This is a genomic window from Maritimibacter alexandrii (assembly GCF_005871115.1).
Lineage (GTDB): Bacteria > Pseudomonadota > Alphaproteobacteria > Rhodobacterales > Rhodobacteraceae > Maritimibacter > Maritimibacter alkaliphilus.
On sequence record NZ_SWKQ01000018.1, the window covers coordinates 1 to 52,323 of the forward strand.

Genomic DNA, 52,323 nt, shown 5'->3' on the forward strand with positions numbered 1-52,323 from the left:
CCGGGCGACAACCTGAAGTTCACCGTCGAGCTGATCGCCCCGATCGCCATGGAAGACGGCCTCCGCTTCGCCATCCGCGAAGGCGGCCGCACCGTGGGTTCCGGCGTCGTCTCGAAAATCCTCGAGTAATTAACGGGTTCGACGAGGGCTTCCGGATGAGCCGGAGGTCCTCCTCTCAACTGAAAAGGACAAGACAATGGCCATTCAAAGCCAGAACATCCGGATCCGCCTGAAGGCGTTCGACTACCGCGTGCTGGACGCCAGCACGCAGGAGATCGTTGCGACCGCCAAGCGGACCGGTGCGCAGGTGCGCGGGCCGATCCCGCTGCCGAACAAGATCGAAAAGTTCACGGTTCTCCGTGGGCCGCACATCGACAAGAAATCGCGCGATCAGTTCGAGATCCGGACGCACAAGCGTCTGCTCGACATCGTGGACCCGACCCCGCAGACCGTGGACGCGCTCATGAAGCTCGACCTCGCTGCCGGCGTCGACGTGCAGATTTCCGTTTAAGGAGGGCATGAGCAATGATGCGCTCTGGTGTTATCGCAAAAAAGGTCGGCATGACCCGCCTCTTCCTCGAAGACGGTAAGCAAGTGCCGGTCACCGTTCTGCAACTCGACGGGTTGCAGGTCGTGGCCCAGCGGACGACCGAGAAGGACGGCTACACCGCCGTTCAGCTTGGCGCCGGTTCGGCCAAGGCCAAACGGACGTCCAAAGCCATGCGTGGCCACTTCGCCACCGCCAACGTTGCGCCCAAGCGCAAGGTTGCCGAGTTCCGCGTGGATGCCGAGAACCTGATCAACGTGGGTGAAGAGATCACCGCTGACCACTACTTCGCGGGTCAGTTCGTGGACGTCTCGGGCACCTCGATCGGTAAAGGCTTCGCCGGTGCCATGAAGCGGCACAACTTCGGTGGTCTGCGCGCCTCGCACGGTGTGTCGATCTCCCACCGTTCGCACGGTTCGACGGGTCAGTGTCAGGACCCGGGCCGCGTGTTCAAGGGCAAGAAGATGGCCGGTCACATGGGTGCTGCCCGTGTCACCACCCAGAACCTCCAGGTCGTGAAGACGGACAGCGAACGCGGTCTGATCATGATCAAAGGTGCCGTTCCGGGTTCCAAAGGTGGCTGGGTCACCATCAAGGACGCCGTGAAGAAGCCGTTCCCCGAGAACGCCATTCTCCCGGCTGCCCTGAAGTCCGCCGCTGAAGAAGCTGCGAAAGCCGCGGAAGAAGCCGCTGCCGCCGCTGCCGCCGAGGCGGAAGAGGAAGCCAAGCGTCTGGCCGAAGAGCAGGCTGCTGCCGAAGAGGCCGCCCTGAAGGAAGCCGAAGCCGAGATCGACGCCGAAAAGGGTGAAGATGCCGGCTCCGACGCCGAGAAGAAGGAAGGCGACGAATGAAACTCGACGTGATCAAACTGGACGGCGGCAAAGCCGGGTCGGTCGAGCTGGACGAGGCCCTTTTCGGGCTCGAGCCGCGCGCCGACATCCTGCACCGTGTGGTCCGCTGGCAGCGCAACAACGCGCAGCAGGGCACCCACAAGGTGAAAACTCGCTCGGAAACCAGCTACTCGACCAAGAAGATCTATCGCCAGAAGGGCACCGGTGGCGCACGCCACGGCGACCGCAACGCGCCGATCTTCCGCAAGGGTGGTATCTACAAGGGTCCGACCCCGCGCTCGCACGGGCATGAGCTGACGAAGAAATTCCGCAAGCTCGGCCTCAAGCACGCGCTCTCCGCCAAGGCGCAGGAAGGTGCGATCGTCGTGATCGACACCGCCGAAGCCGATGGCAAGACCAAGGTGCTGGCCAAGCTGGTCAAGGATCTGGGCTGGAAGCGCGCGCTCATCATCGACGGTGCCGAGGTGAACGAGAACTTCGCCAAGGCCGCGCGCAACATCGAAGGTCTCGATGTGCTGCCGTCGATGGGCGCCAACGTCTATGACATCCTCAAGCGTGACACGCTCGTGCTCACGAAAGCGGGTGTCGAAGCTCTGGAGGCTCGTCTGAAATGACCGACAAAGCCGCACTCTACGACGTGATCCGCAAGCCGATCATCACCGAGAAATCCACCATGGCCTCCGAGGCCAACGCCGTGGTGTTCGAAGTGGCGATCGACGCGAACAAGCCGCTCATCAAGGAAGCGGTGGAAACGCTCTTCGGCGTCAAGGTGAAGGCCGTGAACACGACCGTCACCAAAGGCAAGCAGAAGCGGTTCCGGGGCCAGATGGGCCGCCGCAACGACGTCAAGAAAGCCTATGTGACCCTCGAAGAGGGCAACACGATCGACGTGACCACCGGTCTGTGATCGTGTCGGCGGGCAAACCTGCCACACAAAGACTTGAGCCCTCCAGCCCAGGCTGGGGGGCTTTTTCTTTTGTGATAGAATAAGCATCTGGAACACGCTGCCGGGCGATTCCGTTTCGAACGGGACAGGGACCGGCACACCAATCCGTCAGCCGGTTCGACAAGAAGGAACCTCGCCATGCTCACTCGCCGTCATTTCGTGATGACCACCACCGCACTGTTCTCGGCCCCGATCGCCGCCTGGGCACAGGACGAGGACGCAGAAGCGACCGTCGAGACGCCGGCGGAAACGACCGAAGCGGAAGCGGCAGCGCCCACGCCGCCGCGCCCGACATCGAACCCGGCCAACTGGGACCGTTGGGACGCGCAGATCACCCCGGCGGGCTACGATCCGGCCACGTCGAACCCCTGGGGGCTGGCCCCCCGCTTCCTGCCCCGTCGGGTCGAGGCCAATCCCGGCCTCACCCCCGGCGATCTGCATGTCGATGCCGTCGCGCGGTATCTCTACCACATCGAAGCGGGCGGGACCGCGATGCGCTATGGCGTCGCCATCGCGCGCGGCAACCTGTACGAGCCGGGGGTCTACACCGTCGGGCGCAAGGCGAAGTGGCCGATCTGGACACCCACGGCCGCGATGATCAAGCGCGATCCGCACCTCTACAAGCAGCATGAGAACGGGATGAGCGGCGGGCCCCGCAATCCGCTCGGCTCACGGGCCTTCTATCTTTACGAAGGCAACCGCGACACGCTCCTGCGCATCCACGGTTCGCCCTCGCCGGGGTCGATCGGCGGTCGCGCAAGTTCCGGCTGCGTGCGCATGGTCATGGCCCATATCAACGACCTGTATCCACAGGTCTACAAGGGCGCGACGGCGCATCTGCACCCGCCAGAGCGCATCACCGCCGGAAGCTGAACTCAGGCGGGTGCCGGATCGCCCGGTGCCCGCGTGCAGATCGGGCGGCCGTCGCGGGTGCGCAGCGGCAGATAGGTCGTCTCGACCGGGCCGAAATACTGGTATTCGTAGCACCCGTCCAATTCGTTGATCCTGACCGAATTCAGGTTCTGACCCGGCGCCGCGAGTTCGGCGATCCGTTCCGGCACGTTCGAGATTGTGCCTTGCGACGCGCCTGCCGTGGTCGTCGCGGGCATATCGCACGCCGCGAGGGTCAGGGGCAGCGCGGCCAGCGCGATGATCGTTTTCGTCTTCATGGCGATCTCCTGTATCTTGCCCGCACCTTCGGGGAACAAAGGCGGAATGGCCAGTGCAATTTCCCGAGGGGTCGTGAGGCTGCAACACCGCGCTTCGCGTGTTCCGGTTGCCGACGGACGAACCCCGACCCACCCCGGTCGACGAGATCGCCAGCGTGCCCAAGCCCAAGCCCAAGGCGCGACGCCCCGCGCGAGAGGCACTTCGACCTCAGCTTTCCGCGTGCGCCTTGAAGTTGTTCAGGATCGCCTGCCAGCCGCCCCGCTGCATTTCGACATCGTTTTCCGTTTCGGCGTCGAACACCGTCGTCACCTGCGTTTGGCCGCCGATGGGTTCGAAGGTCGTGGTGACCATGCGCCCGTCCTCCAGCCTGTAGGTGAGCGACCGTTCCGGCGTGATGTCAGTATAGATCGCCTCGAAATCGAAGCCGAAGCTGCCGTCTTTCGCCTCCATCCGGGCCGAATACTTGCCGCCGATCTGCATGTCGTTCGAGGCGGACGGGCAGCACCAGTCGTCTGATGCGAAGTTCCAGCGCGTGATGTGGTCCGGGTCGGTATAGCGGGCCCAGACGGTTTCGACCGGGGCATCGACCGTGGCGTCGATGGTGATTTTCTCAGTGGACATGGGTTATCCTTTCAAGGTCTCGATGAGATCGTCCAAGGTCACATAGGTGGCGCCAAGCCCTTCCTCCATGCCCATGTCGATCACGGTTTGCAGGCCCTCGGGCGAGCCATAGTCGATGACGGTGCGCACGATCGTGCGGTCGCCCGCCTCCTCGAACGTGATGATCCAGTCGGCGACGGGCAGGTCGGTGTTCGGCGCGCCCGTCGCATCGGAAAAGGCGTCACGGGTCGTATACCGCTCCTGCGGGTCGATGGTGACATAGTCGGTCCACCCCCAGTATTCGGTGCCTTCGTCGTCATACATGGCGTAATGCCAATGGCCACCCTCGCGAAACTCCATGCTCGCGGTCTTGGTCTTGAGCGGCTTGGGGGCGAACCATTTCTCGAGCAGTTCCTGCTTGGTGTAGCAGTCCCAGATCAGGTCGCGCGGACCGGCGAATTCGCGCTTGATGCGCAGGGTATGGCCCGGCACGTCGGCCAGAAACTGAAATTGCAGGTCACTCTTCATCTTTCTCTCCCTGTAGCGCCGCAATCAGATCGTCCAGTTGGGCGTATCTGCCTTGCCAAAACGCGCGTTGCTCTTCGAACCACCTTTCGGTCGCGGTCATGGTCGCGGGATCGAGCGCACAGGTGCGCACACGTCCCACCTTTTCGCTTTTCATCAGCCCCGCCGCCTCCAGCACGCTCAGGTGCTTCATGAAGGCGGGCAGGCCCATGTCATGCGGCGCGGCCAGATCGCTGACCGTCGCCTCGCCCTTGACCAGCGCCTGCACCACCGCCCTGCGGGTCGGATCGGCCAGCGCGTGAAAGACGGCATCGAGGTTCGGTTTATTGTTCTCCATTTGGTGAAGTATCCGGTGAGTCGGATAGTTCTGTCAATGGTGAAGTAATGACCCGTTGGCGACCAGCGGGCAGAGCCCTATTCTGGGTGGGCGAACAGGAGGCCCCAAATGGCAAAGCACCGCATATTCGGCATCAGTTTCGGAAGCGTCTATCCGCATTACATCACCAAAGCCGAAAAGAAGGGGCGCACCAAGGAAGAGGTGGATGAGATCATTCACTGGCTCACCGGCTACGACGACGACGGTCTGGGCCGGGTGCTGGAGGACAAAACGGATTTCGAGACGTTCTTCGGCGAAGCCCCCGCATTGAACCCCGCCCGGTCCGAGATCAAAGGCGTCATCTGCGGCGTCCGGGTCGAAGAGATCGAAGACCCGCTGATGCAGGAGATCCGCTATCTCGACAAGCTGATCGACGAGTTGGCCCGGGGGAAGAAGATGGAGAAGATCCTGCGGGGGTGAGCTTCGAGCCGGGCTCGCCATAGCCCCCGCAACACTCGGCGCCAGCGCCATCCCGATCAGACCCGGCGGCGTTTCGTGCGTTCGGGCATGCCTTTCGCCAAAGGGCTGCGCGCAACACAATCGGCGACGCCGCACTGGACACATCCCCCCAACACCGCTATAGCGCAACGGTCCATGGCCCCGGGATTCGTTCCGGGGTCTTTGACTTATTGAATTCGGCCACCTTCGGGGGGCTACACCCGGGCACCGCTCAGCGAGCCAAGCCCACACACAGACAGGCGGGGCACGCACCCCGCTGCAAAGCAACGGAAGACAGAAAGCATGGCACTCAAGTCGTATAAACCGACGACGCCGGGCCAGCGTGGGCTGGTTCTGATCGACCGTTCGGAGCTTTGGAAAGGACGTCCCGTCAAATCCCTCACCGAGGGTCTGACGAAGTCGGGCGGCCGGAACAACACCGGACGGATCACCTCTCGCCGCCGTGGCGGTGGCGCGAAGCGTCTTTACCGGATCGTTGATTTCAAACGGAACAAGTTTGACGTCGCGGCCACCGTGGAACGGATCGAATACGACCCGAACCGCACCGCCTTCATCGCCCTCGTGAAATACGAAGACGGCGAGCAGGCTTACATTCTCGCGCCGCAGCGCCTCGCCGTTGGCGACAGCGTCGTCGCGGGCCAGAAGGTCGACATCAAGCCGGGTAACGCGATGCCGTTCTCGGGCCTGCCGATCGGCACCATCGTTCACAACATCGAGCTGAAGCCGGGCAAGGGCGGTCAGATCGCGCGCGCCGCGGGCACCTATGCCCAGTTCGTCGGTCGTGACGGTGGCTACGCCCAGATCCGCCTGTCCTCGGGCGAGCTGCGCATGGTCCGTCAGGAATGCATGGCCACCGTCGGTGCCGTGTCGAACCCCGACAACTCGAACCAGAACCTCGGTAAAGCCGGTCGCGTCCGCCACATGGGCAAGCGTCCGTCGGTCCGTGGTGTTGCGATGAACCCGATCGACCACCCGCACGGTGGTGGTGAAGGCCGCACCTCTGGTGGTCGTACCCCGGTTACCCCGTGGGGCAAGGACACCAAGGGCAAGCGCACCCGCAACAAGAACAAGGCGTCGCAGAAGCTGATCATCCGCTCGCGTCACGCCAAGAAGAAGGGCCGGTAATCTATGGCACGTGCTGTATGGAAGGGGCCTTTTGTCGACTCTTACGTCCTCAAGAAGGCCGAGAAGGCGCGCGAAAGCGGCCGCAACGAAGTCATCAAGATCTGGTCGCGCCGTTCGACGATCCTGCCCCAATTCGTGGGCCTGACGTTTGGCGTGTACAACGGGCAGAAGCACATCCCCGTTAACGTGACCGAGGAAATGATCGGACAGAAATTCGGTGAATACTCGCCGACCCGTACCTACTACGGGCATGCTGCCGACAAAAAAGCGAAGCGGAAGTAAGTCATGGGCAAGGAAAAGAACCCCCGCCGCGTGGCAGACAACGAAGCAATGGCAAAACTGCGCATGCTTCGCACCAGCCCGCAGAAACTGAACCTCGTGGCCGCGATGATCCGTGGCAAGAAGGTCGAAAAGGCTCTGGCCGATCTGACCTTCTCGAAAAAGCGGATCGCCGTCGACGTGAAGAAATGCCTTCAGTCGGCCATCGCGAACGCCGAGAACAACCACAACCTCGACGTCGACGAACTGGTCGTCGCCGAAGCGTTCGTGGGCAAGAACCTTGTCATGAAGCGCGGTCGCCCGCGTGCCCGTGGCCGTTATGGCCGCATCAACAAGCCGTTCTCGGAACTCACCATCAAGGTGCGTCAAGTTGAGGAGCAAGCCTAATGGGTCAGAAAGTCAATCCGATCGGCATGCGCCTTCAGGTCAACCGCACCTGGGACAGCCGCTGGTACGCCGATACCAACGAATACGGTGATCTCCTTCTTGAAGACCTCAAGATCCGTGAGTTCATCAAGGAAGAGTGCAAGCAGGCCGGCGTCAGCCGTGTGATTATCGAGCGTCCGCACAAGAAGTGCCGCGTCACGATCCACACCGCCCGTCCGGGTGTCATCATCGGCAAGAAAGGCGCGGACATCGAAGTGCTCCGCAAGAAGCTCGCCAAGATGACCGACAGCGAACTGCACCTGAACATCGTGGAAGTGCGCAAGCCGGAACTCGACGCGCAGCTGGTGGCCGAATCCATCGCCCAGCAGCTCGAGCGTCGTGTGTCGTTCCGTCGCGCGATGAAGCGTGCCGCTCAGAACTCCATGCGCATGGGTGCCCTCGGCATCCGCGTGAACTGCGCTGGTCGTCTGGGTGGTGCCGAAATCGCACGGACCGAGTGGCTTCGCGAAGGTCGTGTGCCGCTGCACACGCTCCGCGCCGATATCGATTACGCCCTGGCCGAAGCCAAGACCCCCTACGGGATCATCGGCATTAAGGTCTGGATCTTCAAAGGCGAGATCATGGAGCATGATCCCTCCGCGCGTGATCGTAAGCAACAAGAGCTCCAGGACGGTCCGGCCCCCCGCGGTGCCGGTGGCCGCCGCTAAGGAGGAACTGAGATGCTACAACCGAAGCGCACAAAATTCCGCAAGATGCACAAGGGCCGGATCAAGGGTCAGGCCAAGGGTGGCTCTGACCTGAACTTCGGCACCTACGGCCTGAAGGCTCTCGAGCCTGAGCGTGTGACCGCACGCCAGATCGAAGCCGCCCGTCGTGCCATGACGCGTCACATGAAGCGTCAGGGTCGTGTCTGGATCCGCATTTTCCCGGACGTTCCGATCTCGGCCAAGCCGATCGAAGTTCGTATGGGTAAAGGTAAGGGTTCGGTCGACCGCTGGGCCGCCAAGGTCAAGCCGGGCCGCGTGATGTTCGAGATCGACGGCGTGTCAGACGAGATCGCGCGCGAAGCCCTGCGTCTGGCCGCGATGAAGCTGCCGATCAAAACCCGCACCGTGGTCCGCGAGGACTGGTAATCGGGAGGTGGGTTCGCGCCCACCAGAGGTGGGTTTCACCCACCCTACGAATTGGACCCCCGGCGTGTGAGCGTCGGGGGTTTTTCTTTTTGGGATGAATAACAGGCCAGAAGCGCAGCCGCGCGAATAGCACCGCAGGTGCCGGGCGAATGATCCAGCCGGAGGTGTGCTTTGAGCATGACCCGACTAGCGGGCTGGTGCTCCCGTCACCCCTCCCACTTATAATTGAAACTCACCGAAATCCGCTCTTCCTCGGCCATGTTCATCGGCACCTCGTGGCGCAGCCATGACTCCCAGAGCAGGACGTCGCCCACCACCGGCTTCACGTAGACGAAGGTGCGCTGGTCCTCCCGCGCGGACTTTTTGCGTGGGGGGGCGGCCATCAGGCGTGCCGAGCGGGGGTCTTCCAGCTTCAAGGCCGAGGTGCCCTCCGGCATCGCCACATAGGTCGTGCCGGAAATCACCGAATGCGGATGCAGGTGGGACGTGTGCATCCCGCCTTCGGGCAGAATATTGATCCAAAGATCCTCGAGCACCAGTTTGCCGTCGCCCAGATCGAATTCCAGTTCCTCGGCGAAGGCGGCGACATGGGCATCCAATGCCTTTTCCACCGCCGCGAAGATCGGCGAGCGCCACGGCAGGTCGGTCAGCGAGGCGTAGGAGGTGTAACCGGGATACCCCTCCTTTTCGCACCATGCCTGCCCGGCCTCGTCATCCTCGTAGATCGCCCAGCACGAGGCCTCCAGTTCGTCGGTGTCCACGTCCGCCCCCAACTCGTTCAGCCGGGCGCGGTAGAGGCGGGTTACGAAAAGCGATGAGATGTCAGCCATGGCGGCCTCCGGTCAGGTGCGTTTTCCTTTGAATACGCCATGCGGCTTGGGTAGCAATACCGCGTATCTCCATTCTGCATTGCAGCGTCGACGGGACGCACCTTATGGACCTGACATTTCTGACCGACGGCTTCTTCGGCCACCTGTCCTATATCCTGCTGATCGTTTCGTCGCTGATGCGGCGGATGTTCTGGCTACGCCTCTTCGTCATGGGATCGGCCATCGCCGGAATCATCTTCGACTGGTTCATCATCGGCAATGTCGTCGGTGCGTTCTGGCAGGCGCTGCTCGTCCTCGTGAACGTGGTTCAGATCGTGCTTCTGTGGACCCGCGATCACCGCGCCAAGTTCTCGGACGAGGAAAAGCACATGATCGAGACATGGCTCACGGGTGGCACGCCGGGCGCGCGGCGGCTGCTCCTCGACATGGGGCGGTGGGAGACGTTGGCGCCGGGCGAGGTTCTGACCGAGGAAGGCGTCAGGCCCCGGTTCCTGACCTACATCGTCAGCGGTGCGGCGGTCGTCACATCGGACGGGTCCGAGGTGGCGCGGGTCGCCCCGGATCACTTCATCGGCGAGATGTCTCTGATGGGCGACGGCCTTGCCACGGCCGATGTGTCGGTCTCGGACACCGCGCGGGTCTGGCAGATCGAGCGCAACAAGCTGGACCGGATGAAGGTGAACCAACCGCTTCTTTACGGGCTGATCGAGGCCGGAACGGCATTGAACCTGCGGGCCAAGGTCATTCACGGGAACCAGAGGACAAAGCAGTCCTCGACCGCCTCCTGACGGGTCGCGGGCCTCGAAAAGAAACCCACCCGGACGAATTGTTTTTCTTTGCCTTGGCGCGCGCAGGCGGCCTAACCTGTTTCATCCGATGGATTTTCGCGGGTGTGTAGTGTCCGATATTTTTGGAATGGGGTTTGTGACCGACGGGTTGGTCGGTCACCTGTCCTACATATTTCTGATCGTTTCGAGCCTCATGCGACGGATGATGTTGCTGCGGCTCTTCCTCGTCGCCTCGGCTGTCACCGGGATCGCCTATGACTGGATCTGGCTCGGCAATGTCGTCGGCGTGTTCTGGGAGGGGCTTCTGATCGCGGTGAACGTGGTTCAGATCGCGCTTTTGTGGCATCGGGATCGGCGTGCCCGGTTCAGCGATGAAGAACGGCGGATGATCGCGCGGTATTTCCGCGGGGGCACACCGGGCCACCGCCGGGCGCTGTTCGATCACGGGGAGTGGATCGATCTGGAGCCGGGGCACGGTTTGACGTGGCAGGGCGAAAGGCCCCGCTGGCTGACTTACCTGTCCGATGGGCGCGCGCATTATACCGTCAATGGCGTGCGGCTGGGCGAGATCGGGCCGGGTCATTTCGTGGGCGAAATGTCGATGCTCGGCGAAACCACCGCGACGGCGGATGTTGCGATCGACGTTCCGACACGGGTTTGGCGGATCGACCGCGACAAACTCGACCGGTTACAGGACACGAACCCCGACCTGTTCGGGCTGGTAGCGGCGGCCATCGCGCTCGACCTCAGGGCCAAGATGGTCGCGTCCAACACCCGCGCGCTCGAGGTGGCGCTCGGACCGGCCTGATTAAACCTTTTCAACCCCGCGACCTGTTATTACCAATGCGACCGGGGGCCGGGCGTGACGGCCCAGGGTCATTTGAGCATGGGTTGCAGGCGACGGGGGCCGGAATGTCATTGAAGTATCGGCCCGAAATCGACGGGCTGCGCGCGGTCGCGGTTCTGTCGGTGATGATCTATCACCTCAAGATATCGCTGGGCGCCGCCGCGCTGATCCCCGGCGGCTTCCTAGGGGTGGACCTGTTCTTCGTCCTGTCGGGTTACCTCATCACGCTGATCCTGCTGCGCGAAAAGGAAGAGACCGGCCGCATCTCGTTCGGCCAGTTCTACCTGCGCCGGGTCCGGCGCATCCTGCCCGCGCTGTTCCTCGTCATTCTGGTGAGCCTTCCTGCGGCGTGGATCTTGTTCCTGCCGTCCGAACTGGCCCGTTTCGCTGAATCGATCCCGGCGACGCTGTTTTTCTACAGCAACGTCTTCTGGTTCTACGTGCAGGGGGAATACGGCGCGCAATCGTCGCTGTACCAGCCGCTTCTTCACACTTGGAGCCTCGCCATCGAAGAGCAGTTCTACCTGCTGTTTCCGCTGTTCGTGCTGATCGTGCCGAAACGATGGTTCGCGCCTGCCGCAGGCGTCGCTCTGGTTCTGACGCTCGGACTGGCCGAGGCGACGACACAGGCCAGCCCGCGCATCTCCTTCTTCTCGCCGGTCAGCCGCGCATAGGAGCTTCTGGCGGGCTCGGTGCTTGCGCTGGCGCAGTTGCGGGGCTGGACGCTGGGGCAGGGGCGGCGATGGGCCGCTTTAGTCCCCCCTGTCGCGCTGGCCGTCGTGATCGCCTCGGTCAGCCTGATCTCGCTCGACCGGGTCGGGCACCTGGGCCTCGCCACGAACCCCGTGGTCGCCGCGACCTGCGCGCTCATTTGGTTCATGCGGCCGGGCGAGGCCGTGTCGCGTGTGTTGTCGATCCCGGCGGTCGTCTGGATCGGGAAGCTGTCCTATTCGCTTTACCTCTGGCACTATCCGATCTTTGCCTTCGGGCGGATCTCGGCGCTTGGCGACCCCGGTCCGGTCGACATGGTGGTGTGGCTGATCCTGACCTTCGCCCTCTCGGCGGCGGGCTATTACCTCGTCGAAAAACCCTTCCGGTTCCGTCTGTCGGCCCCGCGGATGGGCGGCGGTCTGGCGGTCATGTTCGTCGTGATCCTCGGGTTCTTCGGGATCGTGCAGACCGGCGTCGGGCTGGACCAGCGGACGGCGAAGCTCGATGCGCTTTACGGCGACAACGAACCGGACAATGAAAAGCTGGCGTCGCAGACCTGGACCTACATCGAAGACATCGTCGAGGCGGCCGGTGCGGGCAGTATGCTCGAGAACATCCCGGCTCGCGACGCGCCGGACGCGCAGATTTTTCCCGACGACGCGCGCCTCAAGGTGCTGGTGGTCGGCGATTCCCACGGCAAGGATATGCTCAACGCCCTTCACCAGAACCGGGAGGCATCGGATGGCTTGGCCTTCGTCCGGTTCGTGATGTACGTGCGGTGGCCGGGCAACCAGCTCAAGGCCCTGCGCGCCTCGCCCAGCTACGCTGCGGCCGACGTCATCCTGATCGCCCAGCATTACACGCCCGAGGGGCTGGCGCGCATTCCCGCCGCCATCGAGGCCTTCAAGGCGGACGGAAAGCGCGTGATCGTGACCGGCCACCGGGCCGTGTTCCGGTCGCCCTCCGAATTGCCGATCTTCGACTGGTATCTGCGCCGCAACGGCGAGATTGCGGATCAAAGCGTGGTCGACCGACTCGCCTACAAATACGAGGCGCCAGGAGCGCGCAAGGACTCGGTCCGTCTGGCGGAAATCGCCGACACTGCCGGGGTGCCGTACCTCGATGTGCGGTCGCTGGCCTGCGACGACGCCACCGAAATGTGCGACCTGACGACGCCGGAGGGCAAGAAGGCGATGTATGACGACCATCACTGGACGCTCGCGGGTGCGGCGTTCTACGGTCGGCGCGCGGCCGAGGCCGGTTGGTTCGACGTGATCGCAGGCGACTGACGTATTCGCCAAGAAATCCTGATCTTTTCCTTGCCCGTAGGGGATGCTGCCTTTATAGAGCGGCATCTCACGATTCCCGTGCGCGGGATTCGTGTGTTTTGCATGAACCCACCGGGCCAAGGGTCACCCCGCAATCGGGGGCCCGCCGGTGATTGGAAAGGAAAAGGCGATGAACGCCAGCGAACTTCGCGACAAGAGCGCGGACCAGCTGAAAGACCAGCTGGGCGACCTCAAGAAAGAGGCCTTCAACCTGCGCTTCCAGCAGGCCACCGGCCAGCTCGAGAACACCGCGCGCATGCGTCAGGTCAAACGTGACGTGGCCCGTGTGAAAACCATTCTGAACGAAAAAGCCGCGCAAGCGGCCGGCAACTGAGGGAGGCCTGACTGATGCCCAAACGTATCCTGCAAGGCACCGTGACCTCGGACGCCAACGCCCAGACCGTGACCGTGAGCGTCGAACGCCGCTTCACGCACCCCGTTACGAAAAAGACGATCCGGAAGTCGAAAAAGTACCGGGCCCACGACGAGAACAACACGTTCAAAGTCGGTGACTCCGTCCGCATTCAGGAATGCGCGCCGAAGTCGAAAACCAAACGCTGGGAAGTCATCACCGCCTGACGGCGGCTGACAACCAGTTCGATCGAAACCATGGGGCGGTGATGCCAGAGGCTAGCCCCACAGGTCAGGAGAAACCCTATGATCCAGATGCAGACCAATCTGGATGTCGCTGACAACTCCGGCGCTCGCCGGGTGCAGTGCATCAAGGTCCTGGGTGGTTCCAAGCGTAAATACGCTTCGGTGGGCGACATCATCGTCGTCTCCGTCAAGGAAGCCATCCCGCGCGGCCGCGTGAAGAAAGGTGACGTCCGCAAGGCCGTCGTCGTGCGCACCGCCAAAGAAGTCCGTCGTGAAGACGGCACTGCGATCCGCTTCGATCGCAACGCCGCCGTCATCCTCAACAACAACAACGAGCCGGTCGGCACCCGTATCTTCGGGCCGGTGGTTCGTGAGCTTCGCGCGAAGAACTTCATGAAGATCATCTCGCTCGCTCCGGAGGTGCTGTAAGATGGCTGCGAAACTGAAAAAAGGCGACAAGGTCGTCGTGCTGGCCGGTAAAGACAAAGGCCAGACCGGGGAAATCACCTCGGTTTCGCCCAAGACCGGCAAAGCTGTGGTCGACGGCGTGAACATGGCGATCCGTCACACCCGCCAGAGCCAGAACAATCAGGGCGGCCGCCTGCCGAAGGCGATGCCGATCGACCTGTCGAACCTGGCGCTTCTCGATGCCAACGGCAAAGCGACCCGCGTCGGCTTCCGCATGGAAGGTGACAAGAAGGTCCGTTTCGCCAAGACCACTGGGGACGTGATCTGATGCTCGATACTGCGAATTACACCCCCCGCCTCAAGGCCGCCTATCGCGAGACGATCAAGGCTGCCCTGAAAGAAGAGTTCGGCTACACCAACGACCTGCAGATCCCGCGTCTGGACAAGATCGTCCTGAACATCGGCTGCGGCGCCGAGGCCGTGAAGGACTCCAAGAAAGCGAAATCTGCCCAGGAAGATCTCACCAAGATCGCCGGTCAGAAAGCGCTGGTGACGAAGGCGAAGAAATCCATCGCCGGTTTCCGTGTCCGCGAGGACATGCCGCTGGGTGCGAAAGTGACCCTGCGCGGCGACCGGATGTACGAATTCCTCGACCGTCTCATCACGATCGCCATGCCCCGCATCCGCGACTTCCGCGGCGTGCCCGGCACCTCGTTCGATGGCCGTGGCAACTACGCCATGGGCATGAAAGAGCACATCGTGTTCCCGGAAATCGACTTCGACAAAGTCGACGAAGTCTGGGGCCTCGACATCGTGATCGCCACCACTGCGAAGACCGACGCAGAAGCAAAGAGCCTGTTGAAGCACTTCAACATGCCCTTCAACAGCTGATCCTTGGAGACCGAGTAATGGCTAAAAAATCCATGATCGCGCGTGAAGCCAAGCGTCAGAAGCTGGTGGAACAGTACGCCGAGAAGCGTGCCGCGCTGAAAGAAATCATCAACGACGAGTCGAACCCGATGGAAGAGCGTTTCCGCGCTTCCCTCAAACTGGCGAAGCTGCCCCGCAACTCCTCGCCGACCCGTCTTCACAATCGTTGCCAGCTGACTGGCCGTCCGCATGCGTACTACCGCAAGCTGAAGGTCAGCCGGATCGCGCTGCGGGAACTCGGCTCCATGGGCCAGATCCCCGGCCTGGTGAAATCGAGCTGGTAAGGAGATCAGAAGATGAACGATCCTATCGGCGATATGCTCACCCGCATCCGCAACGCCCAGATGCGCCACAAGTCCACCGTCTCGACGCCGGCCTCCAAGCTGCGCGCCTGGGTTCTGGACGTGCTGGCCGACGAAGGCTACATCCGCGGCTATGAAAAGGGGACCGACGCAAACGGTCACCCGACGCTGGAAATCAGCCTCAAATACTTCGATGGCACCCCGGTCATTCGCGAGTTGCAGCGGGTTTCGACCCCCGGCCGCCGCGTCTACATGGGCGCCAAGGAGATCCCGCAGGTCCGTCAGGGCCTTGGTGTCTCGATTGTCTCCACGCCCAAGGGCGTGATGTCGGATGCAAACGCTCGTAGCCAGAATGTTGGCGGCGAAGTGCTTTGCACCGTATTCTAAGGAGGTCTGGTAATGTCTCGTATTGGTAAGAAACCGGTCGAGATCCCCTCGGGCGTTACCGCGTCCCTGTCGGGTCAGACCGTCGAAGTGAAGGGCCCCAAGGGCACCCGCAGCTTCACCGCCACCGATGATGTCACGATCAAGATCGAAGACAACATCGTGTCGGTCGAGCCGCGCGGCAAGTCCAAGCGTGCCCGTCAGCAGTGGGGCATGTCCCGCACCATGGTCGCCAACATGATCACGGGTGTGTCGGACGGCTTCAAGAAAGAGCTGGAGATCACCGGTGTTGGTTACCGGGCTCAGATGCAGGGCAACACCCTGAAGCTGAACCTGGGCTACTCGCACGAAGTCGATTTCGAAGCGCCGGAAGGGGTGACCATCACCGCGCCGAAGCAGACCGAAATCGTCGTCGAGGGCAACGACCAGCAGCTCGTCGGACAAGTCGCGGCCAACATCCGTGAATGGCGTTCGCCGGAGCCCTACAAGGGCAAGGGCATCCGCTACAAGGACGAGTACATCTTCCGCAAGGAAGGCAAGAAGAAGTAAGGACGCGAAAAATGGCAAACAGCAAACGAGACCTGTTTCTGAAGCGCCGTCTGCGCGTTCGGAACAAGCAGCGGAAAGTGAACCCCGGCAAGCTTCGCCTGTCGGTTCACCGCTCCAACAAGAACATCAGCGTCCAGCTGATCGACGACATCGCCGGCGTGACTCTCGCTTCGGCTTCGTCGCTCGAGAAGGATCTGGGCATTGTCGGCAAGAACAACGTGGAAGCCGCCGCCAAGGTGGGCACCCTGATCGCCGAACGTGCCAAGAAAGCGGGCGTGGAAGAGTGCTACTTCGATCGTGGCGGCTTCCTGTACCACGGGCGCGTCAAGGCTCTGGCCGACGCCGCGCGCGAAGGTGGTCTGAAGTTCTGAAGTGTTTGGTGGGTTGTCACCCACCCTACCTGAGAGGGGCGGCGCGTTCGCCCCTCCGATGATCCGGGAGACAGTCCCATTCGTGGGCACGCTCACCAAGGATCGAGTAAAACCGGCGCCCACATGCGCGCCACCCATTGAAGGAATGCCTGATGGCAGAACGTGAAAACCGCCGGGGTAACCGCCGCGACCGCGAGGAAGCAGCCCCCGAATTCGCCGATCGTCTGGTTGCGATCAACCGTGTGTCCAAGACCGTCAAGGGTGGTAAGCGCTTCGGCTTCGCCGCTCTCGTCGTCGTGGGCGACCAGAAGGGCCGCGTCGGCTTCGGCAAAGGCAAAGCGAAAGAAGTGCCCGAGGCGATCCGCAAGGCCACTGAAAGCGCCAAGCGCAACATGATCCGCGTGCCGCTGCGTGAGGGCCGGACCCTGCACCACGACATCGACGGTCGTCACGGCGCTGGCCGCGTCGTCATGCGCACCGCCCCGACCGGTACCGGGATCATCGCCGGTGGTCCGATGCGTGCCGTGTTCGAAATGCTGGGTGTTCAGGACGTCGTCGCCAAGTCGATCGGCTCGCAGAACCCCTACAACATGATCCGCGCCACGCTGAACGGCCTCACCAAGCAGGCCAGCCCCCGTTCGGTGGCACAGCGTCGCGGCAAGAAAGTCGCCGACATCCTGCCGGGCCGCGATGAGGCCCCGGCCGAGTCGAGCCAGGTTGCTGAGGAGGCCTGAGACACATGGCAAAAACCATCGTCGTAAAACAGATCGGCTCCCCGATCCGCCGCCCTGCCAAACAGCGTGAAACGCTCGTCGGGCTCGGCCTGAACAAAATGCACAAAACCCGCGAGCTGGAGGACACCCCCTCCGTGCGTGGCATGGTCAACTCCATCCCGCACCTCGTGGAAATCGTGGAAGAGCGCGGGTAAGGCCAAGCGTTCAACGATTGACAGACAGAGCGCCCCGGTCAGAAATGGCCGGGGTGTTTTTTCATATTTAGTCGAATGCATTGACGATATCGGTAAATGACTGGTGATCTTGGATAGTGACCTACACGTCGTCCAGAAAACGCAGACCTGCTCTTGCCAATTCAGCATCTCTGTCCGAGTGAACTGATTTCTCTCCGAGAGACTGGTTAACGTTACCCACGCGACTCGTGCTATACAGTTCATCTGCAAGTAAGCCTTCTCATTGAGGACTTCTTCTGTTTTTCGACAGTCGATTTCCCCTCACCCCATCGTGATCCCTCTCGCTGACAAGTGAACCCTGCGTCACCTCGCGCGTAGTACCCTCAGAACCACAGCGAAACAGGGAGAGACGCAATGAAAACCACACGCCGCACGTTCCTCGCGACGGCTGCCGCCAGCGCGGGCGCGATCACCATACTGCCCTATGCCGGGATGGCCGCCGCCCATGCCTCCAACATGTTCACGACCGACGCGGGCGAAATCACGGTTCATCCCGTGTCCCACGCGTCCTTCGTGATGGAGACGCCCAAGGGTGTGATCTATGTCGACCCGGTGGGGTCGCCCGACGATTACGCCGATTTCCCCGCACCCGATCTGATCCTCGTCACGCACGAGCACGGCGACCATTACAATGCCGAGGTTCTGACCGCGCTCGTCGGGGCCGAAACTGCGCTCATCACCAACCCCGCCGTGAACGGCATGTTGCCCGCCGAGATCGCCGACGGCGCCGTGTCGATGGCGAACGGTGACAGCATGGATTGGGACGGGCTCGGCATCGAAGCGATCCCGGCCTACAATATCACCGAAGAGCGCAAGAACTTTCACCCCGAAGGGCGCGACAACGGCTATGTCCTGAGCTTCGACGGCTTCCGCGTCTACATCTCCGGCGACACCGAGGACATTCCCGAGATGCGTAGCTTGGAGAATATCGACCTCGCCTTCGTCTGCATGAACCTGCCGTTCACGATGGACGCGGCGGCGGCGGCCAGCGCGGTGTCGGAATTCGGCCCGACCTACGTCTACCCCTACCACTACCGTGGCCGCGACGGCGGCACGCAGGACCCGGAAGAGTTCGCGTCGATGATCGAAGGCGACACCGAGGTCAAGATGGGCGGCTGGTACGGCGAAGGCGATCTGGGCTGACGCGCCGACCTTTTGGCAGGCACTTGAAACGGGACCGGTCGCCGGTCCCGTTCTCATTTTGAAGACAGACTCGCCCCCGGCGCCACAATCGTGTCACGATTGGCAGGGGAAAGGTGAGGGTATCCCGACCCATGCTGCCCCATTTTCGCCATAGATCGTTTCTTGGCGGCGTGAAAAGAATGAACCAGTCCGTTCACTGTTTCCGATTGAAGCCCGGTGTTTTGCGCGCTTTGCGCAGCTCCGGCCAGATCGCCCGTCAGGTAACACAATGATTTATTAGGGTTAATTCAGCAGGTGCATCGGCCGCACGACCGCACGCCGCGAAGAATGCCTCCAGACTGAACGAAAAGCCCCCTGCGGCAGACTTTTTCCCCAGTTTCGAAACGAAGCCTCCCCGACCCGGCCCTGTTCCTAAGTCTTTAATAACGGCGGAGGGACAGATGCCGTTTCTAGCGATCTACAGCATCAGCGACACGACGCACACGGGGCCGAACCCATGGCCGCCGGGGTCCAATTCGAATCCGGCGTCGGCGGGCAGCACTGTCATCACGCTCAATCCCGGCGCGGGGTTTCAGGTGGTCGAAGTCACCGACCTCGACACCACGCTCGACGACGATCCCACGTTCGACGACAGCTCGTCCGAGCAGTACCTGACCAATCCGACGACGATCAACGGCACGAACTACGCCGCCGGTCAGACGATCGAGAACGAATACGCCTATATCATCCGGCCCATCGGATCGTCGGACCCCGCAGACAACATCACGATCTACGTGCTGGACGAGGGCGGGGCCACGCCCAGCATCGGTTTCGTGTCGTCGCAGGAACTCGTCGCGGGGCAGAGCTATCAGGTCGTCGGCACATCGACCGACGAACCCTCCACGCCTTACACCGAGATCTTCGCCTGTTTCGGCCCCGACACCCTGATCGAGACACCAAGCGGCGCGCGCCGGGTCTGTGACCTGCGGGCCGGGGACAAGGTTTTGACGCTCGACGATGGCGCGCAGGAGGTGCTGTGGATCGGCGCGCGCGAGGTTCAACTGACCGGCGCACGCAAACCGCAGACGCCGCTCTTGTTTCCCAAGGGCAGCCTTGCGCCGGGTATGCCCCACAGCGACCTGATCCTGTCGCCCTTTCACCGCGTGATGGTGTCGTCGCACAAGAACGACCGCGTGACGGGCGGGGAAGAGGTGTTCGCGCAGGCCCGGTCGCTCGCCAAGCGTGGCGGTGTGCGCAAGATGCTGGGGCGCAAGTCCATCACATATTATTCCGTCCTGCTGCCGCGACACGAGGTGATCTTCGCCAACGGCGTGCCGAGCGAGAGTTTCTACCCAAGCCCCTATAGCATGTCGCTTCTGACCCCTGCCGAACGTCTTGCCGTGCTCGCGCGCCTGCCGGGGCTGTCCGATGACGTGGTGGGCAGCTATGGCCCACTCGCGCGGCGCGATCTGACGGCGCTCGAAGGCCGCAAGCTCAAGCGCAAGCGGCCGATCATCGAAGGCCCTGCCATCGACGCCTGGCCGATCTGGTCGCTTCAGTCGGCCTGAGGCGGTCGGTGCTGCACGCCCGACACGGCCATGTTATCCTGACGTGAGTTTGCCAAGGGGGGCTTCATGACAGACGCCGATGACTGGTTCGCGGCGCTGGATCCGGCGCAGGCCGAGACGCTCGGTCGTCTGCGTGGCCTGATCCTTGGCTCGGCTGACGGGATCAAGGAAGAGATCAAGTGGCGCCAGCCCTGTTACAGCCGGAACAAGCTGTTCTGTTACCTTCAGAAATCGAAAAGCCATGTGACGCTCGGCTTTCAGCAGGGGGCCCGAATGCCGGACGCGCCCAGCCTGCTCGAAGGCGCAGGGAAGGAGTTACGGCATGTCCGGTTTACCCCCGGCGCCGACATTCCCGAAGAGGCCGTGAAAACCCTGATCGGCGAGGCACTGGCGCTCGACGGCGCATAGCGTCACGACCCGGCGATGCGCCTTGACCCCAATGGGCCTTACCCCTTATACGCGCCCGGTGGCCCCGAGTGGGTCCACGACTCACATATAGACAAAGCCGTGGTTGGCCCGTTTTCGCTTCGAGGGTCACATCCGGCATAGGAGAAGCGATATGAAACTGAATGAACTCCGGGACAATCCCGGTGCCGCCAAGAAACGCATGCGCGTTGGCCGTGGTCCGGGCTCGGGCAAAGGCAAAATGGGTGGCCGTGGTATCAAAGGTCAAAAATCCCGTTCGGGTGTGGCCATCAACGGCTACGAAGGCGGCCAGATGCCCCTCTACCAGCGTCTTCCCAAGCGTGGTTTCAACAAGCCGAACCGCAAGAAGTTCGCTGTCGTGAACCTGGGCATCATCCAGAAATTCATCGACGCCAAGAAGCTGTCCGGTGACATCACCGAGGACGCTCTGGTCGAAGCCGGCGTCGTTCGCCGCAAGCTTGACGGTGTGCGGGTTCTGGCCAAGGGCGAGTACTCGGCGAAAGCCAACATCACCGTGACCGGTGCCTCCAAATCGGCTGTGGAAGCCGTTGAAAAGGCTGGTGGCAAGCTGACCACCACGGCGGCTGCGGCAGAGTAACGCTTGTGACCCGCCCACGGGCGGCTTAAGTAAGCGCACGGAATTCCATGAGCGCCGCCGGAGCCGGGAAACGGTCCGGCGGCGTTTCCACGAACAGGGGGCCATATGGCATCTGCAGCGGAACAAATGGCGTCGAACCTTTCATGGGGCGCGCTGGGCAAGGCGACTGACCTTCGCAAACGCATTTTCTACACCATCGGGCTTCTGATCATCTACCGGATCGGGACCTATATCCCGGTGCCGGGGATCGACGCGGGCGCGCTGCGTGACTTCATGGAACAGGCCGCAGCCGGGATCGGCGGCATCCTGTCGATGTTCACGGGCGGTGCGCTGGGCCGGATGGGTGTCTTTGCCTTGGGCATCATGCCCTACATCTCGGCCTCGATCATCGTTCAGCTTCTGGCGTCGATGTGGGAGCCGCTGAAGCAGCTCAAGAAAGAAGGCGAGCAGGGCCGCAAGAAGATCAACCAGTACACGCGCTACGGCACCGTGGCGCTGGCGACCGGGCAGGCCTTCGCGCTGGCCAACAGCCTTCAGGCCGGCGACCTCGTGTCGACGCCGGGGCCGTTCTTCATCGCCTCCGCCGTCGTGACGCTGGTGGGTGGCACCATGTTCCTGATGTGGCTGGGTGAGCAGATCACCGCACGCGGCATCGGCAACGGCATCTCGCTTATCATCTTCGTGGGCATCGTGGCCGAACTGCCCGCCGCCGCCGCGCAATTCCTGAGCCAGGGTCGTTCGGGCGCGATCAGCCCTGCGGTCATCATCGGCGTGCTGGTCATGGTCATGGCCGTGATCGCCTTCGTCGTGTTCATGGAACGCGCGCTGCGCAAGATCCACATCCAGTATCCGCGCCGTCAGGTGGGGATGAAGATGTATGACGGCGGCTCCAGCCACCTGCCGATCAAGGTGAACCCGGCAGGCGTCATCCCGGCGATCTTCGCCTCGGCGCTGCTGTTGCTGCCGACGACGCTGTCGACCTTCAACCAGGACGGCAACGCCGGTCCGGTGATGTCGACGCTGCTTGCCTATTTCGGCCCCGGTCAGCCGCTCTACCTGCTGTTCTTCACCGCCATGATCGTGTTCTTCACGTTCTTCTACACCAAGGAAGTGGCGTTCAAGACCGAGGACGTGGCCGACAATCTGAAAAACCAGAACGGTTTCGTTCCGGGCATCCGCCCCGGCAAGAAAACCGCCGAATACCTCGACTACGTGGTGACCCGCATCCTGACGCTGGGCTCGATCTACCTTGCAGCGGTCTGTCTGCTGCCCGAGATCCTGCGCAGCCAGCTTGCCGTGCCGTTCTATTTCGGCGGCACCTCGGTGCTCATCATCGTGTCCGTCACGATGGATACGATCCAGCAGGTTCAGAGCCACCTGCTTGCACATCAATACGAAGGCCTCATTGAGAAATCGCAGCTGCGCGGTAAACGCGGAGGGACTGCTGCGAAAAAGGGACGGAAGGGACCAGCCAGACGATGAATATCATTCTTCTTGGACCGCCGGGTGCGGGGAAGGGCACTCAGGCGAAAAAGCTCGTGGACGAACGCAACATGATCCAGCTCTCGACGGGCGACATGCTGCGTGAAGCGCGCACCTCGGGCACCGAGATGGGCAACAAGGTCGCCGCGATCATGGACGCGGGCGAGCTTGTGACGGACGAGATCGTGATCGGGCTGATCGCCGAGAAGCTCGAAGGCGACAATGCGGGCGGCTTCATCTTCGACGGCTTCCCGCGCACGCTGGGTCAGGCCGACGCGCTGGGCAAGTTGCTGGCGGAAAAGGGTGCGTCGCTCGACCATGTGATCGAGATGCAGGTCGATGACGAAACGCTGGTGCAACGCGTCGTGAACCGCGCGAAAGAGGCGGCCGAAGCCGGTCAGCCGGTCCGCGCCGACGACAACGCCGAAAGCATGCGCACGCGGCTGATGGAATACTACAAGAAGACTTCGCCGCTCATCGGCTATTACTACGCCAAGGGCGACCTGAAATCGATCGACGGCCTTGCCTCGATCGACGAGGTCGCGGGTTCGATCAAGGCCATCCTCGGCTGACGATTGACCGATAACCGGTTTGAGACGATCCTCCGGGCATAGCTCGGAGGATTTTTCTTTGCGATATCCCTTTTTACTTGCGCTCCTCGTTGCCGGTGCGCCCGTTTCGGCGCAGGACATGACGCTTTTCGTGTCCGGCCCCGATGCCTGCGCGGTCGTGGCGGGCACGGGCGGCGACGGCGGGCCGATCCACGCCCTTGGCCCGGACAACAACATTCTGGACTATGAACGCATCTGGGGCGGCGCCGTCGAATGCGCGTTCGACGGGCAGATCACGCTCGACCCCGACGGTGGCCCGGAACAGATCGACGGCACCTGCTTTGCGCCGGGCGAACCCGAATTGAGCGGGACGTTCGACATCGTCTATTCCGCGCGGGGCATGACGGTCGTCACATTCTCGCACTGGTCCGAACCCAAGGTTTTCATGTCATGCGCCACCAATTGATCGCCCTTGCCATCGGTCTGGCCCTGCCTGCCGCCGCATCCGCCAATGCCTTCGTCAACGGCCCGCGCGGCTGCGCCTTTCTCGACGGGTTCGACGATTACGGCCCGATCTTCACGGTGGACGAGGATCACCTCGTCCTGAGCCAGCAGGGCCTCGTCGGGATCGAATGGAATTGCGATTTCGACGCGCCGTTCGATCCTTATCTCGAGGAAGGCGAGATCCAGATCCGCATGGGCTATTGCATGGAGCCCGGACCCTTCGTCGATCCCGGCGTCTTCACGCTGATGGAAATGGGCGATGGCACCGTGCAGATGGATGGGTCGAATTGGGATCAGCCGCTGATCCTTCAGATCTGCGTGGCGCCATAGCATTCGTCCCCCTGTGCCCCCGCGCTCTTGCGCAGGCGACAAAGGATGCGATCGCGGTCTTTCCATGCGTCCCGCCCCACGCCTTTGGGCATGATGAACCCGTCACGACCGAGCGGGCCGTATCCCATCGCCCAGCCGTCGAAACCGCGCATGAGGATACGGTAGGGGCCCCAAGCGCGCACGACCCTGTGACGCGGATCGCGCAGGACCGCGTCGAACACGCGGGCAACAGCGTCACCTTCCCCCTCGAACGCGCCCGCAAAGGCCCATTCGGTACGCAGGAGGAACCCCGTCAGGTTGAACTCGGCGGCCTGTCGCCGGGCCACGCGCAGAATGTCCGCGTCGCTTGGGTGACCCATTGGATAGACCGCATGACTGGCATATACTGCTTGAAACATCATGGCGCCTCGCGAAGTGGGCCACGCAACGGGGCTATCATACCCGTCCCGCGCCCACCCGCCTTGTCGCAGGTCAAGAAACCCGGGGTTCCCCCGCCACGCCGCTATTGTCGGCCCAAGTCTTGACGCGCCGATGATTCCCTCGTAAAGCACCGCATCCCGAAAAGGGAATCGGTGTTTTCGGGGTCGCACCCCGCACGCACCAGACCAGAGTTTCAGCTGCGGCCCGCAGGGATGACCCCCGCGGGCTTACGTTGTGAAAAAAGGACCTGGAACTACGGGTCCGCAACGAAAGGAAGACCGACTTGGCACGTATTGCCGGCGTGAACATCCCGACGCACAAGCGCGTCCCGATCGCCCTCACCTACATCACTGGCATTGGTCACACCTCTGCCAAAAGCATCTGCGAAGCGACCAACATCGACGTCACGCGCCGCGTGAACGAACTGTCGGACGCCGAAGTGCTGACGATCCGCGAGCACATCGACGCGAACTACACCGTCGAAGGCGACCTGCGCCGTGAGACGCAGATGAACATCAAGCGTCTGATGGACCTTGGCTGCTACCGTGGCCTGCGTCATCGCCGCAACCTCCCCGTGCGCGGTCAGCGCACCCACACCAATGCGCGCACGCGCAAAGGCCCGGCGAAACCCATCGCTGGCAAGAAGAAGTAAGGGAGGGTCTGAAGAATGGCACGCGATAAGACTCGCACGAAGCGCAAAGAGCGCAAGAACATCGCCGCTGGTGTGGCGCATGTGAACTCGTCCTTCAACAACACCAAGATCCTGATCTCGGACGTGCAGGGCAACGCGATCTCGTGGTCGTCCGCTGGCACCATGGGCTTCAAGGGTTCGCGCAAGTCGACCCCCTTCGCCGCCCAGATGGCCGCTGAGGACGCTGGCAAAAAAGCGCAGGAACACGGCGTGAAGACGCTGGAAGTCGAAGTGCAGGGCCCCGGTTCGGGCCGTGAATCGGCGCTGCGCGCGCTGGCTGCCGTCGGCTTCAACATCACGTCGATCCGTGACGTGACGCCGATCGCGCACAACGGCTGCCGTCCGCCGAAGCGCCGCCGCGTCTAAGGCAGACTTTTTTCGCTCGGGCCGGGGGAAACCCTTGGCCCGAGTCCGTCATTTTTGAACCTCGGGCGTTCTGCCTTTTGGACATGGGGCAGAACAGGAATGGAGGGACGCATGATCCACAAAAACTGGGCTGAATTGATCAAACCGACGCAGCTCGACGTCAAGCCGGGCAACGACCCGTCGCGTCAGGCCACCGTCATTGCCGAACCGCTCGAGCGCGGCTTCGGTCTGACCCTTGGCAACGCGCTGCGCCGTGTTCTCATGTCGTCGCTTCAGGGCGCCGCCATCACCAGCGTGCAGATCGACAACGTGCTGCACGAGTTCTCGTCGGTGGCTGGTGTGCGTGAAGACGTCACCGACATCGTCCTGAACCTCAAGGGCGTGTCGATCCGTATGGAAGTCGAAGGGCCCAAGCGCCTGTCGATCTCGGCCAAGGGCCCGATGGTCGTCACCGCCGGCGACATCTCGGAAAGCGCAGGCATCGAGATCCTGAACAAGGATCACGTGATCTGCCACCTCGACGACGGCGCCGACCTGTTCATGGAACTGACCGTCAACACCGGCAAAGGCTATGTCTCTGCCGACAAGAACAAGCCGGAAGATGCGCCGATCGGCCTGATCCCGGTCGATGCGATCTATTCGCCGGTCAAGAAAGTGTCCTACGACGTGCAGCCGACCCGTGAAGGTCAGGTGCTCGACTATGACAAACTGACGCTCAAGGTCGAAACCGACGGTTCGATCACTCCCGACGATGCCGTGGCCTTCGCCGCGCGGATCATCCAGGACCAGCTGTCGATCTTCGTGAACTTCGACGAGCCGGAATCGGCCAGCCGTCAGGACGACGACGATGGTCTCGAGTTCAACCCGCTTCTTCTCAAGAAAGTGGACGAGCTGGAGCTTTCGGTGCGGTCTGCGAACTGCCTGAAGAACGACAACATCGTCTACATCGGCGACCTGATCCAGAAAACCGAAGCCGAGATGCTCCGCACCCCGAACTTCGGCCGCAAGTCGCTGAACGAAATCAAGGAAGTGCTCTCGGGCATGGGCCTGCACCTCGGCATGGACGTCGAAGAATGGCCGCCGGAGAACATCGAAGATCTGGCCAAGAAGTTCGAAGACCAGTTCTGAGATCTTGGTGGGTTTCACCCACCCTACGGCGACCCGTAGGGTGGGTGCCAACCCACCTCACCAATGCCCGGAATGCCGGGGACCACATGGGCAATGACGCCCCAAGGAGAGCGGCCGAAACGCATGGTCGCCGGACAAAGCAAAACCTGAGATAGGAGACTAAAATGCGTCACGCACGGGGCTACCGCCGCCTGAACCGCACCCACGAACACCGCAAGGCGATGTTCGCCAACATGGCTGGCTCGCTGATCGAGCACGAGCAGATCAAGACGACCCTGCCGAAAGTCAAAGAACTGCGCCCGATCATCGAAAAGCTGATCACGCTGGGCAAGCGCGGTGATCTGCACGCCCGCCGTCAGGCCGCGAGCCAGCTCAAGCAGGACGCCTATGTGGCGAAACTGTTCGACGTGCTCGGCCCGCGCTACGCCGAACGCAAGGGCGGCTACGTCCGCGTTCTGAAAGCCGGCTTCCGCACCGGTGACATGGCGCCGATGGCGATCATCGAATTCGTCGACCGCGACGTCGACGCCAAGGGCGCAGCCGACAAGGCCCGCGTTGCCGAGGAAGAAGAAGCGGCGTTCGCCGAAGAATAAGCTTCGGATCGGTCAGACCGACCCGAACGAAAACCCCGCCCGGACATCCGCGGCGGGGTTTTTCATTGCGTCAAATGGTCCCTTGAACAGGCCGCGCTCAGTTCATGCGGCTGGGCTTGCCGGTGCGTTGCGTTCTTAGCAGCTCCAGCGCGGCTTCGAACAGGTCGGCCCGCGTGCTTCCATCCACGGGTTCGTCCGGCCACATATCCAGATGGCGCGCCAGCAACTCGCGTTGTTCGTCGTCCAGCGCGTTCAGCCACGCTACGAGATCGTCGTCATCCATGAAACCCGGTGCCTTGCGGTGAATCCTCTTGCCCAATTCTGACCGCACAATTTAAGGTTGTCAAAGAAAGCTGTAATCGCTCTAAAGAGTTGATGCGTATTTGAGACAGGGGGCTGGGTGATGTCTGATGTATTGGGATTGGACCACGGGCTCTCGCAACTTTCCGATCTCGCGCCACGGGGCTACGCGCTCGGCCTGCACATCCGGTTCGCAGCCGCGCATCTGATGATCCAGACCTACGATCCGCGCTGGACGGAAATCTACACCGAGAAGGGCTACATGCTCGCCGACCCGATGGTGTTCTGGGGCTTCGGCAATGATGGTGCGATCCGGTGGAGCGACATCGACCTTCCCGACCCTCTGAACATCATGGGGCAGGCGCGCCGCTTTGGCTTGGCGTTTGGCGTGGCTGTTTCGACCGGCCTGACCTCGTCGCGCACCATCGGCGGGTTCGCCCGTGACGACCGGGAGTTCACGGATACCGAAATCGCCCGTATCCGGTCGGTCGTCGAAACCCTGCACGAACGTGCGACACCGCCGGACCGGCTGACCCCGGCGCAACGTATGGCTCTTCGGCTGGTCGCCAAGGGCAACCGCCATGCCGAGGCTTCGGCGGTGCTGGGCATTTCCGAAAGCGCCTTCAAGGCGCGACTGCGCGCGGCACGCGAGGCGCTGTTCGTGCGCACGACGGCGGAAGCGGTGCAACGCGCCCACGAATACAACCTGCTCTGACGGGTTGCGACGCCTGGGGCCAGCCCTCGGGCCCGTCCTGACCTCGCCCGAAAGTATTTGAACAACAGTGAAGGGGGGCGCTGGAAGCCGGTGCGCTCCGGGCCTAGATTGGGCGCATGGCGGATTTGTTCGATAGTGTTGGCGGCGAAGCGAAGGGCGGCGGGCCGAGGCCCTTGGCCGACCGGTTGCGCCCCGCAGCGCTGGATCAGGTGATCGGACAAGAGGCGGTGCTTGGCCCCGATGGCCCCTTGGGCGTGATGCTGGCGTCGGGATCGCTTGGCTCCCTGATCCTCTGGGGGCCACCTGGGGTCGGCAAGACGACCATCGCGCGGCTGCTGGCGGATGTCACCGACCTTCATTTCATTCAGATCAGCGCGATCTTCACGGGCGTCACCGACCTGCGCAAGGTGTTCGAGGCGGCCAAGATGCGGCGGCAGAACGGCAAGGGCACGCTTCTGTTCGTCGACGAGATCCACCGCTTCAACAAGGCGCAGCAGGACGGCTTTCTGCCGCATATGGAAGACGGGACGATCCTGCTCGTGGGGGCCACGACCGAGAACCCGTCGTTCGAGTTGAACGCCGCTGTTCTGAGCCGCGCACAGGTCATTACGCTGAAACGGTTGGAGCCTGCCGACCTCGAGCGCATGGCGCAGCGTGCCGAACGCGAACTGGACCGCGCCCTGCCCTTGACCGGTGAGGGGCGCGAGGCGCTGATCGAGATGGCCGACGGCGACGGGCGCGCGCTGCTCAATCTGATCGAGCAGGTGATAGCGTGGCGGGTCGATGGGAAGCTCGACCGCGATGCGCTCGCCACGCGGCTGATGCGCCGCGCGGCGCAATACGACAAGTCGGGCGATGGGCACTACAACCTGATCTCGGCGCTGCACAAATCGGTGCGCGGGTCCGACCCCGATGCCGCGCTTTACTGGTTCACCCGAATGCTGGAGGGGGGCGAGGATCCGCGGTTCCTCGCCCGCCGCCTGACGCGCATGGCGGTCGAGGATATCGGGCTGGCCGATCCGCAGGCCAACGGCATCTGTATCGACGCGTGGGAAACGTATGAGCGGCTCGGGTCGCCCGAGGGCGAGTTGGCGCTGGCGCAGGCGGTCGTCTACCTTGCCCTCGCGCCGAAATCGAACGCGGGCTATGTCGCCTACAAGGCGGCGCGCGCGCAGGCCAAGCAGACCGGATCGGCGCCGCCGCCGAAACACATCCTGAACGCGCCGACACGTCTGATGAAGGACGAAGGCTATGGGTCCGGCTACCAGTATGACCATGACGCCGAAGACGGCTTTTCCGGTCAGAACTATTTCCCCGACGACGTGAAGCGCCCGGTCTATTACCAACCCGTCGAACGCGGCTTCGAACGTGAATTGAAGAAGCGGGTCGACTTTTTCGCAGGGCTTCGGGCCAAGCGGCAAGGTTGACTCTGGCGCACCGGCGCGGGAGAGGGTGAGCATGTTGAACACGCTATTCACCGTCGCTTTGGGCGGGGCCATCGGGGCCTCGGGCCGATACCTCGTGAACGTCACCGCGACGCGGGTGATCGGGCACGGCTATCCTGCCGGAACTCTGATCGTGAACGTGTTGGGGAGTTTCCTTATGGGCGTTTTGTTCGTCGTTCTGGCCAAGAAGGGCGGCAACGTCTGGGCCCCGTTCCTGATGACGGGCGTCTTGGGCGGGTTCACCACCTTCTCGGCCTTCTCGCTGGACACGCTGGCGCTGTTCGAGCGGGGGCAGGTGGCATCGGCAGCGGGATATGTGGCGCTGTCGGTGGGCTTGTCGCTCGCCGCACTTGTTCTGGGCGTCTACGCGGCGCGGGGGGTGTTCGCATGAGCCGGGTTCAGACCATCACGGTCGCTGAGGGCGATGGGGATCAGCGGCTGGATCGCTGGTTCAAGCGCCGGTTTCCGCATGTGCCGCAGGGCCGGGTCGAAAAGATGTGCCGTAAGGGCGAAATCCGCGTGGATGGTGGGCGTGTCAAGGCCTCGACCCGCGTCGAAGTGGGGCAGGAGGTGCGCATTCCGCCGCTCCCCGACCCCGGTGAACGGCCCGCAACACCGCGCCCGAGCGTGACGGACAAGGACGCGCAGATGATCCGCGACTGCGTGATCTATCGCGACGACCACATCATCGCGCTGAACAAACCGCCGGGCCTGCCGACGCAGGGTGGGTCGAAACAGACCCGGCATGTGGACGGATTGGCCGAGGCGCTGACCTTCGGCTATGACGACAAACCCCGGCTGGTGCATCGGCTGGACAAGGACACTTCGGGTGTCCTGCTTCTCGCGCGCACCCGGCAGGTCGCCAAGGATCTGACGGATGCGTTCCGGCACCGCAACACGCGCAAGATCTACTGGGCCGTGGTCGCGGGCGTGCCGCTGCCGCGCAAGGGCACGGTGAAATGGGGGCTGGTCAAGGCACCGGGTCACGGCGGTCAGGGCGAAGGGGAAAAGATGCTCTGCATCCACCCGTCCGAGGTCGCCAAGGTCGAAGGTGCCAAGCGGGCCGAGACGGATTACGTGGTGATCGAAAACCTCGCCCAGCGGGCCGCCTGGGTCGGGCTGACGCCGATCACCGGGCGCACCCACCAGTTGCGCGCGCATATGGCCGAAATGGGCCATCCGATCGTGGGTGACGGCAAATACGGCGGCTCCGGGCAGGAGAACCTCGGCGACGGCTGGGGCGCGATGCTGGGCGGCGAGATTTCCAAGAAACTGCACCTTCATGCGCGGTCCATCGAGATTGAGCACCCCGTGACGAAGAAGCCGATCTTCATCGAGGCGGCGCTGCCGGAGCATATGGCCCGGACGTGGGAGCAGCTTGGCTTTCGCGTCGACGACGCGCCCGACGATCCGTTCGAGGAGGAAGAATGGGCCCCCTGAAGCTCGTTCTCTTCGATGTCGACGGCACCCTGATCGACAGCCAGCATGCGATCGTGGCGGCGATGGAGGCTGCGGCGGACGAGGCCGATCTGCCGACGCCGACGCGGGCCGATACGCTGAACGTGGTGGGCCTGTCGCTGGTCGAAGCGGTGAAACGCCTGTTCGGTGACTTCGACGACTATGACCGGGCGCGGATGGTACAGGCCTACAAGAACGCCTACATGACCGCGCGTCAGAGCGACGGGACACCGCCGTTCTTCGCGGGGGCGCTCGCCGCGATGGAAGCTCTGCACGCGCGGGGCGAGGTGCTGCTCGGCACCGCAACGGGCATGTCGCGGCGCGGGATGCGTCGCATCATCGAAACTTATGGGTTGGACGGGCTCTTCGCGACGACGCAGACCGCCGATGACCAGCCGTCGAAGCCGGACCCGGCCATGGTGAACGCGGCCTTGTCCGAAACCGGGGTCGCGCCCGAAGACGCCGTTTTCGTCGGGGATACGGTCTATGACATTCAGGCCGGTCGCGCCGCCGGGGTCTTCACCATCGGGGTCGGATGGGGCTATCACGCGCCGAACGATCTGGAACGGGCCGGGGCGGATGCGGTCGTGGAACGCTTCGCCGACCTGATACCGGCCATTGACCGACTGTGGAGCGAAAGATGAGCGACTGGGCACCGAAACGGTTCTGGAAAGAGACGCGGGCCGACGCGTGCGACGGGGGCTATACCGTCTATCTCGACACCCGCACCGTGCGCACACCGGCCAAGGCCGCCTTCGTGGTGCCGTCCCGTGCGCTGGCCGAGGCCATTGCCTTGGAATGGGACGCGCAGGCCGACAAGATCGACCCGTCCACCATGCCGATGACCCGCACGGCGAATTCGGCCATCGACAAGGTGCGCCTTCAGCACGCCGAAGTGGCCGACCTGCTGGCGGCCTATGGCGACAGCGACCTGACCTGCTACCGCGCGGATACGCCAGCCGAGCTGGTCGCGCGGCAGGCCGAGGCTTGGGATCCGCTGCTCGACTGGGCCGACGAGACGTTCGGCGCGCGTCTTGAACCGCGCATCGGTATCATGCACGCGCCGCAGGATTCCGGCGCGCTGACGCGTCTCGGGGCGCTGGTCCATGACCTCGACCCCTTCCGTCTGGCGGCGTTCCACGACCTCGTTTCCCTGTCCGGTTCGCTCATCATCGCGCTGGCCGTGATGCATGACCGGATCGACCCCGAGACGGGCTGGGCGATCTCGCGGATCGACGAAAACTGGCAGGCCGAACTTTGGGGCGAAGACGAAGAAGCGGCGGAACATGCGGCGCTGAAAAGGCAGGCATTTCTGGATGCGGCGCTGTTTTTTCGACTGGCCGATCAAAATTCGTGACCAAGAATTTCCGGGCGCTACCGAAAATGCAGAGTTTCCCTAGGGTTAGGCGCGGGCCCGGAATCCCCTTGCCCTTGACGCCCATGCGAATAATTGCCCAAACTCTTGGCATGGAGGGGGCCTGCCCCATTCCTCGTATCGTCACCGGTCAACGAACCGGATCATAACGCCCGGAACGGGCGAACATCAGGAAGAGGTAAACATGAAAAAATCCGTATTTCTCGGGGCGCTGACCGTAGCTGGCTTTGTCGCCGGTTCGGCGAGCGCCGCGACGCTTGACGACGTGCAAGCCCGTGGATCGCTCAAGTGCGGTTCGAACTCCGGTCTGACCGGCTTCGCCGCGCCCGACGCGAACGGCCATTGGGAAGGCTTTGACGTCGCCGTCTGCCGTGCCGTCGCCGCCGCCGTTCTGGGCGACCCGGAAGCCGTCGAATTCGTGCCGACCACGCCGAAGACCCGCTTCACCGCGCTGGCTTCGGGCGAAGTCGACATCCTCGTGCGCAACACCACCTGGACCCTCACCCGTGACGTGGACCTCAAGTTCACCTTCACCGGCGTGAACTACTACGACGGTCAGGGCTTCATTGTGCCCAAGGCGCTGGGCGTGTCCTCGGCCAAGGAACTGGACGGCGCGACCGTCTGCATCCAGACCGGCACCACGACCGAACTGAACCTCGCCGACTTCTTCCGCACGAACAACATCAGCTACGAGCCGGTTCCGATCGAAACCAACGCCGAAGCGCAGCAGCAGTACCTTGCCGGTGCCTGCGACACCTACACGACGGACGCTTCCGGCCTCGCCGCCACCCGCGCGTCGTTCGAGAACCCGGCCGATCACGCGATCCTGCCGGAAATCATCTCGAAAGAGCCGCTCGGTCCGCTCGTGCGCCATGGCGACGACGAATGGGCAGACATCGTGCGCTGGACCCTGAACGCGCTGGTCGCGGCCGAAGAGTTCGGCATCACCTCGACCAACATCGAAGAGCTGGCCAGCGGCACCGATAACCCCGAGATCAACCGTATCCTCGGCACCGAAGGCACCATGGGCGAGATGCTCGGCCTTGAAGCCGATTGGGCGATGAAAGCCATCGCGGCCGGCGGCAACTACGGTGAGATCTTCGAAAAGAACATCGGTGAGTCGACGCCGATCGGCCTTGCGCGCGGCCTGAACGCGCAGTGGAAAGACGGCGGCCTTCAGTACGCGCCGCCGTTCCGGTAAGTGACAGGGCGGGCGCGGGGGAAACCTCGCGCCCGCTTCCTTTTCAGGGGCATCAATCAGTTCATCCGGACGCAGGAGGCGGGAGAACCCGCCCAGAGAACGATCCGGGGACGACGGGGAACATGAATGACGACGGCTACCGATCCTGAAGGCGGGACCTTCCGCCCATCCATGCTCATTTACGACAGCCGGTACCGGTCCGCGACGATCCAGATCGTCGCCCTGATCGGCTTCCTGCTGCTCATCGGCTGGCTCGTGTCGAACACGGTCCAGAACCTTGCGGATCTCGGCAAGTCGGTCGGCTTCGGGTTTCTGACCGAGCCTGCGGGCTACGACATCAACCAGCGCCTGCTCGACTACGATTCGCGCGACAGCCATGCGCGCGCCAGCCTCATGGGGCTTTTGAACACACTGCTGGTCGCGGTGCTCGGCTGCATCATGGCGACCATCGTGGGCGTCATCGTCGGTGTTCTGCGCCTGTCGAACAACTGGCTCGTCGCCCGCATCATGACCGTCTATGTCGAGATGTTCCGCAACGTGCCGGTTCTTCTCTGGATCGTCTTTTCGATGGCGATCCTGATCGAAACGCTTCCCGCGCCGTCCGCTTTCCGGGGGGATGAGCCTTCGGCCAGCATGTTGCTGGGCGACAGCGTCGCGCTGACCAACCGGGGCGTCTATGTGCCCGAGCCGCTGTTCGGGCGGATGGACGAAGAGGGCAATCCGCTGACATGGCGGCAGGGTCTGGGCGACATCCACCTGTTCGGCGAGGCGTGGTTCCGGTTCGACGTGAGCCTCGAACTCGTCGTGTTTCTGTCGACCCTGATCGCGGGCATCCTCGTGTCCCGCCTGATCGGGCAACGGGCCGACCGAATACAGAATTCCACGGGGGTGCGGCCAAAGACGTTTTGGCTTCGCACCGCCGTCATCGTCTTGCCGTCCGTCATCGTGCTCTGGCTCATGGGGTTCTATCTGGGCAAGCCCGCGCTGCGCGGCTTCAACTTCGACGGTGGGACGCATCTCAGAAACTCGTTCATCGCGCTGTGGCTGGCGCTCTCGCTCTATACGGCGGCCTTCATCGCCGAGATCGTGCGCGGCGGTATCCTCGCCATTTCCAAGGGGCAGACCGAGGCGGCCGCGGCGCTGGGCATCCGACCCCGCCGGATCATGTCGCTGGTGATCCTGCCGCAGGCGATGCGGGTCATCATCCCCCCGCTGATCTCGCAGTACCTCAACCTCACCAAGAACTCGTCGTTGGCGATTGCCGTGGGCTACATGGACCTGACCGGGACGTTGATGGGCATCACGCTCAACCAGACGGGTCGCGAGCTGGAAGCCGTGATGATGACGATGCTGATCTACCTCGCCATATCGCTCGCCATTTCCGGGGCGATGAACGTCTACAACAACCGCGTGAAGCTGAAGGAGCGCTGAGATGGAAGACCTGTCCTACGTCCGCACCGATATGCTTCCCGAACGTGACCCGCCCGCAAGCGAGGTGGGGGTGATCGGCTGGCTGCGGATGAACCTGTTCTCGGGCTGGTTCAATTCGATCCTGACCGTGATCGCGCTGGCGTTCATTTACCTCGTGCTGGCTGCGATCATCCCGTGGCTCTGGTCGCCCACATGGGGGGCGGGATCGCTGTCCGCCTGCCGCGAAATCATCGCGGAACTGGGGAAAGAGCACGGGGGCGCCTGCTATGGCGTCATCACCGAACGCTGGCAGCAGCTTCTGTTCGGCTTCTACCCGGAAGAGCTTCGCTGGCGCCCGATCCTGACATTCATCGGCCTGTTCGTAGCGCTGGCCCCGGTTCTGTTCAACGAAACCTTCCCCGGCAAGATGCTGTGGTTCACGGGGGCCTTCCTGTTCCTCGCGCCCTGGCTGATGTGGGGCGGGCCGATCTGGACCCCGCTTCTTGTCGCAGCCGGTCCCGCGCTGGGCTTCGTCGCCTATCGCTATCTGGTGTCGGTCATCGGCAACCTCGCCTCCGTGATCGTCGCCGTGCTCATTCCGGTGCTGTTCTGGCTGTTCCTCGTCGGTCCGCTGTCGCAGGCAATCTACGGGATCGTTCCGCTGGGCATCGAAGTCGTGGAAAGCCGCCTGTTCGGGGGCTTCATGTTGTCGGTCTGGATCGGCGTCGTTGCCATCGCCATTTCGCTCGTCCTCGGCGTGATCCTTGCGCTGGGGCGTCAGTCCGACCTGCTGATCGTCAAATACCTGTCGGTCGGGTTCATCGAGTTCATCCGGGGCGTGCCTCTCATCACGCTTCTGTTCGTGGCCTCGACGCTTCTGAACATCTTCATGCCGCCGGGCACGAACTTCGACATCATCCTGCGCGTGATGATCATGGCGACGCTCTTCGCCTCGGCCTATATCGCCGAGGTGATCCGGGGCGGTCTCGCCGCCCTGCCACGCGGGCAGTATGAGGCGGCGGATGCGCTGGGGCTGGATTACTGGAAGGCGCAGCGGCTTATCATCCTGCCGCAGGCGCTGAAAATCTCGATCCCCGGTATCGTCTCGACCTTTATCGGGCTGTTCAAGGATACGACGCTCGTGTCGATCATCGGCCTGCTCGATCCCATCGGCCTGACCGGCTCGATCCGCGCCGACGCCAACTGGAACGGCATCGTGTGGGAGCTTTACGGCTTCATCGCCCTTCTTTTCTTCATCTCCTGCTTCTCCATGTCGCGCTACTCTATGTGGCTCGAAAAGAAGCTTCGCACCGACCACCGTTAACGGAGAGCGCACATGTCCACGCTAGAACTCGACACCAAGGTCGACACCTCGAAGATGGAAGTCTCCGACGAGGTGGCGATCCAGATCACCGATATGAACAAGTGGTACGGGACGTTTCACGTGCTGCGCGACATCGACCTGACCGTCTATCGCGGCGAGAGGATCGTCATCTGCGGCCCGTCCGGGTCGGGGAAATCGACGCTCATTCGCTGCATCAACCGGCTGGAGGAACACCAGCAGGGGTCTATCGTCGTGGACGGGAACGAGCTGAATTCGGACCTGAAGAACGTCGACAAGGTGCGCTCCGAGGTCGGGATGGTGTTTCAACACTTCAACCTGTTCCCGCATCTCACGATCCTCGAAAACTGCACCCTCGCGCCCATATGGGTGCGCAAGGTGCCGCGCAAGGAAGCCGTCGACCGGGCCATGCATTTCCTCGAAAAGGTGAAGATCCCGGATCAGGCGAACAAGTACCCCGGCCAGTTGTCGGGCGGCCAGCAGCAGCGTGTCGCCATCGCCCGGTCGCTGTGCATGATGCCGCGGATCATGCTGTTCGACGAGCCGACCTCGGCGCTCGACCCCGAGATGATCAAGGAGGTGCTCGACACCATGATCGAGCTTGCCGAAGAGGGGATGACGATGCTCTGCGTGACGCACGAAATGGGCTTTGCACAGGCCGTCGCAAACCGCGTGATCTTCATGGCCGACGGTCAGATCGTCGAGCAGAACGAACCGAAAGAGTTCTTCAACAACCCGAAGTCGGAACGCACCCAGCAGTTCCTGAGCCAGATCATCGGGCACTGATCCCCGCGCATTCGCACCGCTGAAATGACGAGGGCCCCCGCGATTGCGAGGGCCCTTCGCCTGCCGTCAGGGACCGTGTCTAGGCAGAAAGCGCAGGCGGTTCGTTCGCCATGGCCACCTCCGCAGCGATCAGATCGCGCGGGACAACGAAATCAACAAGCTTCCCCATCCGCCAGATGAGGTCCTCCCAGCTGTCGATTTCAAAGTCGATGACGGCAGTAGCTCCGGTCGGGAAACGGTCGAAGATATGCGTCGCCGGCGGGGTTTCGAGCAGGCCGTGGGCCATGAACGAAGATCCCGGGTTATGGGCGATCATCATCACCGTCTTACCAGTCGCACTCTTAAGAACATTCAGCATCGTATCCGGCTCGGCCAGATAGAGCGACGGGGCGATCTCGGGGGTGCCATGGGGGCATCCGGCCTTCGAGATCAGATCCCAGGTTTCGCGGGTCCGTTCGGCCGACGAAACCAGCACCTCGTCCGGGCAAATCCCCTTGACCATCAGCCAACGACCGATGGCCTCTGCCGACGCGCGACCACGCTTGTTCAGGGGCCGATCATGATCCGTCATGAGGGGATCGTCCCAGCTCGACTTGGCGTGACGGGTCAGAATGAGGCGCAGGGTCATACGGGGAAAATACTCGCGTTTTCAGGGTGCCCGGCCTTTCTACCCGAACACACGCATCGCGAGCAAGCCGCAGTGCAGCATACGACTTTCGTCTAACCCAGACGGATGATCGAACCGGGGCCCTGTTCGGTGTAAAGCTCAAGCAGGCAAGCGTTTGGCACCCGGCCGTCAAGGATGACGACGGCGCGCACCCCACCCTCGAGGGCTGAAAGCGCCGTCTCGGTTTTGGGAATCATTCCACCTGAAATGATTCCCTCGCTCGTCATCTCACGCACCTGCATCGCGGACAGTTCGGTCACGAACTGGCCCTCGGCGTTCTTCACGCCGGCGACGTCTGTGAGCAGGAGCAGCCGGTCGGCCTTGAGCGCCGCCGCGATGGCCCCCGCCGCCGTGTCGCCATTCACATTGAAGGTCTCGCCATCCCGCCCCACACCGATGGGAGCGATGACCGGGATCGTTTCGGATTCCGACAGACGTTTCAGAACGAAAGGATCGACCTCGATGGGTGTGCCGACGAAGCCGAGCTTGGGATCGGTGGGCTCGCAGACCATGAGGTTCGCATCCTTGCCGGACAGGCCCACGGCGCGGCCGCCCTCGGCATTGATCGCCGCCACGATGCGGGCGTTCACCGGGCCGGACAGGACCATTTCGACCACTTCGACCGTTGCGGCATCGGTGACGCGCTTGCCGTTCACCCATTCGCTTTCGACACCCAGTTTCGCGAGCATGTCGTTGATCATCGGCCCGCCGCCGTGGACGACAACGGGGTTCACGCCGACATGGCGCATCAGAACGATGTCGCGGGCGAAGCTTTCCATCGCCTCGTCATCGCCCATCGCGTTCCCGCCGAATTTCACGACGACCGTCGCGCCCTCGTAGCGTTGAAGGTAGGGCAGGGCTTCGTTCAGGGTCTTGGCGGTGGCGATCCAGTCGCGGTTCATGCTGAGCTTTCTCATGGGCTGATCCTCGGGGGCGGCTTTATCGGTGATACGGTCGCCGCGTGCGCTCTTCAAGGCCGTTGGCCTTTCATCGCCCATGGCCCGCGTTAATCGAGGCCCGCGATGATCGCCCGAAGCGTGGCGATCCCGTCGCCCTTTTCGGACGAGGTCATGACCAGTTCCGGGTAAGCCGCCGGATGTTTCGACAGCTTCTCGCGCACCTGTTTTAGGATCTTGTCGCGGTCGGCGGCCTTCACTTTGTCGGCCTTGGTCAGAACGGCCTGGAACGTGACGGCGGACTTGTCGAGAAGCGTCATGATCTCTTCGTCCACGGCCTTGATCCCGTGCCGCGTGTCGATCAGCACGAAGGCCCGCCGCAGCGAGGCGCGGCCCGAAAGATACGACTTGAGCAGTTTCTGCCATTTCTCGACGACCGCCACGGGCGCATTGGCGAAGCCGTAGCCGGGCAGGTCGACGAGATAGGGACCGTCGGTCGTGGTGAAGAAGTTTATTTCCTGCGTGCGGCCCGGCGTGTTCGATGCCCGTGCAAGGCCCTTGCGCCCGGTCAGCGCATTGATGAGCGACGATTTCCCGACGTTGGACCGGCCCGCGAAGCAGACCTCGATCCGGTCGTCGGGCGGCAGGCCGTTCATCGCGACCACGCCTTTCAGAAAATCGGTCTGGGCCGCAAAAAGTTTGCGCCCCGCTTCGCGGGACGCATCGTCGGGCTCTTCGGCCAGAGGGAAGGGCAGGGGCGCGCTCACGCCCCTACTTCTTCTCTGTCGCCGGCTTCTTCTTGAAGCTCGACTTGATGTTGCCGAAGATGTCCGGCTTGGCGCCGTGCGAGCGCATGATCGTGTACTGCTGGATGAAGGTCAGCGTGTTGTTCGCGATCCAGTAGATCACAAGCCCGCTCGCGAACCGGCCCAGCATGAACATGAACACCCAGGGCATCCAGTTCATGATCGTCGCCTGCGTGGCGTCGGCGGGCGCCGGGTTCAGCTTCTGCTGAAGCCACATCGAAATGCCGAGCAGGATCGGCAGGACACCGAGCGAGAAGAAATAGAACCAGCTCGTCGGATCGGGCGCGGCGTTCGGGAGCAGCCCGAACAGGTTCAGGATCGACGACGGATCGGGGGCGGAAAGGTCGCGAATCCAGCCGAACCAGGGTTCATGGCGAAGTTCGAGCGTGACGAAAATCACCTTGTAAAGCGAGAACCAGATCGGGATCTGCAAGAGGATCGGCAGGCAGCCCGAAGCCGGATTCACCTTGTTCTTCTTGTAAAGCTCCATCATGCCCTGCTGCATTTTCATGCGGTCGTCGCCCGCCTGTTCGCGCAGCTTCTCCATCTCCGGCTGAAGCTCTTTCATCTTCGCCATCGACACGTAGGAGCGGTAGGCGAGCGGGAACAGCACCATCTTGATGACGAAGGTCAGGGCGATGATCGACCAACCCATGTTGCCGATGAACGAGTGCAGCCAGTGCAGCACGGCGAAGATCGGTTTGGTCAGGAAAAAGAACATGCCCCAGTCGATCGAGTCGAGTAAGCGGTAGATGCCCTCGTCGTTCTGGTAGTCGCGGATCGTGTCCCATTCCTTGGCGCCCGCGAAGAGCCGCGTGGAGACTTCGGCGGTGGCACCCGGCGCGACCTCGATGGTCGGCAGGCGCACTTCGGTCTGATAGATGTCAGCACCTTCGACGTATTTCACGACCGCCGTATAGGGCTGGCCGCTTTCCGGCACGAGGATGGTTTCCCAATAGTGATCGGTGAAGCCGACCCAACCGTTCTCGGTGATCGCGGTGGCTTCGGCGGGGGCGCCCTCACGCGGGTCGCGGTCGAGTTCGCGGGCGTCCTTGTAGTCGATTTCCGAGAGTTCGGTATCGTCCTGACGGATCACGCCCTCATGCAGAATGAAGAACCCCTTGAGGTTCGAGGGTTCGCCGTGGCGCGCGATCAGGCCGTAGGGGGCAAGGCGTTGGGCGATGTCGGACCCGTTCTCGACCGACTGGCGCACGGTGAAGAGGTAATCCTCGTCGACCGAGATCGTGCGGCGAAAGATCATGCCTGCGTCGTTCGTCCAGGCCAGCGTGATCGGCGTTTCGGGGGTGAGCGTGTCGCCCTCTTCGAGTTCCCATTGGGTCATCGCGCCGGGGACGTCGGCATTGCCGAGGTTGCCGCCCGGAGCCCAGCCATAAAGCGTGTAATAGGCCTCGTCCGAACCCGACGGCCGCAACAGCGTGACGGTATCGGACCCTTTGTCGAGCGAGACGCGGTAGTCGGACAGATGCAGGTCGTCGATACGTCCGCCGATGAGCGAGATCGAACCGGACAGTTTCGGCGTCTCGACCGGAATGCGCGGGCTGTTTTCCAGCGTCTGCGCCGTGGTCGTCGTGTCGGGCGTGGCCTCAGGTGCGGCGTCGGTGCCGGTCTGCTCGGCCGCATTCGGGGGCGTGGCGGCCCCGTCGGTTGCGCCGGGGGCGAGGGTTTCGGCAACCTCCTCGGGCTGGACGGCTTCCGGTTCCGCAGGTGGGAACAAGAGCATCCATGCCGTGATGACCACAAAGCTCAGGACCGTCGCGATCAGGAGGTTTCGATTCTGGTTTTCCATAAAGGCCCACCACGTGAATTTCGGATGGTGGGGTTCAAACCCCCGCAAGGCCAAACGTCAAGCGGTTTTACCAGAATTCACGGCGGTGCGAGGCGTCTTGCCGCGCGATCCGGCCGAGGTTTTCATGCGGGTTGTAACCCCTGAAACCTCAACTCGCTTTCTTGCCGCGCGGATTCTCGGCGTGGTCGATCGTGGGCATCGTCGACAGCTTGGCCTGATGGGTGTCGATCCAGGTCGCGGTGTCTTCGAACGGCATCGGGCGGGCGATGGAATAGCCTTGCACATGACCGCACCCAAGCTGGGCGAGCATCGCGTGTTCGCCGTGGGTTTCGACCCCTTCGCCCAGCGTATCCAGCCCAAGCCTTTCGGCCATGGTGAGGATCGCCGACACCATGTTCTGCTGGTCGCGGTCGGTATCCACCTGGCTGATGAAGCTGCGATCGATCTTGATGCGGGTCACGTCGAAACGCCGGATGTTCGAGATCGAGGCATGACCGGTGCCGAAATCGTCAAGGTCGATGCCGCAGCCCAGTCGAGACAGGGCGGCGATGTTGCGGGTCGTGGTGTCGTCTTCCGACTGCGCGACCACGTTTTCCAGCACTTCGATCACGAGGCGGTCGGGGCCGAGGTCGAAACGGTCCAGCTCCCACCTGATCTTTTCGAACATGCGCGGGTTGCGAAGCTCTTCGGGCGAGACGTTGACCGCGACATTGGGCACTTTCAGCCCCGCCTTGTCCCACGCCTTGAGCGCCGTGAGCGCGTGATAGAGGATGACCTCGCCCAGCCGTTCGAACAGCCCGGCCTCGGCGATGGCGGGCAGGAACGCGGCGGGGGCGATCTGCCCTTTCTCGGGGTGCTCCCACCGCGCGAGCGCCTCGAACCCCGTCAACTGGCCGGTGTCGGTTGACACCTGCGGCTGGAACCACGGGCGGATTTCGCCGTCTTCCAGAGCGCGCAGAACCTCACGCGTGAGGTTGTCGGGCACCGATACACGCGGACGCATCCCGTTGGAGAAGGCGCGGATCGACCCCGGCCCCGCCTTCTGAGCCTCTTCCAGCGCGCTTTCGGCGGCGTCGAGCAGGCTTTCCCCGACCTGATCGGGCACGCGGGAGGGCATCGAGAACCCGAGGCAGGACGACAGCAACACCCGTGTGCCGTCGAGCGATATGGGCTGGCCGACAGCGTCTTGCAGACGACCGGAGAGTTGGATCATGACCTCAAGGTCGGTGCGTGGCGTGCGCGCGATCGCGATGCCGAAACATCCGGGTTTCAGCGCGGTCACCACGTCGCTTTCACGCAAGACCGCTTTCAGCCGTTCGGCGCAGGTGCGCAGGACGGTGCCCGCGCCCGCCTCACCGAACTGAGATTCGAGCGCGCTGGCATTGTCGATCTCGAGGACGAGGCACACGGGCGGATCGCCGGCATCGTTCGACCCGCTCGAAAACCCCTGTGACAGGGTCGCGATCAGATCCTGCCGACCGGGCAGCCCCGTCAGCATGTCGCGCCGTGCCCGGACCCGCCACGGCGCCGGAACATGCCCGGTCAGAACGAGGATGCCCGGAAGCGTCACCGCGATCACGAGCGCCAGACCTTCGCCCCCGAACCAGAACGCGCCCAGCATGATCGCGGGGAGAAACGCGAGCATCTGCGGCCCGAGCAGGATCATGCGGAGTTTCTTGCGAAGCGCGTCGCGCTGTGCCGAGGTCGTGATGCTCATCGTCTGCTCCCCTATCCGAGGCGCAAGGGCCGCCTCTTCGGTCCGTTGGACCATATGGGGAACGAGTCAACCTGCGGTTAACAGCTTGGGCCTTCAGGTGTCTTCCGTTTGGCCGCGCGTCAGCCCCGCGAAATCGAAGAGTTTCGGGTCGAGCAGATGCGAGGGGCGGGCATTCATAAGGGCACGGAACATGACCTGCCGCCGACCGGGCGCGTTCTTTTCCCAGCCGTCGAGAATCTGTTTCACCTGCTGGCGCTGCAATCCGTCCTGCGACCCGCACAGATCGCAGGGGATGATCGGGTAACCCATATCGCGGGAAAATTTTTCGCAATCCTCCTCGGCCACATGGGCAAGGGGGCGAAACACGAACAGGTCGCCTTCTTCGTTGACCAGTTTCGGCGGCATGGTCGCAAGGCGTCCGCCATGAAACAGGTTCATGAAGAAGGTTTCGAGGATGTCGTCGCGGTGATGGCCAAGCACGACCGCGTTGCACCCTTCCTCACGCGCGATGCGATAGAGGTTGCCCCGGCGCAGTCGCGAACAGAGCGCGCAGAACGTCCGGCCCTCGGGCACCTTGTCCATCACGATGGAATAGGTGTCCTCGTACTCGATCCGGTGCGGCACTTGGCGGTCTTCCAGAAATTCCGGCAGCACGGTGGCCGGAAACCCCGGCTGGCCCTGATCGAGATTGCAGGCGAGGATTTCGACGGGCAGAAGCCCGCGCCACTTCATCTCGTACAGCGCGGCCAGCATCGTGTAGCTGTCCTTGCCGCCCGACAGGCAGACGAGCCATTTCTGCCCCGGTTTCGCCTGCCCGGTCTCGTCCCGCTCGACCATGCCATAGTGCTCCACCGCCTCCCGCACGTTGCGCAGGATGCGTTTGCGGAGCTTCTTGAACTCCGTGGTCGAAGGGGCGCCGCGAAACAGCGGGTGGATGTCATCGGACTCGTCGAGCATGAGCGCGGATTACCGTGGGGCGGGGCGTCTGGCAAGGGAAGTGGCGCGACGGTTGCGAACGAGAATACGCCCGCCCGCCGCGCCGACGGAAAAGTGCCCCTCCGCGCGAAATACTCTGCACGGCCCGGCCTTCAATACACCCGACGGCCCAAGCGGGTCGCCGGTCTATGACGCGTGCTCAATCGGTGCTGCCTGCATGAACGGTTCGAAATACGAACCACCTGCGCCACGGCGTGATTTGTACTGATAAATCAGGTGCCTGTGTGCGCGATGGTGCGGATGACGCTGGATTTGGAGCGGTTGACGCCCAAGGGTTCGCGAACCGACCGGGTTTCACATTTCACGATGCGAAAGCGCCGAACGCACGTCGCCCACGCGAGAGCGACTTACCGGGAGTTGTGATCCATCCACCGTCAACAACTTCGGGTTGCCGCTTTCGAATTTCACGCCTGCCATGCGGTCGGTCGCGATCCAGTGCGAGCGGTGCACCCTGATCCCGGCCTCGTCGGGGACCAGTCCGACGGCTTCGGACAAGGGCAGGCGGATCAGTTCTTCGCCCCGCTCGGTGAAAACGCGCACGTATTGGTTTTCGGCAAGCATCCTCAGTACCCGGCCCCGCACGGCGGGCGACAGGTGATCCTGAAGCCGGCAGGACGTGGGCGGGCGATAGGACCAGATCTGCTCCGGCTTCACGTCGATGCCCGCATGGGGCAGGAAATAGACCCAAAAGATGAACAGGCCGATGACGGCGGAAAGGACGACCCAGGCGACGACGATGGCGACGTGCCAGACGATCTCGGCCCCCGTCAGCCCGTGACCTTCGACAAGCGCGAAGACAACCGCGAGGACGAGGGCGAGTGGAATGTAGATCGCGATGTGGACCGGAAGGATCGGCCAGCCCCGGTCGAACGCCTCGCGAAACACGCGGGGGAGCACGAAATAGCTGTGGGCCAGAAACACGACGGTGTCGAACAGGTGAATTCCGGCGCGAAGCCACAACGGCTGATGCGCGAACAGCCCGCCGGGCGCGAAGATCGTGATGAACAGGGCGAGGACCAGCGCGGTTCCGAAGCAGTAGGGCGACAGAATATAGCCCTGAAGAATCGTTTCGATATCCCGACCGCGCGTAGCGGTGTTTCCCGCTTTGGATGTCATGCTGCGATGTGCCCCCTGCGGCACCATCGCTCCCGACCGGTGCCTGACGCATTCGTAACGAAGGTCAGGTTATCCTGTCCATTATTAATTGGGAGGGGGCGCGGCGGCCCCTGTCACCCGGCCCGCATACCGTCGCCCAGCCGCTTGCCCGTGTTCCAGTAGGCTTCGGCGATTTCGGCCGACCTGAGCGGTGTGCCCTTGGCGAGGCGGCGACAGAAATTCTCCATCTTCTCGTCGAACATGACGGCCTTGGTCGCGTTCTGCCGTGGCGGCATCCGCACCGCGTCCGGTGTCATCGGCTGACCGAGCTCGGAAAGCAGCCGTGCCGCGCCTTCGGGTCTGGTGATCTCGGACAAGTCAGCGCGGTGGATGTGAATGCGGGGGTTCGTGGCGGTCAGCCGCGCGTAATACTCGGCGCGGGCGAACACCTCGTGCACATACCACAGCGACGTGCCCGCGGGCCCGTGCTGCATGAACGGCTCGGCCTTGACGATGGTGTTGGGATAACGGGGATCGAGCGCGAAGAGCCATGTGAAGCCGAAATTGGCGAACTCGAAGCGGTTCACGTAGCTCCATTGGATCTTGAACGCATCGCGGGTGAGGATGACCAGATGCACCTCCCCGACCTCGGTCAGCGGCGCGATGTTTTCGACCAGTCCGGCCTTGAACAGGAAATGCGACACCTCGGCATATCGGTCTGCCGGGCTGTCCATGACCCGCGCGAGTTTCTGAAGCCAGAAGGCGCGCACATGCTCCACATTGCCGACGGAGTTGAAATTCGTGAGGTGCGACGCGTCCGGGCTGTCGACCCCCAGCGTCTCATACGCCAGCCGTTCGTGATGCACCTCGGCCCCGGTCCAGTTCAGGCGCAGAAGCTCGGTCAGGAATACGGTTCCCGAGCGGCCTGTCGTCAGGGGGAAGAGGAATTGGCGGGGCATCGGCCCTCCGGCTAAGGCTTTTTCCTCTTATCGCCGGGGTCCGGCACCGGGTCAAATCCCATGCCGCCAAGCGGATGGCAGCGCCCGATGCGCCGGATGGTCAACCAGCCGCCCTTGAACGCGCCGTGTTTCTCGAGCGCCTCGAGCGCATAGGCCGAGCAGGTCGGCTGATAGCGGCACGAATGGCCGACCCATGGCGAGAACACGAGGCGGTAGAAGCGCACGGGAAGCGCGACGATATGGGCGAGCGGCGTCATGCGAGGGATATAGGGTGGCCGGGCGCCATCCGCGAGTCGTCAAAGCGCCGCGGGACGCTTGCACTTCGGAGGAATGCAGGTAGGACGGAAGGACAGCGCAAGAGGCGGTTCATGGCACGTATTTTTATCACCGGCACGGCTGGGTTCATCGGTTACCACCTCGCCCGCCTGCTGCTGGACGAAGGCCACACCGTCCACGGTTTCGACGGCATGACCGACTACTACGACGTCACGTTGAAGCAGCGCCGCCACGCGATGCTGTCGCAGAGCGAGCGGTTCGCCGCGACCGAAGCGATGCTGGAGGATCTGGCCGCCGTCGATACGGCCATCGACGGTTTCGTGCCGGAGATCATCGTCCACCTCGCGGGGCAGGCGGGGGTGCGCTACAGCCTCGAGAACCCGCGCGCCTATGTCGATGCGAACGTCGTCGGCACCTTCAACATCATGGAAGCCGCGCGGCGTCACGAGGTGCGGCACCTGATGATGGCCTCCACCTCGTCGGTCTACGGCGCGAATACCGAGATGCCGTTCAAGGAAACGGACAAGGCCGACACGCCCATGACGATCTATGCCGCGACCAAGAAGGCGACCGAGGCGATGGGGCATTCCTATGCGCATCTCTACGACCTGCCGACGACCATGTTCCGGTTCTTCACCGTCTACGGCCCGTGGGGCCGCCCCGACATGGCGCTGTTCAAGTTCGTGCGCGCGACCCTCGGCGGTGAGGCGATCGACGTCTACAACCACGGCGAGATGTTCCGCGACTTCACCTATGTCGAAGACCTCGTGCGCGCGATCCGGCTTCTGATGTTCGACGCGGTGCCGGCGCGGCCCGAGAACGGCGAAGTGCCGGAGGGCGACAGCCTGTCACCGGTCGCGCCCTATCGCGTGGTGAACATCGGCAATTCCCAGACCGTCCGGCTTCTGGATTTCGTGGAGGCCATCGAGGATGCGCTGGGCATGAAGACCGAGCGCAACTACATGGACATCCAGCCCGGCGACGTGCCTGCGACATGGGCGGATGCGGGTCTGCTTGAGCGGCTTACCGGCTACCGCCCGCAGACCGACGTGCGCGACGGTGTGCGCGCCTTCGTCGACTGGTATCGCGACTATTACGGCGTCTGACGCTCAAGCGCGGATCAGACCCACGCGCCCGATGCTGTCATAAGCCACGAACCCCGCTTCGGCAGCGGCGTCGGCGCTGTAGATATTGCGCAGGTCCGCCATCTTCGCCGATTTCATGCCGGACGCGATCTTGTCGAGGTCGAGGGCGCGGAATTCGTTCCATTCGGTCAGGATAACGATAAGGTCGGCGTCCTTGGCCGCGGCATAGGGGTCATCCTGCCACTCGACGCTGGGCAGCAGATGCTCGCCCTCGCGCTTGCCCTGCGGATCACAGACCCGCACCTTGGCGCCGCCCCCGACGAGCGATGGCACGATTGTCAGCGACGGGGCATCGCGCATGTCGTCGGTGTTGGGTTTGAACGTCACACCCAGCACAGCGACGGTCTTGCCGTTGAACGAGCCGCCGCAGAGGTCGACCAGCTTGTCGATCATCCGCCGCTTCACATCCTCGTTCACCTTGATGACGGTTTCCACGATGGAGATGGGTGCGGCATGTTCCTGCCCGATCCGGGCCAGCGCCTTGGTGTCTTTCGGAAAGCACGAGCCGCCGTAGCCGGGGCCCGCGTGCAGGAACTTGTTGCCGATGCGCCCGTCCATGCCCATGCCCTTGGACACGGCTTTCACGTCCGCGCCCACCTTTTCGCACAGCGCCGCGATCTCGTTGATGAAGGTGATCTTGGTCGCGAGAAAGGCATTGGCGGCGTATTTAATCATTTCGGCCGACTCGAGGTCGGTCGTCACGATGGGGAAGTCGCGCAGGTAGAGCGGGCGATAGATCTCCTCCATCACCTTGGCGGCGCGGTCGGTTTCGACCCCCACGACCACGCGGTCGGGCTTCATGAAATCGTCGATCGCCGCGCCTTCGCGCAGAAACTCGGGGTTCGACGCCACATCGAAATCGAGGTCGGGGTTCGCCGCAGCCACCACGTCACGCACCTTGGCGTTGGTGCCGACCGGGACGGTCGATTTGGTGACGATGACGATGTAATCCTTGGCGGCCTTCGCGATCTCTTCGGCGGCGGCCATGACATAGGTGAGATCGGCGTGACCGTCGCCGCGCCGCGTGGGTGTGCCGACCGCGATGAACACCGCTTCGGCCCCGTCGATGGCACGTTCGAGGTCGAGCGTGAAGGACAGCCGCCCGGCTTCGACGTTCTTGTTCATCAGACGATCCAGCCCCGGTTCGTAGATCGGAACCTCGCCACGCTCCAGCATCTCGATCTTGCGCGGGTCCTTGTCGACGCAGATGACTTCGTGCCCGAAGTCCGAGAAGCACACGCCGGACACGAGGCCGACGTATCCGGTGCCGATCATGGCGATTTTCATGGAATGTCCTTCACAAGAAAACTGGTTTCGTCATCGAGTGACCCAAAGGGGGTCGCAGGTCGCACTTTCCAGATTTCCTTGAAATCCACAAGACGCCAACGGGGTGCAAGCGACTGGTCCGCCAGTGTTGCCGCATTGCAGCATCGCGGTCGGAAAAACTTGCGCCGCACGGTCCGGTTCCGCATGATCCGGGGGCAGGGGGACGCACCATGAACGAGATCATCCACATCCTGCATCTGCTGGCGGCGACCACATGGGCCGGCGGCAACCTGTTTTTCGCACTGATCCTGTTGCCCGCCATGGCACGCAGCCCGGCGGCCGAGGCCTCGGCCCTGTTCGACCGGATCGGCCCGGCCTCAGGCCTCGTGATGGGGGTCAGCGGTGTGCTCGTCCTCGTCACAGGGCCGCTTCGCGCGTGGTCGGGCGGTGGCATTCCCAGCTTCGGGGCGCTTGGATCGCCCTATGGCCTGTGGGTCATCGCGGCCTTCGTGATCGTGGTGGCGGTATCGGGTTTCGACGGGGCCGGGCGGGCGCGTCTGCGCCGGTCTTTCGACGACCCGTCCACCTATCCCACGGTCGCAGGCGGCATCGCGCGGCGCACGGCATGGGTGACCGCAGGCGGCATGACCCTGCTGATCCTCATCATGGCGCTGTTGGGGCTTGGTCTTTACTGACCGTGGACACGGGCGAGAGCCGCACGGAGATCGGTCTTCATCGCATCGAAATCCCGTTCGACCGTGCTGCCGGGGCGTGCGACGAGCACGTAATCCCAGCCTGCGCGCCCTTCGGCGGCGATGAGGGCGCGGGCGATCTCGCGCAAGCGGCGTTTGGCCCGGTTGCGGGCGACCGCGTTGCCGACCTTCTTGGATGCCGTGTAGCCGACGCGCACGACCGCATCGTCGTCGCGCCGGTCGCGGCCCTGCAACAGGAAGGCAGGCGCGGGCGCCTTGCGGGCGCGGGCACAGGCCAGAAAGTCCGGGCGCTTTTTCAGCGTCGCCAGACAAACGGAAACCGCCGGCGGCGCTTCGTGCCCGGCCTCATGGCCGTCCACGGGTGCCTCCGGCGGTGTCATGTCTTCAGCCGAGATGTCGGACCCGCTTACGCGGACAGCGACTTGCGGCCCTTGGCGCGACGCGCGTTCAGGATCTTGCGGCCGGCCTTGGTCGCCATGCGCGCACGGAAACCGTGGCGGCGCTTGCGAACCAGGTTCGAAGGTTGGTAGGTGCGTTTCATCGCCCGTCTCCGTCAGGTTCTGGACCCCGAAAGGTCCATCTTCGTCTCATGCCCACTGATCCCGATGGAATCGGGGCGGAATTCGTTGAAGCCCGGTCTATAGGGGCGGTTCGGGGCCAAGTCAAACCCCGCGTCGGTCCTTTTGAAACATTTTCGCGACGCGGATCAATGCGGCGTGAGGGGGGTGGCGGGACCAACGCTTCATCGTCATGGTGCGATCACTTGAGCAAGGAGGACGCCTTGAACGCCGAACGGATCAAACGCCTGATCCCGATCACGATCATCGCCATCGTGGCGCTGGTCGGTTTCGTCCTGTTCCGCGACCGTCTGACCTATGACGCGCTGGCCGAAAACCGCGCCGACCTGATCGCGTTTCGCGACGACAACTACCTGCTTGCCGTTCTGGTGTTCATCGCTTCCTACACCGCCATCGTGGGCTTCTCCCTGCCCGGTGCCACCATCGCCACGCTCACCGGCGGTTTCCTCTTCGGTCTTTTCCCCGGCGTCTTCTACAACGTCGCCGCCGCGTCCATGGGTGCGCTCATCATCTTCTCTGCCGCGAAACTTGGGCTGGGGGAGCGATTGGCGGCCCGGATGGAGGCGTCGCCGGGCCGGATCGCAAGGCTCAAGGCCGCTATCGACAAAAGCCAGTGGTCGGTCCTGTTCCTCATGCGCCTGATCCCGGTGGTGCCGTTCTTCGTGGCCAACGTGCTGCCCGCCCTCGTGAACGTGCGCACATGGGTCTTTGCGGTGACGACCGTGGTCGGGATCATTCCGGGCGCGTTGATCTACACCTCGGTCGGCTCCGGTCTGGGCGAGGTGTTCGAGGCAGGTGGCACGCCAGACCTCGGCATCATCTTCAAGCCCTATATCCTCGGGCCGATCATCGGCCTTTGCGCTCTGGCCCTGCTCCCCCTCATCCTGCGCGTCTTTCGGAAGGAGCCCATCGCATGACCGTCATCAAGACCGACATCTGCGTCATCGGGGCCGGGTCCGGCGGGCTGTCGGTCGCCTCGGGCGCCGCCCAGATGGGGGCGAAGGTGGTGCTGATCGAAAAGGGCGAAATGGGGGGCGATTGCCTCAACACCGGCTGCGTGCCGTCGAAGGCGCTTCTGTCCGCCGGGGCCAAGGGACTGGATTGGGACGCGGCCCACGCGCATGTCAAATCCGCCATCGCGACCATTGCGCCGCACGACAGTCAGGAGCGGTTCGAAGGTCTGGGCTGCACCGTCATCCGGCACCATGCGCGGTTCACCGGCCCGCGCGAGGTGCAGGCGGGCGACACGACGATCCGTGCGAGACGCTTCGTCATCGCCACCGGATCGCGCCCCTTCGTGCCCGAGGTTCCGGGGCTGGACGAGGTGCCGCATTACACGAACGAAACGATCTTCGATCTGGCCGAACAGCCGAAACACCTCTTGGTGATCGGCGGCGGCCCCATCGGCTGTGAAATGGCGCTGGCGCATCGGCGGCTGGGATGTGAGGTGACCGTGCTGGAGGCGCAGAAGGCGCTGGGCAAGGACGACGCCGAAGCCGCCGGGCTGGTGCTGGACACTTTGCGCGACGAGGGCATCGAGATCGTCGAGGGGGCGCAGGCCGTGCGCGTGCGCGACACCGAGGGCCGGATCGAAGTGGTGACCGAATTCGGGCGGGTCTTCACCGGGTCCCACATCCTCGTCGCCGTCGGGCGCAAGGCGAATACGGACGACATGGGGCTGGACAAGGCCGGGGTCGAAACCACGGACCGCGGGATCAAGGTGGACGACCGCCTGCGCACCACGAACCGCCGCATTTTCGCCGTGGGCGACATCACCGGCGGTCTGCAATTCACCCATGTCGCGGGCTATCACGGCGGGGTGGTGATCCGGCCCACAGTTCTGCGGCTCCCGGCCAAGGCGCGGACCGACCACATCCCGTGGTGCACCTATACCGACCCGGAACTGGCGCAGGTCGGGCTGACCGAAGAGGCCGCGCGCAAGGCGCATGGCGACAAGCTGACGGTCGTGCGCGCCGACTTCGCAGGCAACGACCGTGCCATCGCGACGGGGGAGACCAAGGGCTTCATCAAGGTCATGGTCGTGAAATCAAAGCCCGTGGGGGTGACGCTCGTCGGCAAGAACGCCGGCGAACTGATCGCGCCCTGGTCGCTCGCCATTTCTCAGGGCCTGTCGCTTTCGGCCATATCCGGCATGGTCCTGCCCTATCCCACGCTGTCAGA

72 protein-coding genes (1 of these 72 only partly in view) are annotated in these 52,323 nt (G+C 63.2%); 53 read left to right on the plus strand and 19 right to left on the minus strand.

What is annotated here, in order from left to right; translation table 11 throughout:
• The 6 genes from FCT00_RS20230 to FCT00_RS20255 form a co-directional block, all read left to right on the plus strand.
• The coding region (locus tag FCT00_RS20230; RefSeq protein ID WP_456237904.1) for an EF-Tu C-terminal domain-related protein at positions 1-129 on the plus strand (129 nt) is incomplete at its 5' end.
• A gap of 73 nt (positions 130-202) precedes the next feature.
• Positions 203-511: a 30S ribosomal protein S10 gene (rpsJ, locus tag FCT00_RS20235; protein ID WP_040885642.1), complete on the plus strand. Its 309-nt coding sequence runs from the start codon at positions 203-205 to the stop codon at positions 509-511.
• 14 nt (positions 512-525) lie between these two features.
• The gene (rplC, locus tag FCT00_RS20240) at positions 526-1,398 is read left to right on the plus strand and encodes a 50S ribosomal protein L3 (RefSeq protein ID WP_008331609.1); all 873 of its coding nucleotides are present in this window, start codon (positions 526-528) and stop codon (positions 1,396-1,398) included.
• Entirely contained in the window at positions 1,395-2,012 is a 618-nt protein-coding gene (rplD, locus tag FCT00_RS20245; protein ID WP_008331607.1) for a 50S ribosomal protein L4, read from the plus strand. The genes rplC and rplD overlap by 4 nt, the downstream gene beginning before the upstream one ends.
• A complete protein-coding gene (locus tag FCT00_RS20250) occupies positions 2,009-2,305 on the plus strand; it encodes a 50S ribosomal protein L23 (RefSeq protein WP_008331605.1) in 297 nt (98 codons plus the stop codon). The genes rplD and FCT00_RS20250 overlap by 4 nt, the downstream gene beginning before the upstream one ends.
• A 177-nt stretch (positions 2,306-2,482) precedes the next feature.
• On the plus strand, positions 2,483-3,217 hold the full coding sequence (locus tag FCT00_RS20255; RefSeq protein ID WP_138424448.1) for a L,D-transpeptidase: 735 nt from the start codon (positions 2,483-2,485) through the stop codon (positions 3,215-3,217).
• 2 nt (positions 3,218-3,219) lie between these two features.
• On the opposite strand, the gene FCT00_RS20260 is transcribed toward FCT00_RS20255, so the two are convergent.
• The 4 genes from FCT00_RS20260 to FCT00_RS20275 all read right to left on the minus strand — a co-directional run bounded on the left by FCT00_RS20260 (position 3,220) and on the right by FCT00_RS20275 (position 4,976).
• Entirely contained in the window at positions 3,220-3,513 is a 294-nt protein-coding gene (locus tag FCT00_RS20260; protein WP_138424449.1) for a hypothetical protein, read from the minus strand.
• Positions 3,514-3,721: 208 nt separating this feature from the next.
• Complete coding sequence (locus FCT00_RS20265; protein ID WP_138424450.1) at positions 3,722-4,135, minus strand: SRPBCC family protein; 414 nt, start codon at positions 4,133-4,135, stop codon at positions 3,722-3,724.
• 3 nt (positions 4,136-4,138) lie between these two features.
• On the minus strand, positions 4,139-4,642 hold the full coding sequence (locus FCT00_RS20270; RefSeq protein ID WP_138424451.1) for an SRPBCC family protein: 504 nt from the start codon (positions 4,640-4,642) through the stop codon (positions 4,139-4,141).
• Positions 4,632-4,976, minus strand: coding sequence for an ArsR/SmtB family transcription factor (locus FCT00_RS20275; protein WP_138424452.1), 345 nt, complete (start codon positions 4,974-4,976; stop codon positions 4,632-4,634). Before FCT00_RS20275 ends, FCT00_RS20270 begins: the two co-directional genes overlap by 11 nt.
• Before the next feature lie 108 nt (positions 4,977-5,084).
• Between FCT00_RS20275 and FCT00_RS20280 the strand changes: the two genes are divergently transcribed.
• The 6 genes from FCT00_RS20280 to rplP all read left to right on the plus strand — a co-directional run bounded on the left by FCT00_RS20280 (position 5,085) and on the right by rplP (position 8,398).
• On the plus strand, positions 5,085-5,435 hold the full coding sequence (locus FCT00_RS20280; protein ID WP_138424453.1) for a DUF2200 domain-containing protein: 351 nt from the start codon (positions 5,085-5,087) through the stop codon (positions 5,433-5,435).
• Between the two features lie 321 nt (positions 5,436-5,756).
• The gene (gene rplB / locus FCT00_RS20285; RefSeq protein WP_008331582.1) at positions 5,757-6,599 is read left to right on the plus strand and encodes a 50S ribosomal protein L2; all 843 of its coding nucleotides are present in this window, start codon (positions 5,757-5,759) and stop codon (positions 6,597-6,599) included.
• A gap of 3 nt (positions 6,600-6,602) precedes the next feature.
• Positions 6,603-6,881, plus strand: coding sequence for a 30S ribosomal protein S19 (rpsS, locus tag FCT00_RS20290; RefSeq protein WP_008331580.1), 279 nt, complete (start codon positions 6,603-6,605; stop codon positions 6,879-6,881).
• Positions 6,882-6,884: 3 nt separating this feature from the next.
• The gene (gene rplV / locus FCT00_RS20295; RefSeq protein ID WP_008331578.1) at positions 6,885-7,265 is read left to right on the plus strand and encodes a 50S ribosomal protein L22; all 381 of its coding nucleotides are present in this window, start codon (positions 6,885-6,887) and stop codon (positions 7,263-7,265) included.
• Positions 7,265-7,972, plus strand: coding sequence for a 30S ribosomal protein S3 (rpsC, locus tag FCT00_RS20300; RefSeq protein WP_008331577.1), 708 nt, complete (start codon positions 7,265-7,267; stop codon positions 7,970-7,972). The genes rplV and rpsC overlap by 1 nt, the downstream gene beginning before the upstream one ends.
• 12 nt (positions 7,973-7,984) lie before the next feature.
• Complete coding sequence (gene rplP, locus FCT00_RS20305; RefSeq protein ID WP_008331576.1) at positions 7,985-8,398, plus strand: 50S ribosomal protein L16; 414 nt, start codon at positions 7,985-7,987, stop codon at positions 8,396-8,398.
• A gap of 206 nt (positions 8,399-8,604) precedes the next feature.
• Here the strand turns inward: rplP and FCT00_RS20310 are convergent, their stop codons facing one another.
• Positions 8,605-9,228: a TIGR02466 family protein gene (locus FCT00_RS20310; protein WP_008331571.1), complete on the minus strand. Its 624-nt coding sequence runs from the start codon at positions 9,226-9,228 to the stop codon at positions 8,605-8,607.
• A gap of 104 nt (positions 9,229-9,332) precedes the next feature.
• Between FCT00_RS20310 and FCT00_RS20315 the strand changes: the two genes are divergently transcribed.
• The 23 genes from FCT00_RS20315 (at position 9,333) to FCT00_RS20425 (ending at position 23,991) form a co-directional block, all read left to right on the plus strand.
• Positions 9,333-10,016 carry a cyclic nucleotide-binding domain-containing protein gene (locus FCT00_RS20315; protein WP_138424454.1) on the plus strand — a complete coding sequence of 228 codons (684 nt, stop codon included), beginning with the start codon at positions 9,333-9,335 and terminating at the stop codon, positions 10,014-10,016.
• 127 nt (positions 10,017-10,143) lie between these two features.
• On the plus strand, positions 10,144-10,824 hold the full coding sequence (locus tag FCT00_RS20320; protein WP_138424455.1) for a Crp/Fnr family transcriptional regulator: 681 nt from the start codon (positions 10,144-10,146) through the stop codon (positions 10,822-10,824).
• Positions 10,825-10,928: 104 nt separating this feature from the next.
• On the plus strand, positions 10,929-11,537 hold the full coding sequence (locus FCT00_RS20325; RefSeq protein WP_171043073.1) for an acyltransferase family protein: 609 nt from the start codon (positions 10,929-10,931) through the stop codon (positions 11,535-11,537).
• 18 nt (positions 11,538-11,555) lie between these two features.
• Entirely contained in the window at positions 11,556-12,863 is a 1,308-nt protein-coding gene (locus tag FCT00_RS20330; RefSeq protein WP_138424457.1) for an acyltransferase family protein, read from the plus strand.
• Positions 12,864-13,032: 169 nt separating this feature from the next.
• Positions 13,033-13,236, plus strand: coding sequence for a 50S ribosomal protein L29 (gene rpmC / locus FCT00_RS20335; protein WP_138424458.1), 204 nt, complete (start codon positions 13,033-13,035; stop codon positions 13,234-13,236).
• A gap of 14 nt (positions 13,237-13,250) precedes the next feature.
• On the plus strand, positions 13,251-13,481 hold the full coding sequence (gene rpsQ / locus FCT00_RS20340) for a 30S ribosomal protein S17 (RefSeq protein ID WP_138424459.1): 231 nt from the start codon (positions 13,251-13,253) through the stop codon (positions 13,479-13,481).
• Between the two features lie 78 nt (positions 13,482-13,559).
• Entirely contained in the window at positions 13,560-13,928 is a 369-nt protein-coding gene (gene rplN / locus FCT00_RS20345; protein WP_005621870.1) for a 50S ribosomal protein L14, read from the plus strand.
• Between the two features lies 1 nt (position 13,929).
• Entirely contained in the window at positions 13,930-14,235 is a 306-nt protein-coding gene (gene rplX, locus FCT00_RS20350) for a 50S ribosomal protein L24 (RefSeq protein WP_008331543.1), read from the plus strand.
• Positions 14,235-14,798 carry a 50S ribosomal protein L5 gene (gene rplE / locus FCT00_RS20355; protein WP_008331541.1) on the plus strand — a complete coding sequence of 188 codons (564 nt, stop codon included), beginning with the start codon at positions 14,235-14,237 and terminating at the stop codon, positions 14,796-14,798. Before rplX ends, rplE begins: the two co-directional genes overlap by 1 nt.
• A gap of 17 nt (positions 14,799-14,815) precedes the next feature.
• The gene (gene rpsN / locus FCT00_RS20360; protein ID WP_040884753.1) at positions 14,816-15,121 is read left to right on the plus strand and encodes a 30S ribosomal protein S14; all 306 of its coding nucleotides are present in this window, start codon (positions 14,816-14,818) and stop codon (positions 15,119-15,121) included.
• A 12-nt stretch (positions 15,122-15,133) separates the two neighbouring features.
• Positions 15,134-15,526, plus strand: a complete 393-nt coding sequence (gene rpsH, locus FCT00_RS20365; RefSeq protein ID WP_008331536.1) for a 30S ribosomal protein S8 — start codon at positions 15,134-15,136, stop codon at positions 15,524-15,526.
• A 12-nt stretch (positions 15,527-15,538) separates the two neighbouring features.
• Complete coding sequence (gene rplF, locus FCT00_RS20370) at positions 15,539-16,072, plus strand: 50S ribosomal protein L6 (RefSeq protein ID WP_008331534.1); 534 nt, start codon at positions 15,539-15,541, stop codon at positions 16,070-16,072.
• A gap of 11 nt (positions 16,073-16,083) precedes the next feature.
• Positions 16,084-16,443 (plus strand): 50S ribosomal protein L18, encoded by a 360-nt coding sequence (gene rplR / locus FCT00_RS20375; RefSeq protein WP_008331532.1) that lies wholly within the window; start codon positions 16,084-16,086, stop codon positions 16,441-16,443.
• A gap of 152 nt (positions 16,444-16,595) precedes the next feature.
• Entirely contained in the window at positions 16,596-17,177 is a 582-nt protein-coding gene (gene rpsE, locus FCT00_RS20380; protein ID WP_008331530.1) for a 30S ribosomal protein S5, read from the plus strand.
• A 5-nt stretch (positions 17,178-17,182) separates the two neighbouring features.
• Complete coding sequence (gene rpmD / locus FCT00_RS20385; protein ID WP_008331528.1) at positions 17,183-17,371, plus strand: 50S ribosomal protein L30; 189 nt, start codon at positions 17,183-17,185, stop codon at positions 17,369-17,371.
• A gap of 393 nt (positions 17,372-17,764) precedes the next feature.
• Positions 17,765-18,553 (plus strand): MBL fold metallo-hydrolase, encoded by a 789-nt coding sequence (locus tag FCT00_RS20390; RefSeq protein WP_138424461.1) that lies wholly within the window; start codon positions 17,765-17,767, stop codon positions 18,551-18,553.
• A 440-nt stretch (positions 18,554-18,993) separates the two neighbouring features.
• Complete coding sequence (locus tag FCT00_RS20395; RefSeq protein ID WP_138424462.1) at positions 18,994-20,100, plus strand: Hint domain-containing protein; 1,107 nt, start codon at positions 18,994-18,996, stop codon at positions 20,098-20,100.
• A 66-nt stretch (positions 20,101-20,166) separates the two neighbouring features.
• Positions 20,167-20,508 (plus strand): DUF1801 domain-containing protein, encoded by a 342-nt coding sequence (locus FCT00_RS20400; protein WP_138424463.1) that lies wholly within the window; start codon positions 20,167-20,169, stop codon positions 20,506-20,508.
• Positions 20,509-20,659: 151 nt separating this feature from the next.
• Positions 20,660-21,124, plus strand: coding sequence for a 50S ribosomal protein L15 (rplO, locus tag FCT00_RS20405; RefSeq protein ID WP_008331514.1), 465 nt, complete (start codon positions 20,660-20,662; stop codon positions 21,122-21,124).
• 105 nt (positions 21,125-21,229) lie between these two features.
• Positions 21,230-22,606 (plus strand): preprotein translocase subunit SecY, encoded by a 1,377-nt coding sequence (secY, locus tag FCT00_RS20410; protein ID WP_040884751.1) that lies wholly within the window; start codon positions 21,230-21,232, stop codon positions 22,604-22,606.
• The gene (locus FCT00_RS20415; protein ID WP_008331507.1) at positions 22,603-23,178 is read left to right on the plus strand and encodes an adenylate kinase; all 576 of its coding nucleotides are present in this window, start codon (positions 22,603-22,605) and stop codon (positions 23,176-23,178) included. The genes secY and FCT00_RS20415 overlap by 4 nt, the downstream gene beginning before the upstream one ends.
• 118 nt (positions 23,179-23,296) lie before the next feature.
• On the plus strand, positions 23,297-23,623 hold the full coding sequence (locus FCT00_RS20420; RefSeq protein WP_138424464.1) for a hypothetical protein: 327 nt from the start codon (positions 23,297-23,299) through the stop codon (positions 23,621-23,623).
• On the plus strand, positions 23,608-23,991 hold the full coding sequence (locus FCT00_RS20425; protein WP_138424465.1) for a hypothetical protein: 384 nt from the start codon (positions 23,608-23,610) through the stop codon (positions 23,989-23,991). Before FCT00_RS20420 ends, FCT00_RS20425 begins: the two co-directional genes overlap by 16 nt.
• Here FCT00_RS20425 and FCT00_RS20430 read toward each other — a convergent pair.
• Entirely contained in the window at positions 23,970-24,392 is a 423-nt protein-coding gene (locus tag FCT00_RS20430) for a BLUF domain-containing protein (RefSeq protein ID WP_138424466.1), read from the minus strand. The two genes, FCT00_RS20425 and FCT00_RS20430, sit on opposite strands and share 22 nt — an antisense overlap.
• A gap of 302 nt (positions 24,393-24,694) precedes the next feature.
• Here FCT00_RS20430 and rpsM point away from each other — a divergent pair, with 302 nt between their 5' ends.
• The 4 genes from rpsM to rplQ all read left to right on the plus strand — a co-directional run bounded on the left by rpsM (position 24,695) and on the right by rplQ (position 27,189).
• Positions 24,695-25,063: a 30S ribosomal protein S13 gene (gene rpsM / locus FCT00_RS20435; RefSeq protein WP_040884749.1), complete on the plus strand. Its 369-nt coding sequence runs from the start codon at positions 24,695-24,697 to the stop codon at positions 25,061-25,063.
• Positions 25,064-25,078: 15 nt separating this feature from the next.
• Positions 25,079-25,468, plus strand: a complete 390-nt coding sequence (gene rpsK, locus FCT00_RS20440; RefSeq protein WP_008331497.1) for a 30S ribosomal protein S11 — start codon at positions 25,079-25,081, stop codon at positions 25,466-25,468.
• Positions 25,469-25,579: 111 nt separating this feature from the next.
• Complete coding sequence (locus FCT00_RS20445; RefSeq protein ID WP_008331496.1) at positions 25,580-26,596, plus strand: DNA-directed RNA polymerase subunit alpha; 1,017 nt, start codon at positions 25,580-25,582, stop codon at positions 26,594-26,596.
• 164 nt (positions 26,597-26,760) lie between these two features.
• A complete protein-coding gene (gene rplQ, locus FCT00_RS20450) occupies positions 26,761-27,189 on the plus strand; it encodes a 50S ribosomal protein L17 (protein ID WP_138424467.1) in 429 nt (142 codons plus the stop codon).
• A gap of 97 nt (positions 27,190-27,286) precedes the next feature.
• On the opposite strand, the gene FCT00_RS20455 is transcribed toward rplQ, so the two are convergent.
• The gene (locus FCT00_RS20455; protein WP_138424468.1) at positions 27,287-27,472 is read right to left on the minus strand and encodes a hypothetical protein; all 186 of its coding nucleotides are present in this window, start codon (positions 27,470-27,472) and stop codon (positions 27,287-27,289) included.
• 120 nt (positions 27,473-27,592) lie between these two features.
• On the opposite strand from FCT00_RS20455, the gene FCT00_RS20460 reads away from it, so the two are divergent.
• The 10 genes from FCT00_RS20460 to FCT00_RS20505 all read left to right on the plus strand — a co-directional run bounded on the left by FCT00_RS20460 (position 27,593) and on the right by FCT00_RS20505 (position 37,221).
• Entirely contained in the window at positions 27,593-28,204 is a 612-nt protein-coding gene (locus FCT00_RS20460) for an autoinducer binding domain-containing protein (protein WP_171043075.1), read from the plus strand.
• 116 nt (positions 28,205-28,320) lie between these two features.
• Positions 28,321-29,631: a replication-associated recombination protein A gene (locus FCT00_RS20465; RefSeq protein ID WP_138424469.1), complete on the plus strand. Its 1,311-nt coding sequence runs from the start codon at positions 28,321-28,323 to the stop codon at positions 29,629-29,631.
• Between the two features lie 31 nt (positions 29,632-29,662).
• Complete coding sequence (gene crcB, locus FCT00_RS20470) at positions 29,663-30,040, plus strand: fluoride efflux transporter CrcB (protein ID WP_138424470.1); 378 nt, start codon at positions 29,663-29,665, stop codon at positions 30,038-30,040.
• Positions 30,037-31,089, plus strand: coding sequence for an RluA family pseudouridine synthase (locus FCT00_RS20475; protein WP_138424471.1), 1,053 nt, complete (start codon positions 30,037-30,039; stop codon positions 31,087-31,089). The genes crcB and FCT00_RS20475 overlap by 4 nt, the downstream gene beginning before the upstream one ends.
• Positions 31,077-31,751, plus strand: coding sequence for an HAD-IA family hydrolase (locus tag FCT00_RS20480; protein WP_171043076.1), 675 nt, complete (start codon positions 31,077-31,079; stop codon positions 31,749-31,751). Before FCT00_RS20475 ends, FCT00_RS20480 begins: the two co-directional genes overlap by 13 nt.
• Positions 31,748-32,464 (plus strand): ATP12 family chaperone protein, encoded by a 717-nt coding sequence (locus FCT00_RS20485; RefSeq protein WP_138424472.1) that lies wholly within the window; start codon positions 31,748-31,750, stop codon positions 32,462-32,464. The genes FCT00_RS20480 and FCT00_RS20485 overlap by 4 nt, the downstream gene beginning before the upstream one ends.
• 202 nt (positions 32,465-32,666) lie before the next feature.
• Complete coding sequence (locus FCT00_RS20490) at positions 32,667-33,683, plus strand: amino acid ABC transporter substrate-binding protein (RefSeq protein ID WP_008331471.1); 1,017 nt, start codon at positions 32,667-32,669, stop codon at positions 33,681-33,683.
• A gap of 126 nt (positions 33,684-33,809) precedes the next feature.
• The gene (locus FCT00_RS20495; protein WP_138424473.1) at positions 33,810-35,114 is read left to right on the plus strand and encodes an amino acid ABC transporter permease; all 1,305 of its coding nucleotides are present in this window, start codon (positions 33,810-33,812) and stop codon (positions 35,112-35,114) included.
• A 1-nt stretch (position 35,115) separates the two neighbouring features.
• Complete coding sequence (locus FCT00_RS20500; protein WP_138424474.1) at positions 35,116-36,417, plus strand: amino acid ABC transporter permease; 1,302 nt, start codon at positions 35,116-35,118, stop codon at positions 36,415-36,417.
• A gap of 12 nt (positions 36,418-36,429) precedes the next feature.
• The gene (locus tag FCT00_RS20505; protein ID WP_138424475.1) at positions 36,430-37,221 is read left to right on the plus strand and encodes an amino acid ABC transporter ATP-binding protein; all 792 of its coding nucleotides are present in this window, start codon (positions 36,430-36,432) and stop codon (positions 37,219-37,221) included.
• A gap of 79 nt (positions 37,222-37,300) precedes the next feature.
• Here the strand turns inward: FCT00_RS20505 and FCT00_RS20510 are convergent, their stop codons facing one another.
• The 9 genes from FCT00_RS20510 to yidD form a co-directional block, all read right to left on the minus strand.
• Entirely contained in the window at positions 37,301-37,849 is a 549-nt protein-coding gene (locus tag FCT00_RS20510; RefSeq protein WP_008331463.1) for a SixA phosphatase family protein, read from the minus strand.
• 92 nt (positions 37,850-37,941) lie between these two features.
• The gene (gene argB / locus FCT00_RS20515; RefSeq protein WP_040885637.1) at positions 37,942-38,805 is read right to left on the minus strand and encodes an acetylglutamate kinase; all 864 of its coding nucleotides are present in this window, start codon (positions 38,803-38,805) and stop codon (positions 37,942-37,944) included.
• Positions 38,806-38,894: 89 nt separating this feature from the next.
• Complete coding sequence (yihA, locus tag FCT00_RS20520; RefSeq protein WP_008331459.1) at positions 38,895-39,551, minus strand: ribosome biogenesis GTP-binding protein YihA/YsxC; 657 nt, start codon at positions 39,549-39,551, stop codon at positions 38,895-38,897.
• A 4-nt stretch (positions 39,552-39,555) separates the two neighbouring features.
• A complete protein-coding gene (gene yidC, locus FCT00_RS20525; protein ID WP_138424476.1) occupies positions 39,556-41,397 on the minus strand; it encodes a membrane protein insertase YidC in 1,842 nt (613 codons plus the stop codon).
• A gap of 148 nt (positions 41,398-41,545) precedes the next feature.
• Positions 41,546-43,114, minus strand: a complete 1,569-nt coding sequence (locus FCT00_RS20530) for a putative bifunctional diguanylate cyclase/phosphodiesterase (protein WP_008331453.1) — start codon at positions 43,112-43,114, stop codon at positions 41,546-41,548.
• Between the two features lie 93 nt (positions 43,115-43,207).
• On the minus strand, positions 43,208-44,071 hold the full coding sequence (gene ttcA / locus FCT00_RS20535; RefSeq protein WP_138424477.1) for a tRNA 2-thiocytidine(32) synthetase TtcA: 864 nt from the start codon (positions 44,069-44,071) through the stop codon (positions 43,208-43,210).
• Positions 44,072-44,404: 333 nt separating this feature from the next.
• Positions 44,405-45,226, minus strand: a complete 822-nt coding sequence (locus FCT00_RS20540) for a LytTR family DNA-binding domain-containing protein (RefSeq protein ID WP_171043077.1) — start codon at positions 45,224-45,226, stop codon at positions 44,405-44,407.
• Positions 45,227-45,339: 113 nt separating this feature from the next.
• On the minus strand, positions 45,340-46,164 hold the full coding sequence (locus FCT00_RS20545; RefSeq protein WP_138424479.1) for a hypothetical protein: 825 nt from the start codon (positions 46,162-46,164) through the stop codon (positions 45,340-45,342).
• A gap of 11 nt (positions 46,165-46,175) precedes the next feature.
• Complete coding sequence (yidD, locus tag FCT00_RS20550) at positions 46,176-46,421, minus strand: membrane protein insertion efficiency factor YidD (protein ID WP_008331447.1); 246 nt, start codon at positions 46,419-46,421, stop codon at positions 46,176-46,178.
• Between the two features lie 111 nt (positions 46,422-46,532).
• Here yidD and FCT00_RS20555 point away from each other — a divergent pair, with 111 nt between their 5' ends.
• The gene (locus FCT00_RS20555) at positions 46,533-47,546 is read left to right on the plus strand and encodes a GDP-mannose 4,6-dehydratase (protein WP_138424480.1); all 1,014 of its coding nucleotides are present in this window, start codon (positions 46,533-46,535) and stop codon (positions 47,544-47,546) included.
• 3 nt (positions 47,547-47,549) lie between these two features.
• Here the strand turns inward: FCT00_RS20555 and FCT00_RS20560 are convergent, their stop codons facing one another.
• Positions 47,550-48,872 (minus strand): UDP-glucose dehydrogenase family protein, encoded by a 1,323-nt coding sequence (locus FCT00_RS20560; protein WP_138424481.1) that lies wholly within the window; start codon positions 48,870-48,872, stop codon positions 47,550-47,552.
• Between the two features lie 209 nt (positions 48,873-49,081).
• Between FCT00_RS20560 and FCT00_RS20565 the strand changes: the two genes are divergently transcribed.
• On the plus strand, positions 49,082-49,546 hold the full coding sequence (locus tag FCT00_RS20565) for a hypothetical protein (protein WP_138424482.1): 465 nt from the start codon (positions 49,082-49,084) through the stop codon (positions 49,544-49,546).
• Here the strand turns inward: FCT00_RS20565 and rnpA are convergent.
• Both rnpA and rpmH read right to left on the minus strand, forming a co-directional pair.
• Entirely contained in the window at positions 49,540-49,944 is a 405-nt protein-coding gene (gene rnpA / locus FCT00_RS20570; RefSeq protein ID WP_138424483.1) for a ribonuclease P protein component, read from the minus strand. The genes FCT00_RS20565 and rnpA overlap by 7 nt on opposite strands.
• Before the next feature lie 26 nt (positions 49,945-49,970).
• A complete protein-coding gene (gene rpmH / locus FCT00_RS20575) occupies positions 49,971-50,105 on the minus strand; it encodes a 50S ribosomal protein L34 (RefSeq protein ID WP_008331438.1) in 135 nt (44 codons plus the stop codon).
• A gap of 168 nt (positions 50,106-50,273) precedes the next feature.
• On the opposite strand from rpmH, the gene FCT00_RS20580 reads away from it, so the two are divergent.
• Both FCT00_RS20580 and FCT00_RS20585 read left to right on the plus strand, forming a co-directional pair.
• On the plus strand, positions 50,274-51,059 hold the full coding sequence (locus FCT00_RS20580; protein ID WP_138424484.1) for a TVP38/TMEM64 family protein: 786 nt from the start codon (positions 50,274-50,276) through the stop codon (positions 51,057-51,059).
• Positions 51,056-52,323 carry the 5' portion of a dihydrolipoyl dehydrogenase family protein gene (locus FCT00_RS20585; protein ID WP_138424485.1) on the plus strand. Its footprint extends 100 nt past the window's final position, so only the first 1,268 of its 1,368 coding nucleotides appear in the window; it begins with the start codon at positions 51,056-51,058; its stop codon lies off the right edge, out of view. Before FCT00_RS20580 ends, FCT00_RS20585 begins: the two co-directional genes overlap by 4 nt.

Excerpts from the sequence above, each read along its gene's own strand:
- rplC (WP_008331609.1), top strand. The coding sequence starts at position 526 with ATGATGCGCTCTGGTGTTATCGCAAAAAAGGTCGGCATGACCCGCCTC.
- rplD (WP_008331607.1), top strand. The coding sequence starts at position 1,395 with ATGAAACTCGACGTGATCAAACTGGACGGCGGCAAAGCCGGGTCGGTC.
- FCT00_RS20250 (WP_008331605.1), top strand. The coding sequence starts at position 2,009 with ATGACCGACAAAGCCGCACTCTACGACGTGATCCGCAAGCCGATCATC.
- FCT00_RS20255 (WP_138424448.1), top strand. The coding sequence starts at position 2,483 with ATGCTCACTCGCCGTCATTTCGTGATGACCACCACCGCACTGTTCTCG.
- FCT00_RS20260 (WP_138424449.1), bottom strand. The coding sequence starts at position 3,513 with ATGAAGACGAAAACGATCATCGCGCTGGCCGCGCTGCCCCTGACCCTC.
- FCT00_RS20265 (WP_138424450.1), bottom strand. The coding sequence starts at position 4,135 with ATGTCCACTGAGAAAATCACCATCGACGCCACGGTCGATGCCCCGGTC.
- FCT00_RS20270 (WP_138424451.1), bottom strand. The coding sequence starts at position 4,642 with ATGAAGAGTGACCTGCAATTTCAGTTTCTGGCCGACGTGCCGGGCCAT.
- FCT00_RS20275 (WP_138424452.1), bottom strand. The coding sequence starts at position 4,976 with ATGGAGAACAATAAACCGAACCTCGATGCCGTCTTTCACGCGCTGGCC.
- FCT00_RS20280 (WP_138424453.1), top strand. The coding sequence starts at position 5,085 with ATGGCAAAGCACCGCATATTCGGCATCAGTTTCGGAAGCGTCTATCCG.
- rplB (WP_008331582.1), top strand. The coding sequence starts at position 5,757 with ATGGCACTCAAGTCGTATAAACCGACGACGCCGGGCCAGCGTGGGCTG.
- rpsS (WP_008331580.1), top strand. The coding sequence starts at position 6,603 with ATGGCACGTGCTGTATGGAAGGGGCCTTTTGTCGACTCTTACGTCCTC.
- rplV (WP_008331578.1), top strand. The coding sequence starts at position 6,885 with ATGGGCAAGGAAAAGAACCCCCGCCGCGTGGCAGACAACGAAGCAATG.
- rpsC (WP_008331577.1), top strand. The coding sequence starts at position 7,265 with ATGGGTCAGAAAGTCAATCCGATCGGCATGCGCCTTCAGGTCAACCGC.
- rplP (WP_008331576.1), top strand. The coding sequence starts at position 7,985 with ATGCTACAACCGAAGCGCACAAAATTCCGCAAGATGCACAAGGGCCGG.
- FCT00_RS20310 (WP_008331571.1), bottom strand. The coding sequence starts at position 9,228 with ATGGCTGACATCTCATCGCTTTTCGTAACCCGCCTCTACCGCGCCCGG.
- FCT00_RS20315 (WP_138424454.1), top strand. The coding sequence starts at position 9,333 with ATGGACCTGACATTTCTGACCGACGGCTTCTTCGGCCACCTGTCCTAT.
- FCT00_RS20320 (WP_138424455.1), top strand. The coding sequence starts at position 10,144 with ATGGGGTTTGTGACCGACGGGTTGGTCGGTCACCTGTCCTACATATTT.
- FCT00_RS20325 (WP_171043073.1), top strand. The coding sequence starts at position 10,929 with ATGTCATTGAAGTATCGGCCCGAAATCGACGGGCTGCGCGCGGTCGCG.
- rpmC (WP_138424458.1), top strand. The coding sequence starts at position 13,033 with ATGAACGCCAGCGAACTTCGCGACAAGAGCGCGGACCAGCTGAAAGAC.
- rpsQ (WP_138424459.1), top strand. The coding sequence starts at position 13,251 with ATGCCCAAACGTATCCTGCAAGGCACCGTGACCTCGGACGCCAACGCC.
- rplN (WP_005621870.1), top strand. The coding sequence starts at position 13,560 with ATGATCCAGATGCAGACCAATCTGGATGTCGCTGACAACTCCGGCGCT.
- rplX (WP_008331543.1), top strand. The coding sequence starts at position 13,930 with ATGGCTGCGAAACTGAAAAAAGGCGACAAGGTCGTCGTGCTGGCCGGT.
- rplE (WP_008331541.1), top strand. The coding sequence starts at position 14,235 with ATGCTCGATACTGCGAATTACACCCCCCGCCTCAAGGCCGCCTATCGC.
- rpsN (WP_040884753.1), top strand. The coding sequence starts at position 14,816 with ATGGCTAAAAAATCCATGATCGCGCGTGAAGCCAAGCGTCAGAAGCTG.
- rpsH (WP_008331536.1), top strand. The coding sequence starts at position 15,134 with ATGAACGATCCTATCGGCGATATGCTCACCCGCATCCGCAACGCCCAG.
- rplF (WP_008331534.1), top strand. The coding sequence starts at position 15,539 with ATGTCTCGTATTGGTAAGAAACCGGTCGAGATCCCCTCGGGCGTTACC.
- rplR (WP_008331532.1), top strand. The coding sequence starts at position 16,084 with ATGGCAAACAGCAAACGAGACCTGTTTCTGAAGCGCCGTCTGCGCGTT.
- rpsE (WP_008331530.1), top strand. The coding sequence starts at position 16,596 with ATGGCAGAACGTGAAAACCGCCGGGGTAACCGCCGCGACCGCGAGGAA.
- rpmD (WP_008331528.1), top strand. The coding sequence starts at position 17,183 with ATGGCAAAAACCATCGTCGTAAAACAGATCGGCTCCCCGATCCGCCGC.
- FCT00_RS20390 (WP_138424461.1), top strand. The coding sequence starts at position 17,765 with ATGAAAACCACACGCCGCACGTTCCTCGCGACGGCTGCCGCCAGCGCG.
- FCT00_RS20395 (WP_138424462.1), top strand. The coding sequence starts at position 18,994 with ATGCCGTTTCTAGCGATCTACAGCATCAGCGACACGACGCACACGGGG.
- FCT00_RS20400 (WP_138424463.1), top strand. The coding sequence starts at position 20,167 with ATGACAGACGCCGATGACTGGTTCGCGGCGCTGGATCCGGCGCAGGCC.
- rplO (WP_008331514.1), top strand. The coding sequence starts at position 20,660 with ATGAAACTGAATGAACTCCGGGACAATCCCGGTGCCGCCAAGAAACGC.
- secY (WP_040884751.1), top strand. The coding sequence starts at position 21,230 with ATGGCATCTGCAGCGGAACAAATGGCGTCGAACCTTTCATGGGGCGCG.
- FCT00_RS20415 (WP_008331507.1), top strand. The coding sequence starts at position 22,603 with ATGAATATCATTCTTCTTGGACCGCCGGGTGCGGGGAAGGGCACTCAG.
- FCT00_RS20420 (WP_138424464.1), top strand. The coding sequence starts at position 23,297 with ATGACGCTTTTCGTGTCCGGCCCCGATGCCTGCGCGGTCGTGGCGGGC.
- FCT00_RS20425 (WP_138424465.1), top strand. The coding sequence starts at position 23,608 with ATGCGCCACCAATTGATCGCCCTTGCCATCGGTCTGGCCCTGCCTGCC.
- FCT00_RS20430 (WP_138424466.1), bottom strand. The coding sequence starts at position 24,392 with ATGATGTTTCAAGCAGTATATGCCAGTCATGCGGTCTATCCAATGGGT.
- rpsK (WP_008331497.1), top strand. The coding sequence starts at position 25,079 with ATGGCACGCGATAAGACTCGCACGAAGCGCAAAGAGCGCAAGAACATC.
- FCT00_RS20445 (WP_008331496.1), top strand. The coding sequence starts at position 25,580 with ATGATCCACAAAAACTGGGCTGAATTGATCAAACCGACGCAGCTCGAC.
- rplQ (WP_138424467.1), top strand. The coding sequence starts at position 26,761 with ATGCGTCACGCACGGGGCTACCGCCGCCTGAACCGCACCCACGAACAC.
- FCT00_RS20455 (WP_138424468.1), bottom strand. The coding sequence starts at position 27,472 with ATGGATGACGACGATCTCGTAGCGTGGCTGAACGCGCTGGACGACGAA.
- FCT00_RS20460 (WP_171043075.1), top strand. The coding sequence starts at position 27,593 with ATGTCTGATGTATTGGGATTGGACCACGGGCTCTCGCAACTTTCCGAT.
- FCT00_RS20465 (WP_138424469.1), top strand. The coding sequence starts at position 28,321 with ATGGCGGATTTGTTCGATAGTGTTGGCGGCGAAGCGAAGGGCGGCGGG.
- crcB (WP_138424470.1), top strand. The coding sequence starts at position 29,663 with ATGTTGAACACGCTATTCACCGTCGCTTTGGGCGGGGCCATCGGGGCC.
- FCT00_RS20475 (WP_138424471.1), top strand. The coding sequence starts at position 30,037 with ATGAGCCGGGTTCAGACCATCACGGTCGCTGAGGGCGATGGGGATCAG.
- FCT00_RS20480 (WP_171043076.1), top strand. The coding sequence starts at position 31,077 with ATGGGCCCCCTGAAGCTCGTTCTCTTCGATGTCGACGGCACCCTGATC.
- FCT00_RS20485 (WP_138424472.1), top strand. The coding sequence starts at position 31,748 with ATGAGCGACTGGGCACCGAAACGGTTCTGGAAAGAGACGCGGGCCGAC.
- FCT00_RS20490 (WP_008331471.1), top strand. The coding sequence starts at position 32,667 with ATGAAAAAATCCGTATTTCTCGGGGCGCTGACCGTAGCTGGCTTTGTC.
- FCT00_RS20495 (WP_138424473.1), top strand. The coding sequence starts at position 33,810 with ATGACGACGGCTACCGATCCTGAAGGCGGGACCTTCCGCCCATCCATG.
- FCT00_RS20500 (WP_138424474.1), top strand. The coding sequence starts at position 35,116 with ATGGAAGACCTGTCCTACGTCCGCACCGATATGCTTCCCGAACGTGAC.
- FCT00_RS20505 (WP_138424475.1), top strand. The coding sequence starts at position 36,430 with ATGTCCACGCTAGAACTCGACACCAAGGTCGACACCTCGAAGATGGAA.
- FCT00_RS20510 (WP_008331463.1), bottom strand. The coding sequence starts at position 37,849 with ATGACCCTGCGCCTCATTCTGACCCGTCACGCCAAGTCGAGCTGGGAC.
- argB (WP_040885637.1), bottom strand. The coding sequence starts at position 38,805 with ATGAGAAAGCTCAGCATGAACCGCGACTGGATCGCCACCGCCAAGACC.
- yidC (WP_138424476.1), bottom strand. The coding sequence starts at position 41,397 with ATGGAAAACCAGAATCGAAACCTCCTGATCGCGACGGTCCTGAGCTTT.
- FCT00_RS20530 (WP_008331453.1), bottom strand. The coding sequence starts at position 43,114 with ATGAGCATCACGACCTCGGCACAGCGCGACGCGCTTCGCAAGAAACTC.
- ttcA (WP_138424477.1), bottom strand. The coding sequence starts at position 44,071 with ATGCTCGACGAGTCCGATGACATCCACCCGCTGTTTCGCGGCGCCCCT.
- FCT00_RS20540 (WP_171043077.1), bottom strand. The coding sequence starts at position 45,226 with ATGACATCCAAAGCGGGAAACACCGCTACGCGCGGTCGGGATATCGAA.
- FCT00_RS20545 (WP_138424479.1), bottom strand. The coding sequence starts at position 46,164 with ATGCCCCGCCAATTCCTCTTCCCCCTGACGACAGGCCGCTCGGGAACC.
- yidD (WP_008331447.1), bottom strand. The coding sequence starts at position 46,421 with ATGACGCCGCTCGCCCATATCGTCGCGCTTCCCGTGCGCTTCTACCGC.
- FCT00_RS20555 (WP_138424480.1), top strand. The coding sequence starts at position 46,533 with ATGGCACGTATTTTTATCACCGGCACGGCTGGGTTCATCGGTTACCAC.
- FCT00_RS20560 (WP_138424481.1), bottom strand. The coding sequence starts at position 48,872 with ATGAAAATCGCCATGATCGGCACCGGATACGTCGGCCTCGTGTCCGGC.
- FCT00_RS20565 (WP_138424482.1), top strand. The coding sequence starts at position 49,082 with ATGAACGAGATCATCCACATCCTGCATCTGCTGGCGGCGACCACATGG.
- rnpA (WP_138424483.1), bottom strand. The coding sequence starts at position 49,944 with ATGACACCGCCGGAGGCACCCGTGGACGGCCATGAGGCCGGGCACGAA.
- rpmH (WP_008331438.1), bottom strand. The coding sequence starts at position 50,105 with ATGAAACGCACCTACCAACCTTCGAACCTGGTTCGCAAGCGCCGCCAC.
- FCT00_RS20580 (WP_138424484.1), top strand. The coding sequence starts at position 50,274 with ATGCGGCGTGAGGGGGGTGGCGGGACCAACGCTTCATCGTCATGGTGC.